The organism is Streptomyces sp. NPDC046870 (genome assembly GCF_040704595.1).
Taxonomy (GTDB): Bacteria; Actinomycetota; Actinomycetes; order Streptomycetales; family Streptomycetaceae; genus Streptomyces; species Streptomyces argyrophylli.
Genome location: NZ_JBEYXM010000016.1, coordinates 114,231 through 162,654, shown reverse-complemented (window position 1 = coordinate 162,654; position 48,424 = coordinate 114,231). Strand labels below are relative to the sequence as shown.

Below are 48,424 nucleotides of genomic sequence, written 5' to 3'. Positions count from 1 at the left end.
CCGTCGGCGGTGCCGGCCCCGGCGACGTCGAGGCACTTGCCGGCCAGGCCGGTGATCGTGCCGGTGGCGGCCTGCGCGGGGGAGGCGGCCAGCAGCCCGGCGGAGACGGCGAACGCGGCGGCGAGCACGGTCCTGAACAGCGGGGCACGGTGGGGGGATGGCGCGGACAAGGGAAGAGATCACTGCCTTTCGCGTCGATGAGGGAAAGGGAGGGCCTCGCCGGCTCGAACGCTGCGCGCGAAGGCCCGCCCGGCACCGGGAAGGTAAGAGGTCTGAACCAATCACGTCAAGATGTGAAAAGGCTTGTGCGTGACGGGAGTTGTCTCTTCCGGACTCTTGACGGCCACCTGGTCCGTACCTATGGTCTCGTCAACTCGACGTTCAGTCAGCCGCACTTCGTTCACATACGAGGACGGGATCAGATGCAGGACACACCCGCTCGGCGCCGCCGCACCTCCCCGCGTTCCGCTCTCGCCCTCACGGCGGCCGCCACCCTGCTCACCACCGGGCTGCTCTCCTGGCCGGGGAGCCAGCGGGCGGAGGCCGCACCCGCCACCTTCGCCCACCCCGGCGTCACCGTCTCCCGCGCCCAACTCGACTTCGCCCGGGGCAAGGTGCTCGCCGGCGTACAGCCCTGGAAGAGCGCGTACGACCAGATGATGGCCAGCAAGTACGCGAGCCTCAGCCGCACCCCCCAGCCGCGCGCCGTCGTCGAGTGCGGCTCGTACTCCAACCCCAACTACGGCTGTACGGACGAACGCGAGGACGCGATCGCGGCGTACACCGACGCGCTCGCCTGGTACATCACCCGGGACGAGCGCTACGCCAAGAAGGCGATCGAGCTGATGGACGCCTGGTCCGCCGTGCTGCAGGACCACACCAACAGCAACGCCCCGCTGCAGACGGGCTGGGCGGGATCCTCCTGGCCGAAGGCCGCCGAGATCATCAAGTACACGTACACCGGCACATGGGCCAACTCCGGCCGGTTCGCGACGATGCTCCGCAACGTCTATCTGCCCGAGGTCATCAACGGCTCGAACTCCAACGGCAACTGGGAGCTGTCGATGATGGAGGCGGCCGTCGGCATCTCCGTCTTCCTGGAGGACAAGGCGTCGTACGACACCGCCATGGCCAAGTTCCGCACCCGCACCGCCGCGTACGTGTACCTCGCCTCCGACGGCGACCTGCCCAAGACCGTGCCGAGCCAGAACCTGAACACGCGCGACAAGATCGTGTCGTACTGGCAGGGGCAGTCCACCTTCGTCACCGGACTCACCCAGGAGACCTGCCGCGACTTCACCCACACCGGATACGGCATCTCGGCCATCTCACACGTCGCCGAGACCAGCCGTATCCAGGGGCAGGACCTGTACGGCACCGACGTGGGTGAGCGCCTGCGGCAGGCACTCGGCTTCCAGTCCAAGTACGAACTCGGTGCCGCCGTCCCGAGCTGGCTGTGCGGCGGGTCGGTCAACCGGGGGCTGGGCCCGGTCACCGAGGTCGGCTACAACGCCCTGCACAACCGACTGGGCATCGCCATGACCAACACCCAGGCCCTGACCGAGCAGAACCGCCCGGCCGGCAGCAACAACCTCTTCGTCGCCTGGGAGACCCTCACCCACGGGGACAACCCGAACTGAGCCCACTGCGGTGTCGTCCCGCTCAACGGGCCCGCGCGCCCCGCCCGTTCGGGTGCGCGTGGGCCCGGCGGGCCGTCAGCGGGCCGGACGCGGTGCGCTGTCCCGGCTCGATCTGGCCGGCGAACGCCTGGAGCGCGGCGGAGCTGTTCGGCGGCAGGACCGCCATCAGCCCGCGGTCCTGCGCCTCGGCCAGCGCGTCCGCCGCCTGGCTGCCCTCGGAGGCGAGCACGAGACGCACGTGCCCGTCCCCGGAACCCCGCCGGTCCACCGGTGTCACGGCGCCGTGCGTGCCGTCGGGCAGGGTCACCCACAGCTGGAAGTCCTCGTACCGGAAGAAGTCCGCACCCTTGACGGGCCACGGGTAGTGGTGCTCACCGGGCACCTTGGGGAGGATGCCCTGGTGATCCGAACGGCTCATCGGCACGCAGGAGTTGAAGAGCGAGTCGGTCCACGCCTCGACACCGTCGGCGTCCGTGACGGGCGTGCGCAGCAACTCCTCGGCCTCCTCGTAACCCAGTTCCGCCAGGGCGGGCAGCGTCTCGGGGAACCCGGCCACGAGGACGGCCGCGTCCTGGCGCAGCCGGTCGATCCTGGACGGATCGGCGCAGAACTGCATGCTCCACTCGATGCCCGCGCGGGCCCGGTACATCCGCCAGCCGCTCGTCGTCCTCACCCACAGGCTGCCCCCGTGGTGCATCTCCCAGTGCGCGGGTGCGACGGGCCGGGGCCCGTAGGGCAGGTCGGCGTCGTCGATCTCGTCCAGGATCTTGTGTGCCGTGCGTTTCGCGGCCCTGAAGTACGACGACTCGAAGCGCTCCGGGTGCTTGACCAGCCGGATCCTCCAGGGGTGGTTCTCCGATTCCTCGCCGCCCGGCTGGATCGTGTCGGGTGTCCGGGCTGCGGCGACGGTGCCGGCGCGGGTCATGACGACCTCCTCCTGCCGCCCACGGCCCGGAGCACGGACCGTGGTCCGAGTGCCCCCTGTGACCATCGTGCGCTGTGGGACGGCGGTGTGCGAGCCGGAGCGAACGCCGCGGCGGACGGCCACCGGGCCCGCGTGCGCGGCGTGGCAGCAAACGGCCGCCGAGCGGTGCGCTCGGCGGCGTATGCGTCACGGCCGCGTCCGGATCAGAGGGACGAACCGCTGTCCCCGGGCCGGATCCGGCCGCGCCAGGAACCGGACTCCCCGCCCTGTTCCTCGATGAACTGCTTGAACCGCTTCATGTCTCCCTTGACGCGCCGGTCGATCGTGCCGATCAGATCCGCCGCCTTCTCCACGGCTCCACTGGGCTCGACGTCCATCACCAGCTCGACCTTGGTGTGCATGTCGTCCAGGCGCTCGAAGCGGACGGTGCCCTTCTGGCTCGTGTCGCCGCTGGTGGTGCGCCAGGTGATGCGCTCGTCGGGCAGCTGGTCGACGATCTCGGTGTCGAACTCGCGCCGCACTCCGCCGATCTTCATGGTCCAGTGATTGTGCCGGTCGTCCAGCTGCCTGACCTCCTCGACGCCTTCCATGAAGTTCGGGAAGTCCTCGAACTGCGTCCACTGGTTGTAGGCGGTGTGCAGCGGAACGTCGACCTCCACCGCTTCCTTGACCGTGCTCATCTCCGTACCTCCGTTGTCCTCGCTCGACTGGCGGCGGCCCCGGACCGTTGCCGGGCCTGGGCCGGGCGAGTACCCGGCGAGCCGCCGGTTATGGGCCCCGGCTCCCGGCAACGGCACGGGCGCGGCGGCGCCGTTCCGCAGCGTGAGAGAGTGACCACGCGGTGCGCAGGCGGACCGCGTCCGTGCGCAGGCGGACGGCATACGGTAGGGATCCAGCCACCAGCCGCTCTTCCGGCCACGGCCCGCTCTTCCGGCCACCGCGCTGACGTGGTGTTTTACAGTAGCTCCACCAGTTCCGGCGACAGGACCTGTGAGGTATTCGCGAACATGCCGACCGAGACCTTCGAGTTCCAGGTGGAGGCCCGTCAGCTGCTGCAGCTGATGATCCACTCGGTCTACTCGAACAAGGACGTCTTCCTGCGGGAGCTCGTCTCCAACGCCTCGGACGCGTTGGACAAGTTGCGCCTGGAGAAGCTCTGGGACGACTCGCTCGACGCCGACGTGTCCGACCCGCACATCGAGATCGACGTCGACAAGGACGCCCGTACGCTCACCGTGCGGGACAACGGCATCGGGATGTCGTACGACGAGGTCGGGCAGCTCATCGGCACGATCGCCAACTCGGGCACCGCGGAGTTCCTGCGGGAGCTGCGCGAGGCCAAGGACGCGGCCGGGGAGGAAGGGCTCATCGGCCAGTTCGGCGTGGGGTTCTACTCCGGCTTCATGGTGGCCGACGAGGTGACCCTGCTGACCCGGCGCGCCGGCGAGAGCCAGGGCACCCGCTGGACGTCGCGCGGCGAGGGCACGTACACGCTGGAGCGGGTGGACGACGCGCCGCAGGGCACTTCGGTCACGCTCCACCTCAAGCCGGCCGACCCGGAGAACCAGCTCCACGACTACACCTCGCCCTGGAAGATCAGGGAGATCATCAAGCGGTACTCGGACTTCATCACCTGGCCCATCCGGATGGTGCCCGAGCGCTCCGCCACGGCCGGCGAGGACGACGGGGCACCCGAGCCGGAGACGCTCAACTCGATGAAGGCGCTGTGGGCGCGGCCCCGCGACGAGGTGTCCGACGACGAGTACCACGAGCTGTACAAGCACATCGCCCACGACTGGCGTGACCCGCTGGAGACGATCCGGCTCCAGGCGGAGGGCACCTTCGAGTACCAGGCCCTGCTGTTCCTCCCCGAACACGCCCCGCACGACCTGTTCACGCGGGACTTCAAGCGCGGCGTGCAGCTCTACGTCAAGCGCGTGTTCATCATGGACGACTGCGAGGCGCTGCTGCCGCCGTACCTCCGCTTCGTCAAGGGCGTGGTCGACGCGGCCGACCTCTCGCTGAACGTCTCCCGCGAGATCCTCCAGCAGGACCGCCACATCGAGATGATGCGGCGCCGGCTGACGAAGAAGGTCCTGTCCACGGTCAAGGAGATGATGACCAAGGACCAGGAGCGGTACGCCACCTTCTGGCGGGAGTTCGGCACGGTCCTGAAGGAAGGACTGGTCACCGACTCGGAGAACCGCGACGCCCTCCTCGCCGTCGCGTCGTTCGCGAGCACCCACCACGACACCGAGCCGACCACGCTCAAGGGGTACGTGGAGCGGATGAAGGACGGCCAGGAGGACATCTACTACCTGACCGGTGAGTCGCGGCAGAGCATCGAGAACTCCCCGCACATGGAGGCGTTCCGGGAACGGGGCATCGAGGTGCTGCTGCTCACCGACCCCGTGGACGAGGTGTGGGCCGACGCCGTCGGCGAGTACGAGGGCAAGAAGCTGCGGTCCGTCGCCAAGGGGCAGATCGATCTCGACGCCGAGGACGAGGACACCGCCGACGAGGAGCGCGAGAAGCAGACCGAGGAGTACGCCGGGCTGCTCGGCTGGATGAAGGAGCAGCTGGACGAGGACATCAAGGAGGTGCGCCTGTCCTCCCGGCTCACCGTCTCCCCGGCCTGTGTCGTCTCCGACGCGCACGACCTGACGCCGGCCCTGGAGAACATGTACCGCGCCATGGGCCAGGAGGTGCCCCGCGCCAAGCGGATCCTGGAGCTCAACCCCGGCCACCAGCTGGTGAAGGGCCTCAACCAGGCGTACCAGGAGCGCGAGGACCGCACGGAGCTGGCCGAGACCGCCGAGCTGCTGCACGGTCTGGCGGTACTCGCCGAGGGCGGCCAGCCGAAGGAGCCGGCCCGGTTCGTGAAGCTGATGGCGGACCGTCTGGAACGCGCGCTGTAACGGTGCCCTCCGGGGCGGGCGGTGTACTCCGCGCCGAGTACACCGCCCCGTCCCCAGGCACCGCCGCCGACGGCCCGGGCACCGGTGCCGGGGCAACGGCACGGTGCCGGCCCCGGTGCCGTCAGACGGCGCCCAGGTCGGCGGAGATCCAGTGCTCGGGCCGCATGTAGACGAGGAAGTGCTCGCCGAGCCGGGTCCGGTCGTACTCGACGAACGCGGCGACCTTCTCCTGCGGCAGGTAGCGCGCCGCCATCTCCCAGGAGTGCTCGTGGCTGTCCGGCGCCGTCCTGGTGACCGGTCCCTCGACCGACACGTAGCGCACGGTGGGCTCCGTGCGCTGCACCATCAGGCTGAAGCGCCCCGCGGCACGGATCGCCCGCGTCTTTCGGGAATCGGGTCCGGTGCGCACCCACAGCTCGCCACCCGGCGTGTACTGGTACCAGATGGGAACCGTCAGCGGGGCGCGGTCCGGCCGTTCGACGACCGACAGCGCGCCGATGTGGGGCTCCGCCAGAAACCGCTCTCGTTCTTCGATGGAGAGTGTCACGTGGCCGACCCTAACGCCGGGCCGCGCGGCCGGCCGTAGCGGATTCCGCCGAGTTCCGCGGGCCGACCGGCTCCGCCATGGCGCACTCCGCCGTGCGACGCACGGCACCGGACCCCGCTCCCTGATCCGGCCTGATCCGAACGAAAGGCCCTAGCCGGCGTCGCGGTCCAGGACGCGGCGGGCCGCCTCCGCCTCCGCCGCCGGCGGGGACAGCTCGTCGAGCGTGTCCAACTCGTCGTCCGCTTCGAGTTCCCGTTCCCAGGCCGCCGCCAGGGCTTCCTGCTCCTCGCGCGGCCGCGCGCCGACGGCCTCGCGGTGGTGGGGGTCCAGCGCAGCCAGGAATCGTTCGACCGGGTCCGTCGCCATGCGGTGCTCCTTGTCGCCACTGGGTGCCGCTCCGGCCCAGCATGGCCAACCCGGGGCGCGTCGGCAGCCCGACACGGCCCGGCGCCACCCTGATGGCCCTGCCGCGTGCCGTGGCCGTGCCGCAGAGCCTCGGCCGGCGGCCGGCCGTGCGCGGACGCGGGCCGGTCAGGTGTGCCGGGCGTGCACCGGGTCGTGGGCGACCTCGTCCGGGCACTCCCCGCGCGGATGGCTCGGCCGCCGGTCCCGCCGCCAGTCGAAGGTCGCGAGCGCCAGGGAGGCCGCCATCCCGGCGAGGGCGGCGCACAGCGCGGTCACGAGCGCGCCCCGGTAGTCGTGGCCGCGGCCGAGCACCAGGTAGAAGAGGCCGGGCAGGGCGGCGGTGCCCAGCGTGGCGCCCAGCCGCTGCCCGGTCTGCAGGGCGCCGCCCGCCGCGCCCGCCATCCGCACCGGTACGTCCCGCAAGGTCATCGTGATGTTGGGGGAGACCACGAAGCCACCGCCGACGCCGCCGAGGAACAGCACCGGGGCGGCGACCCAGGGAGCGACGTCCAGGGGCACGAAGCGGAGCAGCAGCGCGGTCCCGCCCAGACCGACGAGCACGCCCGTCAGGCCGCACACGGTGAGCAGGCGGCCGAACCTGTCCACCAGCCGCCCGGACACCACGGCCGCGCTCGCCGAGCCGAGGGCGAACGGCGTCACGGCGAGACCGGAGCGGAGCGGGGAGAAGCCGAGGCCGTGCTGGTAGAAGAGGGCGAACACCAGCCAGACCCCGCTGAAGCCGATGAAGTACAGCGTGCCGATGCCGGCGCCGACCGCGTAGCCCCGCACGCTGCTGAACAGCCGCGGGTCGAGCAGCGGCTGGGCGTGCCGGGCGACCAGGCGGCGCTGCCACTGGACGAAGACGACCAGCACCGCCGCGCCCGCCGGGAACAGCCACCACAGGCGGCCGAGACCACCGGAGTCCGCCTGGACCAGCGGAAACATGAGCGCGAGGACGCCCAGGCCGAGGAGCAGGACGCCGGGCACGTCCACCCGGCCCCGCCCGGAGCGCCGCGTGCGGGGCAGCAGGCGGCGGCCGAGGAGGACGGCGAGGATGCCGATGGGGACGTTGACGTAGAAGATCCACCGCCAGCCCTGGGCGCCCGAGGCGAGGGCGAGGATGACACCGCCGGTGAGGGGGCCCGCGGCGGAGGAGATGCCGACGGTGGCACCGAAGAAGCCGAAGGCCCGGCCGCGTTCGGCGCCGCGGAACAGCTGCTGGATGAGCGCGGAGTTCTGCGGGGCCATGAAGCCGGCCGCCAGACCCTGGGCGAGACGGGCCACCACCAGCAGCATGATGCCGGGTGCCGCACCGCACGCCGCGCTGAAGACGACGAAACAGGCGAGGGCCAGCAGGAAGATACGGCGCCGGTCCAGCGCGTCGCCGAGACGGCCGGCGGTGACGAGGGCGAGGGCGAACGTCAGAGCGTATCCGGAGACCACCCACTGCACCTGTGCCGGGGAGGCGCCCAGGTCCCGTTGGATGGTGGGCAGGGCGACCGCCACGATCGTCACGTCGAGCAGGCTCATGAAGCCCGCCACCAAGGTGACCCACAGGGCGCGCCACCGGCGCGGATCAGGCTCGTACCCGGCCTCCTGGGCACCCGCGTCCCGCCTGCCCGCCGATGTCGACGCTGTCACCTGGGACTCCTTCCACCAGGGCCGCACTCGGTCGGACCAAGTTCCCGCGCCGGGCGGAGGCACACCTGCCCCGCTCGCTCACCCGGTCCCGGCCCCGCCCAGGACCAGCTCGCGGAACGACGGCACGACCGGGCGGAGATCCGTCCGGTGCCAGGCAGCCCAGAGCCGTACGGACGCCTCGTGCCAGGGCAGTTCCCGTACCGTGATGCTCTCGCCGGCGCCTCGGAGCATGCTCTTCTGGATCAGCGCGAGGCCCAGTCCGGAGGCGACGAGCCCGAGGGCCGTCTGCGGCTCGGCGGCGTCCAGCCGCACGTCCGGCGTGAACCCGGACGCCGCGCAGGCGGCGATGAAGGCGTCGCGCCAGGCCGGGTGCTGGGAGTCCGCCACGGCGATCCAGGGCTGCCCGTCGAGATCGGCGGCGGTGATGACCTCCTGCGCGGCGAGCGGATGCCCGTGGGGGAGGGCGAGCATCAGCGGGTCCTCCAGCAGCAGCGCCGAGCACAGGTCTGAGTCGTCGTCGGCGGGCGGCTCGTGGACGAGCGCGATGTCCAGGCTGCGCTGCCGCAGACCCTCGAACTGCTCGGCGGGGCTCAGGGGGTACAGGGCGACGTGGATGTCGGGGCTGCGCTGCTGGAGGGCGCGCAGCGCGCCGGGCAGGATGCCGGTGTGCAGGGCGTGCGGGACGTACCCGATGCACAGTCCCCCCTCCTCGCCCCGGCCCAGCCGCCGGCCGAGGTTCTCCAGCCGGTCGGCGTGCCGCAGCAGCGCGCGGGCCTCGCTGAGGAAGACCCGGCCGTCCGCGGTGAGGCGGATCCGCTGCTGACTGCGCTCGAAGAGCGTCAGACCGAGCTTCTGCTCCAGCTGGGCTATCTGCCGGCTGAGCGGCGACTGGGAGATGTGCAGGGCCTCCGCGGCCCGGCCGACGTGTTCGGCCTCGGCCACGGCGACGAAATAGGTGAGCTGGCGCAGATCGAGCATGTAAGACCTCTGGGGACTGAACTCTGTCCAACTATGTCTTGGACAGTCTCAACTCCTCGATCCTAACCTCGGTGGCACAAGGACGACGGCCCGCCGGACACCCCGCGCGGCACCCGTCACCACCTCTCACCGAAAGACCCCCCATGAGCATCAAGGACCTGCTTCCCGGACGTCTCGGCTTCGGCACGGCCCCGCTGGGCAACATGTTCCGCGCCATCCCGGACGAGGAGGCGGCGGCCACCGTCCAGGCGGCCTGGGACCACGGCATCCGCTACTTCGACACCGCCCCGTTCTACGGCGCGGGGCTCAGCGAGATCCGCCTGGGCGAGGTGCTGTCCGGCAAGCCCCGCGACGCCTACGTCCTGAGCACCAAGGTCGGCCGCGTCGTCCTCGACGAGGCCGAGGACCCGGCCGCCCGCGACCTGGGCGAGAAGGGCGGACTGTTCGAGCACGGGCGCCCCAACAAGATGGTCAACGACTACTCGGCCGACGCCACCCTGCGCTCCGTCGAGGACAGCCTCGTGCGCCTGCGGACGGACCGGCTCGACATCGTCTGGGTGCACGACGTCGCCCAGGACTTCTACGGCGACGAGTGGCTGGCCCGGTACGAGAGCGCCCGCACCGGAGCGTTCCGGGTCCTGGACCGGCTGCGCGACGAAGGCGTCATCAAGGGCTGGGGCCTCGGCGTCAACCGGGTCGAACCCCTGGAGCTGACCCTCGACCTCGACGAGCCCCGGCCGGACGCGTTCCTCCTGGCCGGGCGCTACACCCTCCTCGACCACGAACGCGCCCTCCAGCGGCTGCTGCCCGCCGCGGCCGCGCAGAACGTCGACATCGTCGTCGGCGGTCCCTACAGCTCGGGCATCCTCGCGGGCGGCACGCACTTCGAGTACCAGCAGGCCCCCGCCGAGATCGTTGCCAAGGTCGAGCGGATCAAGGCACTCGCCGCCCGGCACGGCGTCGGCATCAAGGCCGCCGCGCTGCAGTTCTCCCTCGCCCACCCGGCGACCGCCGCGGCCATCCCCGGCGCCACCCGCCCCAGCCGCGTCGCCGAGGACGTCGCCGCGCTCACCGAGACGGTCCCGGCCGCCTTCTGGGCCGCGCTCCGCGAGGAGGGCCTGATCGCCGGGAACGCCCCGCTGCCCGCCTGACCATCCCCCGAACCAGACCTGATCCACCCAGGAGAAACCCATGGCCACCACTACCGCGTCCCTCGACGTCCCCGTGCCCGCCGACCGTGTGTGGCAGCTGATCGGCGGCTTCGGCTCGCTGCCCGACTGGCTGCCCTACATCCCCGGCAGCGAACTCGGCGAGGGCGGCCGGGTGCGCACCCTGACGAACGAGGAGGGCGGTGTCATCGTCGAACGGCTGGAGGCGTTCGACGACACGGCGCGCACCTACACCTACTCCATCGTCCAGGCCCCGTTCCCCGTCACCGGCTACCGGTCCACGCTCACCGTGCGCGAGGCGCCCGACGGCCACGGCGCCCGCGTCGAGTGGTCCGGCACCTTCACCCCCGCCGGTGTGCCGGACCAGGAGGCCGTCGACCTCTTCCACGGCATCTACACCGACGGGCTGGCCGCCCTCCGCCGGACCCTCACCGGCTGACGCGCGGGCGCGGGGCGCGGCGCCCGGTCAGCCGGCCGCCGCCGACGCCGCGCCGAGCCCGGTGAGGTAGGCGGTGAGGACGCGGGTCAGGCGGGGTTCCACCTCGACGACGGCATGGCTCAGCCGGGGATCGCTCGCGTACAGCTCGCGCAGGCGCGGCCCCGGACTGGCCATCTGCCACAGCGCTCCGGCCATGCCGGTCGCAGTGGCCACCGTGTCCACGGCCTGCGGTTCGGTCAGCCCCAGCAGCCGGTGCAGCTCGCCGCCGATCCGTTCGACCTCCCCGAGCGTCATCAGCTTGAAGGACCGCACCGACTCGATCGACACGTTCCGTTCCAGGTTCAGGGGCGCCTGGGCGAGCAGGTCGCAGAACAGGGGGCGCGCCGCGAGCGTGCCGGCGACGACCCCGGCGACCTCGGCGGGGGTGGCGTGCGGCCGGCCGGCGAGGTCGCCGCACAGGTCGGCGGACCACTGCCGCCACCCTTCCGCGGTCAGTTCGAGGAAGATCTGCTCCCTCGTCTCGAAGTAGCGGAGCAACGCCGATTTGTGCATGCCCACGGCCGTCGCGATGTCGGTGAGAGTGACGTCCCTCACGCCGTGCCGGCCGGCGAGCGTGCGGGCCGCGGCCAGGATCGCCTGTTCCCGGACCTGTTTGGCCTCGGGACTGCGCGCACGCTGAAAGGCAAGCTCACTCACGGGGGACATCATAGGAGCCGGTAGCGCAATGGCGTTGCGTAGCCATGCGTGACCAAGGGAACCCCGCTGTGGAGAACCCCGCGAGTCGTCGTCGGTCCTGCGCGGCCTGTCGTCCGTTTCCCCGGCCGGCCCACGGGAACCCGCCGTGCCGACCAACGGATCGGAGGACGGCCATGACGGGACACAGCGACGAGCCCGCCGACCGGTTCGCCCGGGCCCGCGACCAGGAGGAGCCCGGAGCGCACTCGGGCAGCGAGAGCCAGGCCCGCGACCGGACGATTCCGGGCACGGCCGGCGCCAAGGAGGCCTACCAGCCCGACGAGGGCACAGCGGCCGGTGAGCCGCTGCGAGGCGTGCGTGCCGAGGAGCGGGCGGGGGAGCGCCGGCAGGAGGACGAGGAGTCCGGTTCCGACCGGTAGGGGTGGTGTCAGCCGGCGGGGCCGCCCACGGTGGCGGTCTCGCCGTGCTCCCCGCCGCCCTTCGCGCCGCCCGGGCCAGGACGGCGTACGACGAGGCTGCTGACCTCGAAGCTCATCTCGGCCGTGCCGGCCTCGGGCGGCGGGTGGTAGCGCCCGGCGCTCACCGAGAGGTTGACGATCAGGTAGGCGTACCAGGCGCGGCCCACGCCCCGCCCGTCCGAGAAGACCCGCGTGCCGTTCAGCCACCAGACCACCGAACGGCGCCCGAAGTCGGTGCGCAGGTCGACCCAGGCGCCGGGACCGACGGCGTCGTCGCGCACATAGCGCTCGGCACCGCGCACATGGTTGGTCAGCTCCAGCAGGTCCGGGTGGTCCGGGTGGTACTCGAAGACGTCGATCTCCTGGTCGCCGTCCCGCCAGGTCCAGATGGCCGGCCAGGCGCCGATCTCCCTCGGCAGCCGGACACGGGCCTCCAGCACGTCCCCGGTCCGGACCGTGAACCCCTCCTCGCTCCCCTCGGTGGTCAGCAGCCCCGTGTCCCATCTGCCGTCCGGCCGGCGCGTGGCCCGGAAGACCCCGGAGCGGCTGTGACCGGCGTCGGCGACCAGGTAGTCCAGCTTGTCGTCGTCCGGGTTGACCGGGCCGCCGTCCGGATAGGCCCACGACCGGCCCGCGACCCACTGCGTCTGCGAGGCGAAGTCCGCCGTGAACACGACGTCGGATCCGGCGGGTCGACGCGGAGCGGGCAGGCGGCCGTCCGGTGCATGTTCCTCCATGCCCGATGTCTGACCGGCGGTCGCCGGGTCATGCGCCCGGCCGCCGATCCGGTGCCGAGATTGCCCCGTCCGGGTGAACGGCGGGCGGCCCGGCGCGGCCTCGGTGCGTCGCCGGGGTCCCGTCGGCCCGCCGTGCCGGCACCTGCGCCGCGTGCGGGTGAGCGGTCAGCGGGCGAGCCGGTGCTTCCTGCCTCCCCGGCGCAGGCGCACCGCGGCGAGGACGAGGTCGGCGGCGAGCACGACGGCGCCGATGACGAAGAGGTAGAACAGGCCGTGGGTGACGAAGCCGATGATGCCCAGCACGACGGCCACGAGGACAAGGAACAGGAACAGACTCATCGGAATCTCCCGGCGCGTTCTCCGCGCGTCAACGGCGGGCCAGGCGTCGCTCGCCGCCGGCGCCCGGTGTGTAGGTCAGCTCGTAGTGGGAGAAGACACCCGGCTCCTCGGCGGCGGGCAGCTCGCCGTCGGTGTCGATCGCCGGGGCCTTCTTGACCTGGTCCTTGCTGTGGGCGACCTTCAGGTAACCGGGACCGACCGTCGCACCGGGAAGCGGTACGAACACCAGACGGCGACGGGTGGGCATGCCCACGGTCACCGTGGCGAAGAAGGGCTGGTCGGTGGTCGTGTCCACGTAGATCGACTCCATGACGCCGATCTTGTGCCCCTTGGGGTCGACGACGTCGTGTCCTCGCCACTCACGGATATCGGATGCCTCGAACATCAGAACCTCCTCTGCGGGGGTACCCGCGATCGGGCCGGTGATGTGGCCGTGCCACCCGAATCCTCAGAAGGCGTACCGGATGCGCAGCCAGGGGGCGTGGGACGCGACGAGGTCCTTCAGGGTCCGCACGGCCTCCGCTTTGACGCGCGTGGCGTAGCGGACGTTCAGCGCGCCGTTCTCCGAGCGTTTGCCCTGTTGCAGAGCGGGCTGCCACAGCACGTCCTCGGCGCGGGGGTGCCACCCCAGGTTGACCTCGTGCAGCTCCCGGTTGTGCGTGAGCATGATCACTTCGGCGGCGGCCTGGCGTTTGACTCTGTCGGGCAGGGTGTCGTCGAGATGCCGCAGCAGTTCGGCCCAGGCTTCCTGCCAGCCGGGGCGCACCACCACGGGGGAGAGGTTGAAGTGGACCTCGTACCCCGCGTCCAGGAAGTCCGCCGCGGCGGCGATCCGGTCGCCGACGGGTGACGTCCGCAGGTCCAGCAGCCTGGAGTCCGCCGGGGGCATCAGCGAGAAACGGATGCGCGTGCGGCCCTGCGGGTCCAGGGCCAGCAGGTCGGGGTTGACGAACTTGGTGGCGAACGACGCCTTGGCCGTCGGCCACCGGCGGAAGGCCCGGACGAGATCCGCGGTGTTGTCGCTGATGAGCGCGTCCACCGAACAGTCGCCGTTCTCCCCGATGTCGTACACCCAGGCCGACGCGTCGCACTGGTTCGGCTCCCGTTTCCGGCCCTGCCGTGCGATGTGCCGCGCCAGGTGGGCGATGATGCCGTCGATGTTGGTGAAGACGGTGATGGGGTTGGCGTACCCCTTGCGCCGCGGCACGTAGCAGTAGGCGCAGGCCATCGCGCACCCGTTGGAGGCGCCGGGGGCGATCCGGTCGGCGGACCGGCCGTTGGGCCGCGTCGCCGTCGTCTTCTTCTCGCCCAGGACCAGCGTCTCCCCCTTCACCCGCACCCAGCGTTCGACGTTCCCCTCGTTGCCGTGCAGCCCCGGGATGCGCCAGTGGGAGTCCACCTCGATCACCTCGGCCTCGGGGAAGCGGGCCAGGATCTGACGGCCGCGGTCGGAGGCGGCGGCGGCCGGCTCGGCGTAGACGGTCCGCACCGGCAGCAGGCGGCGGGCCGCGGGGGAGTCACGGAAGGAGGAGCGGTGCTCCGGCCCGCGCCCGGGAACCGTGCCGTCCCCGCCGGTCCCGCGGGTGCCGGGCGCGGCGGTGTCCAGCGCGTCGAGGCCGAACAGGGTGTCGGAGCCGTCGTCCGGTCCGGCGGAGGGGTGCCACATCTCTGCTCCGCTCGGGAAGGTGCCGTGGTGGGTTCTCCACTCCACTGTAGGCATGTGCCGCGGCGGTGATTCCGCGCGCCCGGCCGGCAGTGCGCAGGCCGGTGCCGGGGGGACCGGGACTCAGCGGTCGTCCAGGGGGTCGTGGCCCCAGTTCATCAGCGAGTGGCGCCATCGTGTGTCGCGTACGTCTCCGGACGGGCGCTGGGCGAGGTGGCGGCGGATGTAGCCGGTCACCTTGCGCATGTGCGCGTAGTCCGCGTCCGAGAGGTCGCCCTTGTTCTTGCGGAGGATGTCCACGATGGCGCGGCCGGAGGCGTGACCGGTGGACTCGCCCCCGTCCTTGTGCTGTCCGGCGGCCCGGGATTCGTCGGTGGCCAGCCACTTCTCCAGCGCGGAGGGTGTCATGTTCACCAGTTCGCGGAAGTCGTCCCGGATCTCCCGGTGCTGCTCCTCGCCCGTCACCGGGCCTACTTCTTCCGCTTGAGCGCGGACGGCTTGTGCACGGCCGTCCGGCCGGACTTGTCGCTGCGCACCTCGTACTGCGGGTCGTCGGGCGAGGCGTCCACGGTGCGTCCCGACGCCTCGGTGCGCTCGGTGATCTTCTTCTCCACGGTGCCCTCGGTCTCGCTTCCGTGACTGCTCCAGGCCACCTTGTCGCCCTTGGACGGTTCCTTCTCGCCTGATGTGCGCTTCGCCTTGGCCATGGTCGTACTCCCTGGAGACGGAGGTTCCGGCGTGCGGGTGGATCGCGATGCGTCCTCCCACCACCTTGCCGCCGGAGGGCGCGGTCCGCACCCGTGGGCCCGGCCGGCCCTCTCCGCGGGCCGGGGAGGTCAGGAGAGCTTGTCGACCGCCGTCCGGGTGGTGGCCTTGAACGCCTTGACCGGGGCGTCGCGGAACGAGCCCATCTGGGACCACTTCACGACCGTCACCGTCCTGCCCTCGCGGCCGACCGAGAACAGGGCGATGCCGGAGGCGCCCCACGTCGCGGTGGTGTGGATGCCGTAGACGTGGGCGCCCGCCGCCACCTTGACCTTGCCGTAGTACCTCTTCGCCGCCGTGATGTCCGGGGACTGCGCCTGGAGCTTCTTCGCGCAGCCCGCGAGGTCCGCGCGCAGCAGGGCCGCGAAGCCGGCGGCGCGCTGTGCGTCGCGCTCCACCACGGTGATCTGCACGGCGTTGGTGTCGAGGTCCGTCCAGTAGGCGCGGTGCACGGAGACCGAGGGCAGGGCGTCGCCGACGCAGATCGGCAACGGGTCCGGCCGGCCCGCGGTGACCGGGCCGGCGTACCAGGGGGACGACGGATGCGGCGGCAGGTCCGCCGGGTCGAGGAAGGCGGGTGCCTCGGCGGTGCGGGCGGCAGCCGTCGCCGGGACCGCCGCCAAGGCGAGGGCGGTGCCGGTGGCCAAGGCCGTCAGAGCGTTGCGGATGCCTCGCGTCCGGATCGTCATGGTGTCCCCCTGTGCGGTGTGAGGCGCCGGTGAGGGCGGATCCCTCCCGGCCGTCATGTGGAGTACGACCCGTCCCGGGCGCGGTTCGTTGTGCCCCGAATGGCACGGAACGGTCACAGACGGCCGCCGGCCGAGCCGGAGCCGGTGCGGATCGGGGAAGTCGACCGCGGTCGGCCGCACCGAACGGCACGAGGACGACGGTGCCGGGCGGCACGGGCGCGCCCGCGACGCCGGCGTCCACCAGGGCGGTGCGGCACCCCGGTCGGACGGGCGGGTCGAAGCGGAGCAGTTCCTCCACGGCCGCCGGCACCCGTTCCGCCAGGCGCCTGTGAGCGGTTTGTTAGGCTCGCCCTGCCTCCCGTGGGGGAAGTCCGGTGAGAGTCCGGCGCTGACCCGCAACGGTGTGCGCGGGGACCCTGTGGTCCTCGCGCGAGCCCGATCGCCCGCGGAGGGGTCAGCGACCCGTTTGACTGCTCGCCGCGGACTGCGAGAGGGGGGCCGCGCGGCCGGCACGGCCGTACGGGCTGTCCCTGTGCGACGTCCCGCGGCGGCCCGTGCGAAGGACGGCCCCACCGTGCGTCGAAGAACGGCACCCTGCCGGATACCCGCGCTGCCGCTCGGCCTGGGGCTGGCGGCGCTGCTGGTGCTCTCGCTCCTGTGCGGTGTCGCGCTCGGCGCCGCCGGAATCGGCCGGGCCGACGCGCTCCGCTTCCTGTGGGCCGGGCTCACCGGCGGCACCGTGCACGCGCACGACGCGGCCCCCTACACCATCGTCTGGGAGATCCGGCTGCCCCGGGTGCTGCTCGCCGCCGTCGTCGGGGCGGGGCTCGCGGCCGTCGGCGTGGCCGTGCAGGCCATGGTCCGCAACGCGCTGGCCGACCCGTTCGTCCTCGGCATCTCCTCCGGCGCGGCGGTGGGCGCCAACGCGGTCATCCTGCTCGGCGCGCTGGCGGGACTCGGGGTGTGGGCGCTGTCGGTGTCGGCGTTCGCCTCCGCGCTCGCGGCCATGGCCCTGGTCTACGCCGTCTCCCGTTCGCCGCACGGACTGACCCCGCTGCGGCTGATCCTGACGGGCACCGCGCTGGCGTACGGCTTCGAGGCCGTCACCACGGTCATGGTGTTCGGCGCGGCCCGGGGCGAGGCGGCCCGGTCGGCGATGATGTGGCTGCTGGGCAGCCTCGGCGGCGCCACCTGGGCGCAGGTGCCGCTCGCCGCGGTGACCGTGGCCGCCGGATGGGCGTGGCTGCGCCGGCGGGCCGAGGCGCTGAACGCGCTCGCCATGGGGGACGAGACCGCGGCCGCCCTCGGTGTCCCACCACCCCGTCTGCGGCGGGAGCTGTTCCTGGTGACCGCGGCCGTGACGGGAACCGTCGTCGCGGTCAGCGGGGCCATCGGGTTCGTCGGGCTGATGGTGCCGCACGTCGTGCGCATGCTGGTCGGTGCCGACCACCGCCGGGTGCTGGCGGTGGCCCCGCTCGCGGGAGCGGTGCTGCTGGTGTGGGCGGACGTGCTGTCCCGGCTGCTGCTGGCCCCGGCCGAACTGCCGGTCGGTGTCATCACCGCGGTGGTCGGAGTCCCCGCGTTCCTGCTGCTGATGCGGCGGGGCGGCTACGCGTTCGGGGGGCGCTGAGCGTGCGGCTCGACATCGAGGACGTCACGATCGAGGCGGCCGGAACCCGTCTGGTCGAGCACATCGACCTCACCGTGGGCAGCGGGACGTTCGCCGGACTCGTCGGCCCCAACGGCAGCGGCAAGTCGACCCTGTTGCGCAGCGTGTACCGGGCGCTGCGGCCGGCCGCCGGGGCGGTGCGGCTGGACGGTGACGACCTGCACGCCATGGACCCGCGGTCCGCCGCCCGGTCGCTCGCGGCACTGCCGCAGGAGTCGTCGGCCGAGTTCGACTTCACCGTGGCGGAGGTGGTCGCCATGGGCCGGCTGCCGCACCGCGCCCGTACGGCCGCCGCGGACCGCGAGGTCTGCGCGCGGGCGATGGACCGCACGGGCGTCACCCACCTCGCCGGCCGGGGGTTCCCCGGCCTGTCCGGGGGCGAGAAGCAGCGGGTCCTCATCGCCCGCGCGCTGGCGCAGCAGCCACGGGTGCTGGTCCTCGACGAACCCACCAACCACCTCGACATCGCCCACCAGTTGGACGTGCTGGCCCTGGTCCGGGGCAGCGGCCTGACCGTGCTGGCCGCGCTGCACGACCTGAACCTCGCCGCCGCGCACTGCGACGTGCTGTACGTCATCGACAAGGGCCGGATCGTCGCCGCCGGCCCACCGCTCGACGTCCTGCGACCCGCCCTGCTCGCCGAGGTGTTCGGCATCCGGGCGCACCCGGTGCGGCATCCCGTGACCGGCGCCGTCCAGCTCCTGTTCGACCGGCTTCCGCCCACCACCTGAGGACCATCATGCGCACGCTGCTCGCCGCCGCCCTCTGTCTCGCCGTGACCGCCACCGGCTGCGGCGCCACCGTCGAGTCCGCCCGGGACGCGCGATCCCCCGCCGTCACGCTCACCAACTGCGGCCGTGAGGTGACCTACGACAAGGTCCCCGAGCGCGTCGTCACCAACGACGTCGGCATCACCGAGCTGATGTTCGCGCTGGGCCTCGAGGACCGCATGGCCGGCTTCGCCATGCCCGACGACAGGGGCGACCTGAGCCGCGTGCCGTGGAAGGACGGTTACGACAAGGTGCCCTGGCTGTCCAGGGACCAGCTCACCAAGGAGAACGTCCTGGACGCCCGCGCCGATCTCGTCGTCGCCGGCTGGAACTACGGCTTCCGCGAGGACGGCGGCTTCACCCCCGACGCCCTGGACCGGCTCGGCATCCCCTCGTACGTGCTCACCGAGTCCTGCCGCAACGGCCGTACGAAGAGCTCGCGGGGGATCATGCCGCCCCTGGACGCCCTGTACACCGACCTCACCAACCTCGGCAGACTGTTCGGCGTCGAGAAACGCGCCGCGGCGCTGGTCGACGGCTTCAGGGAACGGATCGCCGGCGTACGCGCGAAGGCCCCCGAGGGCACCGGCCGCCCCTCGGTCTTCCTCTACGACAGCGGCCGGGACACCCCCTTCACCTCCGGCCGCTACGCCGCCCCGGAACAGATCATCACCGAGGCCGGCGGCGTCAACGTGATGCACGACGTGGCGGACTCCTGGACCACGGCCGGCTGGGAGACCGTCGTCGAGCGCGACCCGGACGTCATCGTGATCTGCGACTACGGCGACGTGAGCGCCGAGCGGAAGAAGCAGTTCCTGCTCTCCTACGCCCCGCTGCGCGACGTCTCCGCCATCAGGCACCGGCGGATCGTCGCCCTGGACTACGCCGACCTGGTGGAGAGTCCCCGCAACCCGTCGGCCATCGCCCGGCTGGGCGCCTACCTGCGGACGGTGGCGGGACAGGGGTGACCGTCACGGTCCTGTGCGACGACCCATGAGACGGCGGTACGGACCGCGGCATCACCGAGCCGCGGTCCGTACCGGGGTGAACCGGCAGGGCTGTGTGGGGTTCAGCCGCCCTGGTTCACCTTCGCCAGGGCCTTGGCCAGGCCGTTGGCCCACAGCTGGTTGACCCGGGAGCGCTCGGTGGCGTTCGGGTACCGGTTGGTGCAGGACGGGCCGGGGCCGCCGCCCGACATCAGTTCGCTGCACGGTCCGCTGTAGTGGTCGGGCAGGCCCAGCACGTGGCCGGTCTCGTGGGCGGTGACGCGGATGGAGTCGTACTGCTGGTTCTGCGCGTAGTCCAGGAAGATGTAGCCGCGGCCGTGGCCGTTGGTGGAGGCGTAGGACCCGCGCGAGTCGTTGCCCTCGTAGTAGGTGAAGTCACCGGTGCCCGAGGTCGCCTGGAGCTTGACGTTCGACACGGAGCTGTTCCAGATGGAGGCGGCGCTCGATATCTGGGAGCGGAAGCTCGGGGCCTGGGAGGCGTTGTAGTAGACGGTCACCACCTTCAGCGAGGGCTGGTCGGCCTGCCGCTCGGCGACCGACTTCAGCACCGCGTCGAAGAACGCCTTGCTGCCGGCGCCGTCGGCCGTGCCCACGTATCCGGCGGTGGCGGTGCGGGCCGGTGCCTGGGCGGTGCTCTGGACGCTCGCCGGGCCGGCGGTACCCAGCGCGGCGGAGGCCAGACCCAGACCGAGGGCCAGGGTCAGGAGTCTTCTGGTCTGCTGCGAGCCGGTGCTGCTGCGGAACGACGCCATGGGGGGCTCCTTCTCGTCCTGTGGGGTGGAACGATCGGTTGCCTGTGAGTCTCGGGCACACCAACGGGGCCCGGGATGATGGCAATCGGGGATAGCCCGGGGCTATCGCGGGCCGACTCGTCCCTGTTCGTTGGCACTTGAACATCTGGTGCGGTGCCGTGCGCCGCCTTACGCTCCCCCCATGGAGCTGGAGGTGAGGCACCTGCGCGTCCTGTGCGCCATCGCCGACACCGGCAGTCTGCACAAAGCCGCACGTCAACTGGGCCTGGCGCAGCCCTCGTTGAGCACACAGCTGCGGCGCATCGAGCGCGCCCTCGGTGCTCAGCTCTTCGTACGCACCCGGACCGGCTGCCGTCCCACCCCGCTCGGGCTCGCCGTGCTGAGCCGGGCCAGGCCCCTGGTCGCGGAGTTCGCGGCGATCGTCACCGAGACCAGGGCGGCGGCGGCCCGCGCCGCCGGCGGGTTCCGGCTGCGCATCGGCGCCACCGCGAGCCGGGCCATCCCGGTCTGGTTACGTCTGCTCAGGGCACGCGGACCCGGCTCCCGCCCGACGCTCCAGATGAACGTGTCCGCCAACGCCCTGCTGGGCATGGTCGCCGCCGGCCGGCTCGACATGGCGTTCGTGCACGAGGTCGAGGGCAGCCCGCTGCGCATTCCGCCCGGCCTGAGCCTGCGGGTGCTCGTCGAGCGCGAACCGCAGTTCGTCACGCTCGCCGCGGACCACCCGGCGGCGTCGCAGCCGGAGGTGAGCCTCGCCGATCTCGCCGGCGACCGCTGGATGGCCGACTCCACGGTCGACGGCGAGTGGGACGCCCTGAGCCGGGTCCTGCGCGCCGCGGGCCTGAACCCCGAGATGCTGCACGGCGACTACCTCACCGCCTACTCACTGGCCGCCACCGGCGAGGTCGTCACGATCAGCCAGCCGACCGCCCATCCCCGCCCCGACCTCGCGATCCGCCCGCTGAAGGGCGACCCGATAGGGGTACGGCTGCTGCTGGCGGCCCGCACCGAGGAAGAACTGGACGAGGCCTACCCGGAGTTGGAGGAGGCGTACTGGACCGTGGCCCGGGAGGCGCCGGCCTACCGGGAGTGGCTCAAGCACGCGGACCCGCGCGGCGCGCGTGCGGGTCGTGCCTCGCGCGCCCGGTGGGCCACCGCCGCGGGAACCGCCGACGCACTGACGTGAATCGTCCCCGGCCGGTGCCCGGCACCCGGTCGGTGGGTGCGGCGCCGCGCGGAACCGTCAGTCACACATCCGGCAGCACCAGCCGGGCCTCGCAGAAGGCCGGGCCGTGGGCACGGGCCACGGTCCCGCACGGGCAGCCCGGCGTGATCAGGGACCAGTCGCGGGTTCCCGTCCATGGCCCGTCGTACCCCCGCGGCCCGGGCGGTGCACCGTCCGGGCCGTCCACACGCCGGGCGCGGGGCGGCCGTGCCGCCGGACCCGGCCCTCGTACCGGACCTGCCGGGGTTCGGCCGGCGGCGTGAGCGGGGGGGAGACCAGGAGGGCCCGGCGCGGCCAGGGCGCCGAACACCGCCGTCAGACCGGGGTGGAGGGCCTCACCCGCCTCGGTCGGTGAGCTCGCCACTCCGGCCCGTACCTCGGGGCTGCCGCGACCGGCGGGTTCGGGACGCCGTGCCAGGGCGGCGGAGCCCGCGCGACGGCCGCCGGGAGAGCGGCGGCCGACGGGCTGACGGCGTCCGCGTCGAGGTGGTGCAGGACGGTGCGCAGGACGCGCCGGAGCCGCCGCTCGCGGTCCATGGCCCGCGCCGCCGCGGCCCGCCGGACCGGCGGCGGAGCGGTGAGCCGGTCCAGCACGGCCGCCGCCTCGGTGTCCGCGGGGGCGGGACGCCACTGTCCGGCCACCACGAGCCGCCGCAGCGCTCGCGCGGGCTCCCGCGCCGGGCCACGCACCGGCGGCGACCCGCTGCCGCAGCCGCGGGAAGACTTCTAAGGTGATCAAATGACAGCATTCAACATCCTTGATGACCGCAGCGCCTGGCAGAAGGACTTCGAGCAGCGGCTCCACGCTCCGTACACGGCCGCCGGGTTCAGCCTGCCCGCGGCCGAGCGTCTGGTGGAGTACATCCGCGCCCGCATCGGCGACTGGACCGTCGCCGAGATCACGGACGCCGGGACCCGGGTGGGACACGTGGCCGTGGACGTGGCCGACGACCACGGTGTCCTCGTGGGCCAGATCCAGGACCTCCGTGTCGACGCCCCCCACACCGGCCGGGGGTACGAGGAGGCGGCCCGGGACTGGGCCGAGGCGTGGTGCGCGGAGCGTGGTGCGCGCCGGCTGGGCATACGGCTCACCGGGCCCGCCGGTGACCTGTTCGGGGGTTACGGCGTCCGGGGCCAGCTCAGAGCGCGGAGCATCAGCCCGGCGCCCGAGCCGGTGCACGGCGTCACCGCACGGCCGATGACCCCGGCCGAATACCCCGCCTGGCTCGCCTCCGAGACGGCCGCCTACGTCGCCGACATCGTCCGGTCGGGGGCCATGAGCCCTGAGGAGGCCGCGCGCAAGGCCGACCGGGACTTCGGGAACCTGCTGCCCCAGGGCCTGGACACACCCGACAACAGCGTCCTGGTGCTCGAAGCGTCCGGCGAGCCGATCGGCAGCGGCTGGCTGAAGCACGGACACCTGCCGGGAGTGACGTACGGCTACTCGCTGCACGTCGAGGAGCGGCACCGCGGCAAGGGGTACGGGCGGGGTGCGATGGCGGCCGGCGAACAGGTCGCGCTCGCGGCCGGTGACTCGATGCTGATGTTCACCGTGTGGGGCGGCAACGAGGTGGCCATGAACCTGTACACGAGCGCCGGATACCAGGTCGTGGAGGAATCGCGCACCCTCGACCTTCCCCAGGGCTCTGCCTGACCGATGCGGTGAGGTCCCGGCCCCCGGCCCGAGTCGTGGGCGAGGGGCGGGACCTGCATCCACCTCTGCTGCTACTAAATTAGTAATTAATATTGACAGGGTTTCGGCCACGCGCCACAGTCTTCGCCGTGACGCCGGCCTCCCGCAGGGACGCTTCCGGCTCGCACCTTCCCGCTTCCCAACCCCCGGGAGAGGCACGTGACTTCCCAGTCGCCCACGCACAGCCCCCCGCGCCACCGGTACACCAAGCCGGCCCTCGCCGCCGCGATCACGGTCGTCCTCGCTTCGGCGGCCGTCCCCCCGGCCGTCGCGGACCCGGCGGTGGACCAGGGGGCGCCCGACTCCTACGACAGCGGTCTCGCCCCGACGCCCTACATGGGCTGGAACACGTACTACGGACTCGGCGCCCCCACCGAGAAGGAGGTGCGCGCGGTCGCCGACAAGCTGGTCGGCAGCGGTCTGCGCGACAGCGGCTACGACATCGTCTGGCTCGACGGAGGCTGGCAGGCCGACAACCCCCGCGACGCGCAGGGCCGGCTGGTGGCGCACCCGGACCGCTTCCCGTCCGGCATCCCCGCCCTCGTCTCCTACCTTCACCGGCGTGGCCTGCGCGCGGGGATCTACACCGACGCCGGTACCTACGACGGCGGCAGGAGCTGCGGGCTCGGCAGCAGGGGCCACTACACCGAGGACGCACGGCAGTTCGCCGACTGGAAGATCGACGCGATCAAGGTCGACTTCCTGTGCGGCATCGGCGAGAAGCTCGATCCGGGGCCCGCGTTCAAGGAGTTCAGCGACGCCGTCGCCAAGTCGGGCCGGAAGATGCTGCTGAACCTGTGCAACCCGCTCACCGACGACTGGGGCCTGCCGCACACGCCCGAGCAGGACGCGCACAACACCTACGCCTACGCCCCGGCGATCGCGGACTCCTGGCGCACCGGCACCGACATCGCCTGGGGCACGCCGAGTCCGGGGCAGTGGCCCAACGTCCTGCGCAACATGGACGCCAACGCCTGGCACCCGGAGGCCCAGGGCCCCGGCCACTACAACGACCCGGACTACCTGATCCCCATGCGCCGCATGGCCGACGGCACCCTGGAGCTGACACAGGAGGAGTCCACCACCCAGTTCGTGATGTGGGCCGAGATGGCCTCCCCGCTCGTCCTCGGTTCCGATCCGCGCACCCTGACGCCGTCGATGATCGCCACGCTCCGCAACCCGGAGATCGTCGCCGTCGACCAGGACCCGCTCGGCATCCAGGGGGTCCGGGTCGCCACGGACTCCGCCGGCGACGTCTACAGCAAGGTCCTGTCCGGACGCGGCGAGCGCGCGGTCGTCCTCCTCAACCGCTCCGACCAGCCGGCCGAGCGCACCGTGCGCTTCACCGACGTCGCCCTCGGCGGGGCCGTCACGGTGCGCGACCTGCGCGCACGCGCCGACCGCGGCACGCACACGGGGTCGTACACCGTGGAGGTCCCCGCCCACGGCACCGCCTTCCTCAGGCTCACCGGGCAGGACGCGCTGCCCGGCACGAGCCTCGGACGGAAGACCTCGGCCAGCCCGGCCGTGGTGCGCGACGGCGACACGCTGACCACCTTCTTCCGCGGACCGGGCGGCACTCTCGTCCAGCACACGGCGGACGGCGCGCGTCCGGCGCGGACCAGGGACCTCGCGGGCCCGGCCGGCGGACGGATCCTCGGCCAGCCGGCCGCCTACGCCTCCGCCGGCGGCCGTATCGACGTCTTCGTCCGCGGTACCGACGACCACGCCTACCGCAGGATCTTCTCCGGCGGGCGCTGGGGCGACTGGCAGGACCTGGGCGGGAGCCTGACCGACGCGCCGACCGTGGCCTTCACCGATCCCGCGCACTGGACCCTCGTCGCGCGCGGTGCCGACGGCGGCGTCGTGCGGCGCGACCCCTCGTCCGGCTGGTCGTCGCTCGGCACGCCCGGCGGCCGGCCGGTGTACGGCAGGCCGTCCGCGGTCGTCGGCGCCGACGGGCGCGTCCACGTCGCCGTACGCACCGCCGCGGACGACGTGTGGACCACCTCGCGGGACCAGTCGGGCCAGTGGTCCGGATGGAGTTCGCTCGGTGGCACGGTGAGCGGCAGTCCGACGCTCGTCGCCGTGGGGGACGCCGTGGTGCTGTACGCGCGGGCGGCCGACTACACCCTCTGGCAGCAGCGGTACGACGATGGCGCCTGGCGGGGCTGGACCAAACGGCAGGAGTTCCCCAGCGCGGCCTTCGACGGCTCGCTCGGGGCCGTCGAAGGCCCGGACGGCTCGGTCGACGCGGTGTACCGCGGCGTCGACGGCTCCGTCCACAGAACCCAGTTCAAATAAATTAGTAATTATTATTGACGTGGCGGGACCGCCACGCGACTCTGGATCCGCCGCGAACGGGGCCCGGCCGTCCACAGGGGCCGGCCCCGCCGCGCGGATCCACAGGGAGCCTGAATGACGAACCACCTGCCCGGCCGCCGGCACTTCCTCGCCGGACTCGGAGCCGCCGGAGCGACCGCCCTGCTCAGCGGCTGCGTCACCTCCGCCTCCACCGCGAAGTCCTCCTCCAAGGGCCCGGTGACCCTCCAGTCCAACCTGTCCGCACCGCAGGCCAAGGCCGCGATGGAGGACCTCGTCGCCGCCTACGCCAAGAAGGGCGAGGGCCGCGCCAGCCTGAACACCGTGGCCGCCGAGACCTTCCGCACCCAGCTGCCGACCTACCTGACCTCGGCCAACCCGCCGGACGTGTACACCTGGTACCCCGGCTCCGTGGCGGACGCCTACGCCAGGAAGAACCTGCTCCTCGACCTCGACGACGTCTGGAACGCCTCGCCCGACCTCAAGCGGTACTCCAAGGCGCTGAACAGCCTGTGCACCGCGAGCTCCGGGAAGAAGGTCTTCGTGCCCACCACCTACTACTGGTGGGGCATGTTCTACCGGAAGTCGAACTTCGCCAAGTGGGGCGTCAGCGCACCCTCCTCCTGGGACGAGTTCCTCGACCTGTGCGACAAGCTCAAGTCCAAGGGCGTGGCGCCGATCGGACTCGGCGCCGGCGGCAACACCCCATGGGTCGCCTCGGCGTGGTTCGACTACCTCGACATCCGCGTCAACGGCGCCGCCTACCACCGCGAACTCCTCGCGGGCAGGCACCGCTTCGACGACCCCGAGGTGCGCAAGGTCTTCGACCGCTGGCAGGAGGTGCTGCCGTACTTCGACCCCGACGGCACCGCCCTGGCCTTCCAGGACGCCGGCACCGCCCTGCTCAACGGCCGCACCGGCATGATGCTCATCGGCACCTTCTTCGCCGACGCCGCCCCCAGGAACGCCCTCGACGACATCGACTTCTTCCGCTTCCCCGTCATCGACCCCAAGATCCCCCTCGCCGAAGAGGCCCCGACCGACGGCTACTTCGCCAGCGCCCGCACCGGACGCCGCGACCAGGTCGCCGACCTGATGAAGTACCTCGCCACCGCCGAGGCGCAGGAGATCTACATCAAGGGCTCGTCCGGGACCGTGCTGCCCTGCAACCCCGACGCCAAGGACGCGGGCACGGCGCTGGTGAAGAAGGGCCGCGAGCACATCGAGCGGGCGGCCGAGCTGACCCAGTTCTTCAACCGCGACTCCAGCGACGCCCTCCAGCCCACCGCCGACACCGCGCTCACGAAGTTCATCGCCCGGCCGAAGGACATCGGCGGCATCCTCCGGGACTGGCAGCGCGACGCCGAGAAGATCTGGAACGCCTGACATGGCCGTCCTGACCGCACCGCACCGCGAGTCCCCGGCCCCGACGCCGCCCCGGGGCCACCGGGCCCGGGGCCCGCGCCGCACACCCCCGCTGGTCCTCGCCTTCGTCCTCGTCCCCCTGCTCGCCGAGGCCGTCTGGGTCTTCTGGCCCGCGCTCCAGGGTTTCTACCTCGCCCTGACCAGCTGGGACGGCGTCTCCGCGCCGAAGTTCGTCGGCCTGGGCAACTTCCGCGAGATGGCGGGCGACGACGTCTTCCGCAGCGCCACCGGCCACACCGTCCTGTGGCTGCTCCTCTTCGGCGGCCTGTCCGCCGTACTCGGCCTGGCCGCCGCCCTGCTGCTCCAGCAGGAACGCCGGGGCGTCGGCTTCTACCGCGCGGCCCTCTTCCTGCCCGTCGTGTTCTCCCTGGTGGCCACCGCCCTGGTCTGGCAGGCCGTCTACCAGCCCGACGGCGTGCTCAACCGCCTCCTGGAGTCCGTCGGCCTCGACAGCCTGCGCCACGCCTGGCTCGCCGACCAGGACACCGCCCTGTACGCGGTGATCGTGCCCGCCCTGTGGCGGCAGATCGGCTACGTGATGGTCCTCTACCTCGCCGGCCTGAAGGGCATCGACCCGGCCCTGTACGAGGCGGCCAAGGTCGACGGCGCCGGCCGCCGGCAGCGCTTCCGCCATGTGACGCTCCCTCAGCTGCGCGGTGTCAACGCCGTCGTGGTGTCCGTCATCATCATCGACTCGCTGCGCTCCTTCGACGTGGTCTGGTCGCTGACCCGCGGCGGCCCCTACCACTCCTCCGAACTGCTGAGCACCTACATGTACTCCACCGCCTTCCAGTCCCTGCGCCTCGGGTACGGCTCCGCCCTGGCCGTCGTCATCTTCCTGCTGGCCTTCGGGGTCATCGCCTCCTACCTGGTCCGGGCCTTCAGGGAGGCCGACTGATGTCCGCCGCGCAGACGCACACGTCCGCCCGCGCGCTGCGCCGCCGGCGGGCCGCCACCGCCGGCTTCCACCTCGGCGCCGGGGCCCTGGCCGTCCTGTGGCTGCTGCCCGTCCTCCTGGTCGTGGTCACCAGCCTGCGGTCCTTCGACGACATCGCCGCGCACGGCCTGGGCAGTTGGCCCCGCTCCTTCACACTGGACAACTTCCGGCAGGCCTGGGTCGACGGCGGCCAGCAACGCGCCCTGATCAACAGCCTGGTCGTCACCGTCCCCTGCGTCCTGGTGACCCTCGCCCTGGCCGCCATGGCGGCGTTCGGCCTGAGCCGCTACGAGATGCCCTTCCGCCGCTGCCTGCTGCTGCTCATGCTCGGCGGCAACCTGCTGCCCCCGCAGATCCTGCTCGTCCCGGTCGCCAAGCTCAGCGAGATGATGGGCGTGTACGACACCCTGCCCGCCCTGATCGGCGTACAGATCGGCTTCGGGGTCGGCTTCTACGTGTTCGTCCTGCACGGCTTCATGCGCGCGATCCCCGTCGAGATCCAGCAGGCCGCCGTCGTCGACGGCGCCGGCCCCTGGCAGATCTTCTGGCGCGTCATCCTCCCGCTCACCCGGCCCGCGCTCGCCGCGCTCAGCGCCCTGTCCTTCACCTGGATCTTCAACGACCTGCTGTGGGCGATCACCGTCCTGCGCAGCGACAGCAGGATGCCGATCACCGCCGCGCTCATCGGCCTCCAGGGCCAGTACGTGTCCATGTGGAACGTGATCGCCGCCGGGTCCGTCATCGCCGCCGCACCCACCGTGGCCGTCTTCCTCCGCTTCCAGCGCCACTTCGTGGCCGGCCTCAACCTCGGAGCGGTGAAGTGACCCCGCACCAGCGCTGGACGCTGCGCACCGAGCACACCAGCTACACCGTCCGGCTCTCCCCGGACGGCCCCTGGGCGGAACTCCACGCGTGGGGACCGCACGGCGTGGAGGACGGGCCGCCGGTGCTGGACCGGTCCCACCGCACCCACTTCATCACCCCGGCGGACGCCGCCCCCGCGGAATACGTGCCGCACGGACTGCGCCCGTTCACCGGAGCCGATCTCGTCGCCGCCCGGCCCGGCTCCGAGCGCGGCGTGTGGTGGAGCTTCGAGGGCGCCGACGAGGAGCCCGGCACCCTCCGGCTCACCTTCACCGACGCCGTCCTCGGCCTGCGCACCACCCAGTGCTACGCCACCGTGCCCGGCACCGACGTCCTGCACCGCTGGACCGAACTGACCTGCACGGGCGAGGCGGAACTGCGGCTGGAGCGGCTGGACTCCGCCGCCGTGGACATCCCGGTCACCACCGCCGCCCGGCTGACGTACCTGGCCGGCCAGTGGTCGCAGGAGTTCCAGCACACGCGACTCGACCTGGCCCGGGGCACCTTCACCATCGGCAGCACCCAGGGCGTGCCCGGTCACGCGTACGCGCCCTGGCTCGCCGTCCAGGACGCGACGGCCCCGCACGACGCTCCCGCCCCCGCCTACGGCATCGCCCTGGAATGGCCCGGCAACTGGCACATCACCGCACAGGCCGAGCCCGGCGGCGCCGTACGCGTCCGCGCCGGACGCGTACCGCACGAGGGCGCGGTACACCTGGCTCCCGGCGACACGCTGACCACCCCCCGCCTCGCCTGCGCCTTCAGCCCGGACGGACTCGACGGGCTCTCCCGCGTCTGGCACCGCTACGAGCGCCGCCTCGCCGGCGAACGCCTGCACCGCCCCCGCAAGGTCCTGTACAACTCCTGGGAGGCCACCGGCTTCGACGTCGACGCCGAGAGCCAGCTGGAACTGGCCAAGGCGGCGGCGGACCTCGGCGCCGAGCTGTTCGTTGTGGACGACGGCTGGTTCACCGGCCGCACCGACGACACCGGCGGGCTGGGCGACTGGTACCCCGACCCGGCGGCCTTCCCGCACGGCTTCGACCGGTTCGTCGACGACGTCCGCGCCCTCGGGCTGGACTTCGGCCTGTGGATCGAACCCGAGGCCGTCAGCCCCGGCAGCCGCCTGCACGCCGAACACCCCGAGTGGGTCTACCGGATCGAGGGCCGCCCGGCCCGCCGCGTGCGCAACCAGCTCCTGCTCGACCTCGGCCGCGCCGACGTGCAGGACTTCGTCCTCGCCACCCTCGACCGGCTGCTCACCGGCCACGCCATCGACTACCTGAAGTGGGACATGAACCGCCCGCCGACCGAGCGCGGCCGTCCGGGCGCCGGCCCCGCGGACCGGCTGGACCTCGACGCCGAGCACGTCCACGGCTACCTCCGCGTCCTGGACCACCTGCGCACCGCGCACCCCCACGTCACCGTCGAGGGCTGCGCGGGCGGCGGCGGCCGGATCGAGCACGCCACCCTCGCGCGCACCGACGTCGTCTGGCCCAGCGACAACACCGCGCCCCTGGACCGGCTCCGCGTCCAGCACGGCTTCCTGCACGCCCACGCCCCGCACGTGATGAGCTCCTGGGTCACCGACGCCCCCGGCGTCTTCGACCCCCGCCCGCGCAGCCTCGCCTTCCGGTTCGTCACCGCCATGTGCGGCGTCCTCGGCATCGGCGCCGACCTGCGGACCTGGACGCCGGAGCAGCGCGCCGAGGCAGCCGGCTGGATCGCCCGGTACAAGGAGGTGCGGGACGTCGTCCACCACGGCGACGCCCGTCTGCTCGGCTCGCCCGAGGACGCCACCTGCGGAGTGCAGTACGACGCGCCCGACGGACGCCGTACCGTCGTCGCCGCCTTCAGCACCGGCCGGCTCGACGGCGCCCCGCTCGTGCCGGGCCGCCCCGCCCGGCTGCGGCTGCGCGGCCTGGACCCCACGGCGGCCTACCGGGACGCCGCCACCGCGACCACGTACAGCGGCGCCCATCTGCTCCACTACGGGCTGCCCTGCGCGTGGACCGCCGGCCACGACGCCGACCTGGTGGTACTGACACGGCAGTAGCCGCACCCGCACGCCGCAAGCCACCCAGACGAGAAGGAGCCCCGCCTCATGGATCCCGCACGACGGCACGGCGCCCGCTTCACCGGCCGCACGGCCGTGATCACCGGAGCCGCCTCCGGCATCGGGGCCGCCACCGCCGAACGCCTCGCCCGGGAGGGCGCCACCGTGGTCCTCGCCGACATCGCCGAGGAACCCGGCGAGGCCGTGGCCGCGCGCATCACCGAGGACGGCGGCCGGGCCCGCTTCGTACGGGCCGACGTCTCGGCCGAACGGGACTGGCAGCGGATCGTCTCCGCCGCCCACGCCCACGGGCCCGTCGACCTGCTGGTCAGCAACGCCTACACCGTCGACGTCACCCCGGCCCACGAGATGACCCTCGCCTCCTGGCAGCGGCAGCTGTCCGTCAACCTCACCGCCGCCTTCCTCGGCTTCCGGGCCGTCCTGCCCGACCTGCGCTCGCGCCGGGGAGCGGTCGTGCTCACCTCCTCCGTCCACGCCCACGCCGGCATCCCCGGCCACCCCGCCTACGCGGCCTCCAAGGGCGCGCTGCTCTCCCTGTGCGGCCAGCTCGCCGTCGAGTACGGCCCCGAGGTGCGCGTCAACGCCGTCCTGCCGGGACCGGTGCTGACGGCGGCCTGGGACCGGGTGCCGCCCGAGGAACGCGAGCTGAGCGTCGCCGCGACCGCCGCCCGCCGCTTCGGCACCCCCGAGGAGGTCGCCGCGGCCATCGCCTTCCTCGGCGCCGACGAGGCCTCCTTCGTCACCGGCGCGCACCTCGTCGTCGACGGGGGCTGGAGCGTCACCAAGGCGTCCGCATGACCACCGCCGTCCGCTCACGCGACCCGTGCGCACCCGGCCATACTCGTCCGACACGTGCGCATCCGGATCCGTCCGACCCGTGCGCATCCCGAGAGAAAGGCTGTACGACATGACGCCCTACGCCCGCCGCGGCGTGCACGGCCAGACGGTGGAGGCGCTGGCCCGCCGCATCCTGGGCGGCGAGATCCCCGAGGGGGCCACGCTCGACCTGGTGGCGCTGCAGAGCGAACTGGACGTCAGCCTCACCGCCCTGCGCGAGTCCCTGAAGGTACTGGCCGCCAAGGGCATGGTCGACGCCCGGCAGAAGCGCGGCACCTTCGTCCGGGCCCGCGCGGACTGGAACCTCCTCGACGCCGACGTCCTGCGCTGGCGGTTCGAGGGCGCCGGCGCCGGCGAGACCGACCGGGCGCTGCTGCGCAACCTGGCCGAGGTGCGCTCCATCATCGAGCCGGCCGCCGTCCGCCTCGCCGCCCAGCGCCGCACCGACGACGACCTCGCGGCCCTCGACGCCGCCCTCGCGGCGATGGGGGAGCACGACACCGACCCCGGCCACGCCGTCGACGCCGACCTCGCCTTCCACCGCGCCCTGCTCGCCGCCACCCACAACGAACTGCTGGAACGCATGGAGATGGTGATCGAGTCCGGCCTCGCCCACCGCGACCGCCTGGTCCACAGCTCCCCGCACAGCGAGGACCCGGTCCCCGCCCACCGCGCCGTCCTGGACGCCGTACGCGACCAGGACCCGCGGGCCGCCGAGGCCGCCATGCACGCCCTGCTCGAACAGGCCGGGCGCGACCTGGACCGGATCGACGGCCCCGACGACACGAAAGGCACCGGCGGCAAGTGAAGATCGCCCGCATTGAGACGTTCCTGGTACCGCCGCGCTGGCTGTTCTGCCGGATCGAGACCGACGACGGCGTGGTCGGCTGGGGCGAACCCGTCGTGGAAGGACGCGCCGAAGTGGTCCGCGCCGCCGTCGACGTCCTCGCCGAACAGCTCCTCGGGAAGGACCCGCTGCGCATCGAGGACCACTGGCAGGTGCTCACCAAGGGCAGCTTCTACCGCGGCGGCCCCGTGCTCTCCAGCGCGGTCGCCGGTCTCGACCAGGCCCTGTGGGACATCGCGGGCAAGACCTACGGCGCACCGGTGCACGCCCTCCTCGGCGGCCCCGTGCGCGAACGCGTCCGGGTCTACGCCTGGGTCGGCGGCGACGAGCCCGCCGAGCTGACCGACCAGATAGCGGCCCAGGTGGAGGCCGGCTTCACGGCGGTGAAGATGAACGCCGCCGGGGCCACCTCGCCGATCACCACCCCGGCCGAGACGGCAGCCGTCGTGGCCCGGGTGGCGGCGGCCCGCGAGGTGCTCGGCCCCGACCGGGACGTCGCCGTCGACTTCCACGGCCGCTTCACCGCCGCCGGCGCCCGCCGCGCCCTGGCCGAACTGGCCCCCCTGCACCCGCTGTTCGTGGAGGAGCCGGTCCTCCCCGAGCACAACCACCTGCTGCCCGGCCTGGTCACCGCCAGTCCGGTACCGCTGGCCACCGGCGAACGCCTCTACTCCCGCGGCGACTTCCTGCCCGTCCTCACCGCGGGGATCGCCGTCGCCCAGCCCGACCTGTCCCACGCGGGCGGCATCTCCGAGGTGCACAGGATCGCCGCCCTCGCCGACACCTTCGGCGCCCAGCTCGCCCCGCACTGCCCCCTCGGTCCCATCGCCCTCGCCGCCAGCCTCCAGATCGCCTTCGCCACCCCGAACTTCCTGATCCAGGAGCAGAGTCGCGGCATCCACTACAACAAGGACGCCGACCTCCTCTCCTACCTCGCCGACCCCGAACCGTTCCGGTTCGTCGCCGGTCACGCCCCCCGCAACGACGCCCCGGGCCTGGGCATCACCCTGGACGAAGCGGCCGTACGCGCCGCGGACCGCGGCGGGCACGCCTGGCGCAACCCCGTGTGGCGGCACCCCGACGGCTCGTTCGCGGAATGGTGAACCGCGTGCTCGACGTCGTCACCGACCCCGCCCACGGCGGCCGGTGGACCTCACTGCGCGCGGACGGCCGCGAATGGCTCTGGCACCGCCCCGCACCGGAACGGGACACGGTCGTCCCCGGTGACGCGTTCGTCGACGCCGGGGGGCTGGAGGAGTGCGTGCCCACCGTCCGTGGCCGCCCCGACCACGGCGACGCCTGGTCCCGCCCGTGGACCCGGGACGGCGACACCGAGCGGGTGCACTGCGACGCCTTCACCCTGACCCGCACCGTACGCGCCACACCCGACGGCGTGGTGGCCGACTACACGCTGGCCGCCGAACCGGGCTTCCGCTTCCTCTGGGCGGCCCACGCCCTGCTCGACCTCTCCGAGCACGCCACCCTCCACATGACCGCCGGCGCGACCACCCGCCTGTTCCCCGAGGCCGCCCCGCTGCTGACCGAGCCGTGGCCCGAAGGCGCGCCCTGGCTCGCGGGTGCCTGGCCCGCCCCGCGCGGACTGGCCCTCGAACGGCTCGGCCCCGACGACGGCACAGCGGTGGGAGCCGTCGTGGACACCCACCTGTGCTGTGTGCACGACGGCCGCGACCGGCTGTCCCTGAGCGTGCGGGTGGCCGGGGACACCGCGGCCGCCCGGCCGGGGGGCGGGCAGCGCGGGACCGGGCAGCCCGTGTCGATCGCGCTGTGGCGCAACCTCGGCGGCTTCCCCGAGGCGAACCCCTACCGCAGCACGGGCGTCGAGCCGATGCTCGGCCGTGTCTTCGACCTCGCCGACGCCGGCCCCGGCGACGCCGCCGAGGTGCCCGCCACCGGAGAGGCGCACTGGCGGCTGACGCTCACCACCGCCTGCCGCTGCCCCTGAACCCCCAGCAAGGAGACCGGTTCGTGGATCTGCCCGCCGCCCTCTCGGCGCACCGGCTGCTGGCCATCGTCCGTGGACGTGACGCCGACGCCGCGCTGCGCACCGTACTGACCCTGGCCGAGGAGGACATCGACCTCATCGAGGTGTCGCTCAGCGGCACGGACGCCCTCGCCGTCATCGCGCGGGCCCGGGAACTCCTCGGCCCGGACCGCCCGTTGGGCGCCGGCACGGTCCTGACCGCCGGCGACGCGCGTGCCGCCCACCGGGCGGGGGCGACGTTCGTGGTCACACCCGGACTGGGTGAAGCCGTGCCCGCGGCACACGACCTGGGCCTGCCGGTGCTCGCCGGTGTGTTCACCCCGACCGACGTCATCGCCGCCCGGAGCATGGGCGCGGCGGCACTGAAGATCTTCCCGGTCGCCCAGGCCGGGGGAGCGGCGTACCTGGAGGCCCTGCGCGGACCGTTCCCCGACGCCGCGTTCGTCCCCGTGGGCGGAGTCGACGAGGCCGTCGCCCGCGCCTGCCTCGCCGCGGGTGCGGCGGCGGTCGGCGTCGGTTCCCCGCTCGTCGGCGACGCCGCCGACGGCGGCAGCCTCGAAGCGCTCAGGAGCCGCGCCCGCGCCTTCCGCACCGCCGTACGGGAGGTGGCGCCGTGACCGCGGAGCCCCGCCCCACCCGCCCCGACCGCCTCGAACTCGGTGAGGGCATCCGCTGGACCGGCACCGGGGTCGTCCTCGTGGACCTCCTCGCCGGCCGCCTCCTTTCGGCCCCGGACGATCCCACGGCCCCGCTGCGGACCGTCGCGCACCTCCCGGTCCCGCTGGGGGCGGTCGCCCCGGTGGCCGGTCTCCCGGGCACCTGGATCGCGGCCGCGGGAACCGGCTTCTGCCTGCTGCACCCCGACGGCGCCACCCGCTGGCTGGCCCGCCCGGAGGACGGCTCCGTACCGCGCAGGCGCATGAACGACGCCGTGGCCGACCCCTCGGGCCGGTTCTGGGCGGGCAGCATGGGCTACGACGCCGACGAGGACGCCGGTGCCCTCTACCGCGTCGACCACGACGGCACGGTCGAACGCGTCCTGGACGGCGTCACCGTGCCCAACGGCCCGGTGTTCACCCCGGACGGGCGCTGGATGTACCTGGCCGACAGCGCCCGGGGTGTCGTCCGCCGCTATCCGGTCGACCCGCGGACCGCCCGGCTCGGCACGCCCGAGGTCTTCGTCACCGTGGACGACGGCAGTCCCGACGGGATGGCGATCGACGCGGAAGGCGCCGTGTGGATCGCCGTCTGGGGCACCGGGACGGTACGCCGTCACCTTCCCGACGGCACGCCGGACCGCACCCTGCGGCTGCCCGCGAGCCGGCCGGCCGGCGTGTGCCTGGAGGGAGACCTCCTGCACATCACCACCGCTCGGCTGGGCCTCGACGCGCCCGGGCCGTACGACGGCGCCGTCTTCAGCGTCCGGGTCGAGGTGCCGGGCAGCCCGGCCGCGTCCTACCGGCCGACTGCCTCCCTCCTGCGAGCGGGCCAGGCATCCGGAAGGGAACCCTCATGACCGGAGCCGCCACGGGAACCACGACGGAAACCGCGGCGGGACGGCCGTGGCGCCCCGCCGGGCACGTGGTGTGCGTCGGCGAGACGATGGCGGCCCTGGTGCCCGATCCGCCGGAACCACTGGAGCGGGCCGCGCGGCTGGGCCTGTCGGTGGCGGGCGCGGAGTCGAACGTGGCCATGTACCTGGCCGACCACGGCGTCCCGGTCTCCTGGGTCTCGGCGCTGGGCGACGACCCGCTGGGAAGACGAGTCCGCGCCACGGTGGCCGCCGCGGGCGTCGACGTCTCGCACGTCCGCACCGACCCCCACCACCCCACGGGTCTGCTGGTGAAGAGCCCGGCCTCCACCGCCGGCACGCGCGTGCACTACTACAGGTCCGGTTCGGCCGCTTCCGCGCTCGGCCCGGACCTGCTGGACGAGGAACCCGTGCGCTCGGCGGCCCTGCTGCACCTCACCGGCATCACCCCGGCGCTGTCGCCCTCCTGCCGGGAACTGGTCACCAAGGCCCTGACCACTGCGGTGGACGCGCGTTCCCACGCGGTCAGCTTCGACGTCAACCACCGCCCCGCCCTGTGGCCCGACGGCACCGCGGCCACCGTGCTGCGCCGGCTGGCCGACCGGGCCGACATCGTCTTCGTCGGCCTCGACGAGGCCCAGGGCCTGTGGGGCGAGGACCTGACGGTCACCGACGTACGGCACCTGCTGCCGCATCCCCGTGTCCTCGTCGTCAAGGACGGCGCCCGCGCCGCCACCGCCGTCACCGACCACGGCGTGTACACCGTGCCGGCGCTGCGGACGGCGGTGGTCGAACCGGTGGGCGCCGGGGACGCCTTCGCCGCGGGCTTCCTCGCGGGCCTGCTGAGGAGCCGCACGACGGCGCAGGCGCTCCGGCTGGGACACATCACGGCGGTGTCGGCGCTGCGGGTGACAGGAGACCACGGCCCCCTGCCCGCGCCGGCCCGGATCGAACGGCTCCTCACCCTGCCGGACCCGGAGTGGGAGGCACTCGCCCAGACGCAGGGGGGAACGCCCCCGTGCCCGGGGTACGCACCGGACGGCACCGTCCACTGACCGGCGCGTCACCGCTGCCGGCCGCGGGAGCAGGCCATCAGCCCGCCGGATAATCCGGATGTACGTGAAATCGGGTATACACCTATGGACACTGACAAACACCCGCATACGGTCGCTGCCCGTTCCGGGAGGCACGATGAGCCAGCAGCCAGTCCTTCTCCCCTACGCCGATCCGGCCTTCGTGGCGGACCCCTTCCCCCTCTACCGCCGCCTCCGCGAGGAGGGCCCCGTCCGCCGCGCGATCATCGCCGGCGGCCTGGACGCCTGGCTGGTCACCCGCTACGAGGACGGACTCGCCGCCCTGTCCGACCCCCGGCTGAGCAGCGATGTCCGTGACGCCTCGGACCCCCGCCTCATCGCCCAGCTGCCTCAGTTCGAGCGGGAGTCGATGACGAGCACCATGCTGCGCTCCGACCCGCCCGACCACACCCGGCTGCGCCGTCTGGTGTCGAAGGCGTTCACGGCACGCCGGGTCGCCGAGCTGCGGCCCCGGGTCCAGGAGATCACCGACCGGCTCCTCGACGCGGTGGTCCCGGCCGGCCGGGCCGAACTCGTGGCCGACTTCGCGCTGCCCCTGCCGGTCACCGTCATCGGCGAACTGCTGGGCGTGCCGGTGGACGAGCGGTACGACTTCCAGCGGTGGACCGACGCCATGCTCGTCCGCGGGGAGGAGATGCCCGACCCGCTCGTGGTCGACGAGGCGTGGCACCGGATGCGCGCCTACGTGACGCGGCACCTCGCGGCCAAGCGTGCCCGGCCGGGGGACGACCTCCTCAGCGCGCTGATCGACGCCCACGACCAGGAGCAGCGGCTGAGCCACGACGAACTGATCGCCATGACGTTCCTGCTGCTGGTGGCGGGCTACGTCACGACGGTCAACCTGATCGCCGGCGGCATCGCCGCGCTGCTCACCCACCCCGGCCAGCTCATCCTGCTGCGGAACCGTCCGGAGCTGCTGCCGGACGCGATCGAGGAGTTCCTGCGCCACGACGGCCCGGTCAGTCCGGGCATCGCCCGTTTCGCACGCGAGGACGTCGAGATCGCCGGCGTGACCGTCCCGCGCGGCGCGACCGTGCTCGTCGCGTCCGCCATCGCCGACCGCGACCCGGCCCGGTTCCCGGACCCCGACCGGCTGGACATCACCCGCAGGGACAACGGCCACCTGGCCTTCGGGCACGGCATCCACTACTGCCTGGGCGCGCCGCTGGCCCGGCTGGAGGGCCAGGTCGCCATCGGGACGGTCCTGCGCCGCCTGCCGGACCTGGCCCTGGCCGTGCCGCCGGCGGAGCTCGCCTGGCGCCCCGGCGGCCTGCGTGGCCCGGCGCGGCTGCCCGTCACGTTCACCCCCGGCGGCCCGGCCTGAACACCGTCCGGTACCCCTCGGCCCCGTGCCCCGGCGCCGTCACGGCCCACGGTGGACGCGAGACGACGGGAGACGACCCGACGAGGAGCCCCTGGAGACGTTCGACTCTTCCTGGACCGGGACACCGTGCCCACCGCGCTCGGCCACGAGGTGGTGATCAGCGGCGTCAACGACACCCTGGACGCCGGGGTGCTGCGTGCCCTCGCCGCAGGCGGCACCTCGGTGGCCGAGTTCGCCTGGGCCCTCGCGCTCGGAGGGGCGTCGGGCTCGACGTGTACGAGGAGGAGGCCGGCGTGTTCTTCCGGGACAGTCGCTGGAGGTGATGACCGACGAGTGCCTTGCGAGGCTGATGACCTTCGCCAACGTGCTGGGGACTACTTCGCGGGCCGTGGCAGCGACAACACGCTGGTGCGGCCCGTGACGGCATGACACACGGTCTGGGCCGTGCGCGGATTTGGCCCCCGCTGGTCCGCCGCCCCGGGAGTGGCGGACCAGCGCCTGCGAAGACGCCGTCGCGGGGTGAAACGGAACCTACGCTTCCAGCGGTTCGCGACGGAAGACCTGCGGATGTGGTCCGCCTCACAGTGCCCCAACGGATCTCCCGGCTCCGGGCTGACCTGCGGAAACGTAAGTGATCACCGCGGAATCGCGCGAGTGGGCACGCCCTCGTCCCACTATCTGGAGTGGTGTTCACCGGAGTTCGGCTGAACGAGGATGGACACCGGTGGACACGAGGCGCCCGGGACGTCGTGCCGGTGCCCGAGGGCTGGACGAGGGGAGCGTTTCCGCAGTGACGCAGGCTCACGAGGACGAAGTGCTGGCACGGATCGCGAAGGGGCTGGTCTACACCGAGTCGGAAGCGGCCTTCCAGGCCCCTCGGCGCCGCACCGAGGAGATCTTCGAGTACAACCACACACCTCCGGGCCGAACGGACAGGCGCCGTGCGCTGCTCGTCGCGATCTTCGGCTCGGTCGGTGAACGCACGGCGCTGCTCCCGCCGTTCCACGCGGCTTTCGGCAGCAACGTCCACATAGGCGACGACTTCTTCGGCAACGTGAACCTGACGTTCGTCGACGACGTCGAGATCCGCATCGGCGACGGTGTCATGATCGCCCCCAGCGTCACCCTGACCACGACGGGACACCCGGTGCACCCAGCGCGACGTGCCGACTTCGGCCGGTTCTCGGAACCGATCGTGATCGAGGACAAGGTCTGGATCGGCAGCAACGTGGTGGTCCTGCCGGGCGTCCGCATCGGATACGGCTCGGTCATCGGCGCCGGCAGCGTCGTCAGCCGCGACATCCCCCCGATGACTGTCGCGGTCGGGACCCCGTGCCGGGTGGTCCGCCCGATCACGGAGGCGGACCTCGCCACACGCACGACAGGCACGACCGGCCCTTAGGGCCTCTCGTTCGGATCATGCCGGGCTCGCGGGGTCCGGCCGGATCCCAACGAAAGACCCTAGCCCTGCGGCGGCCGTCGGCCGGCGGGCCGGGCGGCGCTTCGTTCCCGTCAGCGCCGCTGCGCCAAGGCGCGCAACGCCGCCTTGTCCGGCTTGCCGCTCGGGGCCACGGGGACCTCGGTGATGCCGACGACGCCGGCCGGGACGGACGCCTCGCCGAGTTCCCGGGCCACCAGCTCGCGCAGCGCGTCCGGGTCCGGCACGTTCCCGGGCTGCGGGACGACGAAGGCGTGGATCGCCTCGCCGGTCCGGTCGTCCGGGACCCCGACGACGTACGCCTGGTCGACGTCGGGATGGGAGGCCAGCACCCGCTCGATGGGGCCCGCGTAGTGGATGACGGCGTTGACGATGACGATGTCGCGCGTGCGGCCGGACAGCCGCAGATACCCCCGCGCGTCGAGCCTGCCGAGGTCCCGGGTACGGACCCAGCCGTCCCGCAGGACCTCCGCGGTCTCCCGGGGGTCCTCCCAGTAGCCGCTGAACGCGTCCGCCAGCCGGACCCACACCTCGCCCGTCCGGCCCGTGGGGAGGTCCCGCCCGTCGGCGTCCCGCACGGTCATCTCGACCGTGTCGAGCGGGCGTCCGACGCTGTCGGCGAGCCCGGGATCGGCCGCCAGCTCCTCCGGTTCCAGGACGGTCAGCATGCCCGTCTCCGTCTGGCCGTAGGCATGGTGGACCACCGGCCCCAGCAGCTCTGCCGCCTCGGTCAGCCGGTGCGGGGCGAGCGGGGAGCCGGCCACGACGAGGGCGCGCAGGCTGCTCGTGTCCACGGCCCGCTCGCGCACGGCGTCGAGGATGCCGTACAGGCGTGGCACCGTCGTCATGCAGGCGGTGACCCGGTGGTCGGCGAAGACCTCCGGGAACCGCAGGGGCTGGTCCGGGATGACCGCGGTGCCTCCGCCGAGCAGTGACAGACAGAGGTGTTCGAACATGACGGCGCTGCTGAGCGTGCCGAAGAGCAGGAAGCGCGCGTACCGCGCGGCGAGGCGCCGGGTGCGGTCGGTCCAGCGGGCGGGTTGCAGGGCCCAGTCCTCCGACAGGGCGCCGTAGGTCACCATCGTGCCCTTGGGCCGGCCGGTGCTGCCGCTGGTCAGGTGGATGACGCCGACGCCGTCGCGGTCGCCCCGGGCGGTGAGGTCGCCGGGGCCGGGCGTGGCGGGTGCCGGGGGCCATGACGCGCCGCCGGTGTCCAGCAGCGGGACGTCGCCCGCCTGGGCGGCCAATTCCGGCCGGCCGGCGGCGTCGTCCGTGACGACGGCGTCGACGTCGCGGGCGAGGATGTCGCGCAGGTGCTCGCGGGTCAGCCCGGGACGCAGCGCCACCACCTGGCAGCCGACGACATGGGCCGCCACGCGCACGGCGAACGCCTCCGGCGTGACACCGGTGTCCAGGGCCACGTGGGACCCGGCGGTCAGGCCCGCACCGCGCAGACCTCGCACGGACCCGGCGATCAGCGCGAGCACCTGCCCCCGGGTGACCACGCGTCCCCCGTACTCGAAAGCGGGCTGCTCCGGAGCGTCGCGGAAGGCGTCGACGAGCGCTTGTGGAAAGACTTCCCCGGGCTTTTCGTCCACTTCGTCTCCACTCTGGGCCGGAAATCGACGTAAAGGCAGTGTGAATGACTGGAAAACGACCATGCGGGGTGTGTCGGCGCACCGGGTACGCCAATCACGCCCTCACGTTAACCGACGGGAGAAATCCGCCACCCCGAGAGGTGTGTGACCTACATCACGCCGGGCTGGGGTGGCTCCGTGCTTTAACCGTCAAGTACCGTCTTTCCCGCCCCCACGGAAGGCAGGAGAAGGCCATGTCTGATTTAGGACAGGTTGACTATCTCGTCATCGGCGGCGGCCCCGCGGGCCTCCAGGCCGGTTACTTCCTCCAGAAGGCCGGCAGAGATTACCTCATCGTGGAAGAAGGAGACGCTCCAGGCGCTTTCTTCACCCGCTTCCCCAGGCATCGGACCCTGATTTCCTCCAACAAGGTGCACACCGGTTGGAGCGATCCCGAGATGCGGCTGCGCGTCGACTGGAACTCCTTGCTCTCGGACGAGGGCCCGCTGTTCACCGCGTACTCGCCCCGGTACTTCCCGCCGGCCGACGACATGGTCCGCTACCTGGCGGACTTCGCGCGGACACACGAGTTGCGCATCCGCTTCAACACCCGTGTCACCCGGATCTCCCGGCCCGACGGCGACCTCTTCACCGCGACCGACCGCAGTGGCAACGTTGTCCGGGCCCGGCGCGTCATCGTCGCCACCGGCGTCTCGCGGCCGTACGTGCCGCCCATCGAGGGCGCCGAGGAGGCCGAGCACTACGACCAGGTGTCCGTGGACCCGGCCGAATTCACCGACAAGCGGGTGCTGATCATCGGGCGGGGCAATTCCGCCTTCGAGACCGCCGACAATCTCATCGAGACCGCCGCCGTCATCCACGTCGCCGGACCCGGCTCGCTCAAACTCGCCTGGCGCACCCATTTCGTCGGTCATCTCCGGGCCGTCAACAACAACTTTCTGGACACCTACCAGCTCAAGTCCCAGAACGCCGTACTCGACGGTGACATCCTGCGCATAGCGCGGAAGTCCGACGGCACCTATGTCGTGAGTGTGAAATTCTCGCGTGTCGCGGAAGTGGTCAAGGACATCCAGTACGACCGGGTCGTTCTGGCCACCGGATTCCGGTTCGACGCCTCGATCTTCGACGACGACTGCCGTCCCGACCTCGTCATCAAGGACCGCTTCCCGCAGCTCACCGATGCCTGGGAATCGGTGAACGTGCCCGGTCTGTATTTCGCCGGCACCATCACCCAGTCCCTGGACTTCAAGAAGTCCACCAGCGGCTTCATCCACGGGTTCCGGTACGGGGTGAAGGCGCTGCACCGCATCCTGGAGCGCCGCTACCACGACCGGCAATGGCCGCACACCACCCTGCCCGCAGCCGCCGGCCCCGTGACCGACGCCGTCATCGAGCGGGTCAACCGCACCTCGGCCCTGTGGCAGCTGTTCGGATTCCTCGGCGACGCGGTGCTGGTCGGCGCCGACGGCGAGGTCCGCTACTGCGAGGAGATCCCGGTGGCGCACCTGCACGAGGCCGCCGCCCGGGGCGAGTTCGGGAACCCGGTCTCCTACTTCACCGTCACGCTGGAGTACGGCGCCGACCACGACCGCGTCGACCCCTTCGACCTTACCGTCAGCAGGACGCCCCAGCAGGACACCAGCGGTCTCGACGCGCGCTATCTGCACCCGGTGGTACGGCAGTTCCTGCCCGACGGCAGCGGCAAGCCGGTCGCCGAGCACCACATCACGGAGAACCTGGAGAACGAGTGGGACAACCCCGACGTCCACGTCGGCCCGCTGCGTTCCTTCCTCGCGTCCCGGCTGGCCGCCGGGGACGACCTCCCGGCAGGCGAGGAACTCGCCGCGCCCCGGGCATGACCGGCCCGCACGCCGACCCGCCGCACGGTCCAGCCGAGTCGGCACGCGAAAGACTCGGTCCCGCGCACTACGACTACTTCGCCGGCGGCGCGGGCGAGGAGACGGCGCTCAGGGACAACGAGGACGCCTTCGGCCGGCTGGCCCTGCTTCCCCGGGTGCTGCGTGGCGGCGCCGTGCGCGACACCCGGGTGAGCGTGCTGGGCCGGGAATGGCCGGCACCGCTCTTCGTCTCGCCCACCGCCTTCCACCGTCTCGCCCACCCCGACGGCGAGGCGGCCACCGCCCGCGCCGCCGCCGCGACCGGCACCCCGCTGGTCACCGGCATGGCCGCCACCACCGCCGTCGCGGATGTCGTCACCGCGGCCCGCGAGGCGGACCCGGACGCGGTGGTCTGGTTCCAGCTGTACCTGCAACCGGAGCACGAGGTCACCGCCGAGCTGGTGCGCCGGGCCGAACGGGCGGGGTGCTCCGCCCTCGTCGTGACCGTCGACTCACCCGTCTTCGGCAGGCGCACCCGGGACCTGCGCAACGGCTTCCACGACCTGCCGCCCGGTCTCGCGGCCGAGAACATGCGGGACCTGCCCGGCGCGGCACCCGGCGCCACCCGCGACATCGCCATGTGGCCGGCCGGCTGGGACGACCTCGGGCGGCTGCGCGAGCTGACCGGCCTGCCCCTCGTCCTGAAGGGTGTCCTGCACCCCGAGGACGCGCGTGCCGCCGTCGAGCACGGCGTCGACGCGCTGATCGTGTCCAACCACGGGGGACGGCAACTCGACGCCGCTCCCGCGTCGGTCGAGGCACTCCCGGCCGTGGCCGAGGCCGTCGCCGGACGGGTGCCGGTCCTGATGGACGGGGGAGTGCGCCGGGGCGGCGACATCGCCCTGGCCCTCGCCCTCGGAGCCCGGGCCGTCGGTGTGGGCCGCCCCGTGCTGTGGGCCCTGGCCACGGGCGGCGAGGCCGGGGTCCGGGAGGCGCTGACGGCCCTGCGCGAGGACTTCGACCAGGTGCTCGCCCTGTGCGGCGGGCACCGGCCGCGGGACCTCACGGCCGACCAGGTGGTCCCGCGCGGGCTCCCGTACCGCCCCCGCAGAGGAGAACCCGCATGATGAGCAGGAGAACGGCGGCGGCCCTGGCCGCGGGCGGTGCGCTGCTGCTGACCTCCCCGGCCTGGCTGCCCGGCAAGGTCGTCGCACTCCGCACGAAGGTCTTCGCCCGCGTCAACGGCGACGAGGGCATGCTCCTCCCCGACGCCACCTTCGGCCCCGACCGCTTCCAGGAGATCTACGGCCACCCGGCCGCCGGAGGCCGCAGCAAGGGCGCGGCACTGTCCGACCTGTTCTGGTACTGGCTCGCGCCCGGCGCCGACATCCACCAGGAGCACCTGGAGGCCGGACCCCGCTACGACGAGGTCGCCCGCCGGACGCTCGCCATCCTCTCCGGCCCGTCGGCGGAGCTGTACGAAGCCGCCGCACGGCACACCCGGCAGGCCCTGGACGCCGCGGCGAGCGGCCGCGTCCGGGCGGTACGACTGCGCGACCTGATGATGCCGGTGTGGGCCGCGTTCTTCTACGGCCTCGTCTTCGGGGAACCCTGTCCGGCCGAGGCCCGGCGGCTGATCGTCGCCCACGCCGAGGACGTCGTCAACGCCCTCAAGTGCACCCGTCCGCGCCGCATGCGCCGCAGGAACCGGCTCACCCGCTACCTGCTGCGCCGCCTGGCGGCCGGTGACGTACCGCACGCGCTCCCTGCCGGCCTGACCCGCCGCCAGCAGGCGTACTACCTCCAGGGCACCTTCTTCAACACCGCCGTCGTCCAGATGTCCGAGGCGATGGCCCACCTCCTGCTGGTCCTGGCCCAGCACCCGGAGGTGCAGGACCGGGTGGCGGCCACACCCGACGACGACCGCTACCTGAGCCATGTCATGAACGAGACGTTCCGCCTCTACCCGCTGTTCGGGGTGGCCCACCGGATCACCACCGCGGACATCGCCCTCGACGGTCTGCCCACGATCCCGGCGGGCACCGTCCTGACCTTCAGCTACCCCGACTACCACGCCACCGGGTACCCCGACCCCGAGCGCTTCGACCCCGGACGCTGGGCGACGCTCTCCGCGAAGAACGCCCACCACATCCCCTTCGGAGTCGCCACCAACCGGCCCTGCCCCGCCTGGCGCCTCGCACCCGTCGTCATGCGCGCCGCCACCCGCGAGGTGCTCGCCCGCTACGTGCTCGACTCGCCGGTCAGCCATACCCGCTCCATCCCGCACCGCGCTCCCTGCCTGCTCCTGCCCCGGGACCGGCCGGTCCCGGACCACCGGCGACGCGTCCTGCGCACGGCGCTGACCGTCCGCGACCGCGCCGAGGACGTCGGACGGAGCCTGCTGCAACTCCTCTTCGGCACCTGGATGGTGCTCGACGCCCGACGCACCAGCCCCGCCGCGACGTACTTCGCCCGGCACGACACCGAGGGCCGCCCGCTGGACGGCGGCCACGGCTCGCCCGGCACCGCGGCGGGACCCGCACAGGCCGCGGCCACCTGCCCCTACACCGGCCGGAGCGCCTGACAGCGACAACCCCCCCATACGTCTCCTCACCAAGGAGTCACCGTTGTCGACCACCGAGATGGGCCCGGCGTTCTTCCTCGCCGCGGCCGTCATCCTCATCGCGTGCCGCCTCGTCAGCCGGCTGCTTCGCCCGCTGGGCCAGCCACCGGTCGTCGGCGAGATGGTCGCCGGCGTGGCCCTCGGCCCCTCCGTCCTCGGCCTCCTCTCGCCCGGCCTGGAGAAGGCCGTCTTCCCGGACGAGATCCGCCCCGTGCTGTACGTGGCGGGACAGGTCGGCCTCGTCGTGTTCATGTTCCTGTCCGGATACGAGTTCCGGACCGACCGGCTGCGGTCGGTGGGCCGTACCGCGGTGCCCGTCTCGGCGGCCGGCATCGCCGTGCCCCTCGTGCTGGGCGCCGGACTGGCCTGGGCGGCACACGACACGGTGGACCTCTACCCGGACGGGATCTCGCCCACGGTGGGCGCGCTGTTCGTCGGCGTCACCGTGGCGATCACCGCCTTCCCGATGATGGCCCGGATCATCACCGAACGCGGGCTGACGAACACCCGCTTCGGATCGGTCTCCCTGGCCGCGGGCGCGCTCGACGACGCCGTGGCGTGGGTCCTGCTGGCCGGGGTGCTCAGCATGGCGGGCACTGGTGCGGACACCTTCCTGCGCGCCGTGATCGGCACGGCCGGGCTCGCCCTCTTCCTCGGCATCTTCCTCCGTCTCCGGCCCCAGGCCCTCGGACGGGCCCGGCGGCTGACCGAGGACCACATGCTGCTGGTCACCGTCCTGCTGCTGTTCCTGGCCGCGTGGTACACCGACCGCATCGGCCTGTACGCCGTGTTCGGAGCCTTCAGCCTCGGTGTCGCCTTCCCCCGCGACCCGGTGGTGACGCGCGCGGTGGAGGCCGTCGCACCGGTCGGCCGGATCGTGTTCCTGCCCCTGTTCTTCGCCTACTCCGGCCTCAACACGGACTTCACGCTGCTGTCCGACGGCAGGCTGCTGCTGTTCACCGTGGCCTGTGTGGCGGTGGCGATCATCAGCAAGTTCGGTGCGTGCTGGGCCGCGGCGCGGCTGCTGGGCGAGCCGCAGGCCGTCGCCGTCCGCGTCGGCACGCTGATGAACGCGCGCGGCCTGATGCAGCTCATCGCCATCAACGTGGGCCTGTCCGCGGGCATCGCCTCCCCCGCCCTCTTCGGCGTCCTCGTGATCGTCGCCCTGGTGACCACGGTGATGACGGCCCCGCTGCTGGCCCTGCTGGACCACCGGGACCGGAGCCGACGGCCGCGCGAAGCCTCCCTGGCGGGAATGACACCGACGGCGAGGGAACCCTGACGTCGTCCGGGGGCCACCCCGGCACCGCACGCGCCGTGGTGAGTGTGAGCCGCGGCATTGCCATCCCGCGCGACGGACCACCACGATGACGTGCGACGGACGTCAAGGAGGGCGGTGCCTCATGGGTGATCATGTGCATGTGCGACTCAGCCAGGGGCTGAGCGTGTCGGAACAGGGCCAGCTGATCGAGCACTCCCGCTGCCGGTGCGGGGCCACCTGGACGAAGGTGTTCGACGCCGACGGCGAGGATCCGGACCGCCCGGGCCCTTCCTGACCTCGCGCCTCCCCTCCCCGCGAGCCAGTCCGCGCACCCCTGCGAGCGGCTGGTCGGAGCACCGGCGGCAGCCGGTCCAGGCCGGGGCCGCCCTGGATCTGCGGCGTTCCCCTGCCTCCGCCCCATCGGGCACCTGCCCGTGCCGTGCCGTCTCGAAGAAGGGCGCCGCGCCGTCCCGCCCCGCTGCCGCCGCATCGGCGTACGACGGGGCGCAGAACCCGCCGATCCGGACCGGCGGCTCCAGGCCCCTCGCCCAGGCGCACGGCGAGGAGACGGGGGCCGGCGATGTCACCGAAGTCCGGGATGGTGACGGAGAAGCGCATCCCGGCCAGGACGCGCGGCCGGCCGTGACGGCGTCATCGGGTGCGGCTGACGTGACCGCGGCGGCACTCCGGGGCCCGAAGGCGCCGGCGGACTGATGCCGTCCGCCTCAGGGGCACGATCCTCGTCAGCCAACCGGACGGTGGCCTCGTCAGGGGGCGGGCTGCGGCGTGCCGTGACCGCCCGCATGGGCTTCGTCCGGCGTTCCGGGCGTGGGAAGGTGCTGTTCCGCCCACACGGTCTTGCCGTGGGCGTGGTGGCGGGTGCCCCAGCTCCGGGTGAGCTGGGCGACGATGAGGAGTCCGCGTCCGCTCTCGTCGAAGGTGCGGGCCCACCTCAGATGCGGGGAGGTGCTGCTGTTGTCGGAGACTTCGCAGATCAGGCCCGTGCCCTGGCGGATCAGGCGCAACCGCACCGGAGGCCCGGCATGGCGGACGGCGTTGGTGACGAGTTCGCTGACGATGAGTTCCGTGGTGGCGACGGCGTCCTGAAGGCCCCACGCGGTCAGCTTCTCCGCGACGCGGTGACGGGCCTCGGAGGCGGAGGCGAGGCCGGCCGTGAGCTCCCAGGTGGCGACGTTGCCGCTGCCGAGCCTGCGGGTGCGGGCGGCGAGCACGCCGGCGTGGGCGTGACGCCCACCGGACAGCAGCGTGTCGAGCGCGGCC

The 48,424-nt window shown here is 72.8% G+C and carries 47 protein-coding genes, 1 pseudogene and 1 riboswitch (1 of these 49 running past the window's edge); of the genes and pseudogenes, 30 read left to right on the top strand and 18 right to left on the bottom strand.

The genetic code is table 11. From position 1 onward, the window contains the following. The first annotated feature begins 422 nt into the window (after positions 1-422). Positions 423-1,640, top strand: coding sequence for an alginate lyase family protein (locus AB0946_RS28920; protein WP_366763595.1), 1,218 nt, complete (start codon positions 423-425; stop codon positions 1,638-1,640). A gap of 22 nt (positions 1,641-1,662) precedes the next feature. On the opposite strand, the gene AB0946_RS28915 is transcribed toward AB0946_RS28920, so the two are convergent. Continuing rightward, positions 1,663-2,565, bottom strand: a complete 903-nt coding sequence (locus AB0946_RS28915; protein WP_366763594.1) for a DUF6424 family protein — start codon at positions 2,563-2,565, stop codon at positions 1,663-1,665. Between the two features lie 203 nt (positions 2,566-2,768). Continuing rightward, on the bottom strand, positions 2,769-3,245 hold the full coding sequence (locus AB0946_RS28910) for an SRPBCC family protein (protein WP_366763593.1): 477 nt from the start codon (positions 3,243-3,245) through the stop codon (positions 2,769-2,771). A gap of 327 nt (positions 3,246-3,572) precedes the next feature. Here AB0946_RS28910 and htpG point away from each other — a divergent pair, with 327 nt between their 5' ends. Further along, on the top strand, positions 3,573-5,483 hold the full coding sequence (gene htpG / locus AB0946_RS28905; protein WP_366763592.1) for a molecular chaperone HtpG: 1,911 nt from the start codon (positions 3,573-3,575) through the stop codon (positions 5,481-5,483). A 121-nt stretch (positions 5,484-5,604) separates the two neighbouring features. Here the strand turns inward: htpG and AB0946_RS28900 are convergent, their stop codons facing one another. The 4 genes from AB0946_RS28900 to AB0946_RS28885 all read right to left on the bottom strand — a co-directional run bounded on the left by AB0946_RS28900 (position 5,605) and on the right by AB0946_RS28885 (position 9,054). Next, positions 5,605-6,030: a pyridoxamine 5'-phosphate oxidase family protein gene (locus tag AB0946_RS28900; RefSeq protein ID WP_366763591.1), complete on the bottom strand. Its 426-nt coding sequence runs from the start codon at positions 6,028-6,030 to the stop codon at positions 5,605-5,607. Between the two features lie 150 nt (positions 6,031-6,180). After that, positions 6,181-6,396 carry a hypothetical protein gene (locus AB0946_RS28895; RefSeq protein ID WP_366763590.1) on the bottom strand — a complete coding sequence of 72 codons (216 nt, stop codon included), beginning with the start codon at positions 6,394-6,396 and terminating at the stop codon, positions 6,181-6,183. A 165-nt stretch (positions 6,397-6,561) separates the two neighbouring features. Then, positions 6,562-8,076 carry an MFS transporter gene (locus tag AB0946_RS28890; protein ID WP_366763589.1) on the bottom strand — a complete coding sequence of 505 codons (1,515 nt, stop codon included), beginning with the start codon at positions 8,074-8,076 and terminating at the stop codon, positions 6,562-6,564. Between the two features lie 78 nt (positions 8,077-8,154). Continuing rightward, positions 8,155-9,054: a LysR substrate-binding domain-containing protein gene (locus tag AB0946_RS28885; RefSeq protein ID WP_366763588.1), complete on the bottom strand. Its 900-nt coding sequence runs from the start codon at positions 9,052-9,054 to the stop codon at positions 8,155-8,157. Between the two features lie 143 nt (positions 9,055-9,197). Between AB0946_RS28885 and AB0946_RS28880 the strand changes: the two genes are divergently transcribed. Continuing rightward, on the top strand, positions 9,198-10,205 hold the full coding sequence (locus tag AB0946_RS28880; RefSeq protein WP_366763587.1) for an aldo/keto reductase: 1,008 nt from the start codon (positions 9,198-9,200) through the stop codon (positions 10,203-10,205). Positions 10,206-10,245: 40 nt separating this feature from the next. Continuing rightward, positions 10,246-10,662: an SRPBCC family protein gene (locus tag AB0946_RS28875; RefSeq protein ID WP_366763586.1), complete on the top strand. Its 417-nt coding sequence runs from the start codon at positions 10,246-10,248 to the stop codon at positions 10,660-10,662. A gap of 27 nt (positions 10,663-10,689) precedes the next feature. Here AB0946_RS28875 and AB0946_RS28870 read toward each other — a convergent pair whose 3' ends face one another. Continuing rightward, entirely contained in the window at positions 10,690-11,367 is a 678-nt protein-coding gene (locus tag AB0946_RS28870; protein ID WP_366763605.1) for a TetR family transcriptional regulator, read from the bottom strand. Positions 11,368-11,531: 164 nt separating this feature from the next. On the opposite strand from AB0946_RS28870, the gene AB0946_RS28865 reads away from it, so the two are divergent. Further along, positions 11,532-11,777: a hypothetical protein gene (locus AB0946_RS28865; RefSeq protein ID WP_366763585.1), complete on the top strand. Its 246-nt coding sequence runs from the start codon at positions 11,532-11,534 to the stop codon at positions 11,775-11,777. An 8-nt stretch (positions 11,778-11,785) separates the two neighbouring features. On the opposite strand, the gene AB0946_RS28860 is transcribed toward AB0946_RS28865, so the two are convergent. The 7 genes from AB0946_RS28860 to AB0946_RS28830 all read right to left on the bottom strand — a co-directional run bounded on the left by AB0946_RS28860 (position 11,786) and on the right by AB0946_RS28830 (position 16,009). After that, positions 11,786-12,553 (bottom strand): beta-glucanase, encoded by a 768-nt coding sequence (locus tag AB0946_RS28860; protein WP_366763584.1) that lies wholly within the window; start codon positions 12,551-12,553, stop codon positions 11,786-11,788. Between the two features lie 165 nt (positions 12,554-12,718). Next, the gene (locus AB0946_RS28855; protein ID WP_366763583.1) at positions 12,719-12,892 is read right to left on the bottom strand and encodes a hypothetical protein; all 174 of its coding nucleotides are present in this window, start codon (positions 12,890-12,892) and stop codon (positions 12,719-12,721) included. A gap of 28 nt (positions 12,893-12,920) precedes the next feature. Continuing rightward, complete coding sequence (locus tag AB0946_RS28850) at positions 12,921-13,277, bottom strand: PRC-barrel domain-containing protein (protein WP_366763582.1); 357 nt, start codon at positions 13,275-13,277, stop codon at positions 12,921-12,923. A 63-nt stretch (positions 13,278-13,340) separates the two neighbouring features. Continuing rightward, positions 13,341-14,558, bottom strand: a complete 1,218-nt coding sequence (locus AB0946_RS28845; protein WP_366763581.1) for a spore photoproduct lyase family protein — start codon at positions 14,556-14,558, stop codon at positions 13,341-13,343. A gap of 120 nt (positions 14,559-14,678) precedes the next feature. Then, on the bottom strand, positions 14,679-15,020 hold the full coding sequence (locus AB0946_RS28840) for a DUF3140 domain-containing protein (protein WP_366763580.1): 342 nt from the start codon (positions 15,018-15,020) through the stop codon (positions 14,679-14,681). A 5-nt stretch (positions 15,021-15,025) separates the two neighbouring features. After that, a complete protein-coding gene (locus AB0946_RS28835) occupies positions 15,026-15,262 on the bottom strand; it encodes a DUF2945 domain-containing protein (protein WP_366763578.1) in 237 nt (78 codons plus the stop codon). A gap of 129 nt (positions 15,263-15,391) precedes the next feature. Then, positions 15,392-16,009, bottom strand: a complete 618-nt coding sequence (locus AB0946_RS28830; RefSeq protein ID WP_366763577.1) for a hypothetical protein — start codon at positions 16,007-16,009, stop codon at positions 15,392-15,394. 363 nt (positions 16,010-16,372) lie between these two features. Further along, a riboswitch (cobalamin riboswitch) is annotated at positions 16,373-16,454 on the top strand. Positions 16,455-16,583: 129 nt separating this feature from the next. Here AB0946_RS28830 and AB0946_RS28825 point away from each other — a divergent pair. Genes AB0946_RS28825 through AB0946_RS28815 form a run of 3 tightly spaced genes read left to right on the top strand, consistent with a single transcriptional unit; the run spans position 16,584 to position 19,416 of the window. After that, complete coding sequence (locus AB0946_RS28825; protein WP_366763576.1) at positions 16,584-17,639, top strand: iron ABC transporter permease; 1,056 nt, start codon at positions 16,584-16,586, stop codon at positions 17,637-17,639. Between the two features lie 2 nt (positions 17,640-17,641). Continuing rightward, positions 17,642-18,409: an ABC transporter ATP-binding protein gene (locus AB0946_RS28820; protein ID WP_366763575.1), complete on the top strand. Its 768-nt coding sequence runs from the start codon at positions 17,642-17,644 to the stop codon at positions 18,407-18,409. Positions 18,410-18,417: 8 nt separating this feature from the next. After that, entirely contained in the window at positions 18,418-19,416 is a 999-nt protein-coding gene (locus AB0946_RS28815) for an ABC transporter substrate-binding protein (protein WP_366763574.1), read from the top strand. Positions 19,417-19,517: 101 nt separating this feature from the next. Here AB0946_RS28815 and snpA read toward each other — a convergent pair whose 3' ends face one another. Continuing rightward, on the bottom strand, positions 19,518-20,207 hold the full coding sequence (gene snpA, locus AB0946_RS28810) for a snapalysin (protein WP_366763573.1): 690 nt from the start codon (positions 20,205-20,207) through the stop codon (positions 19,518-19,520). Between the two features lie 181 nt (positions 20,208-20,388). On the opposite strand from snpA, the gene AB0946_RS28805 reads away from it, so the two are divergent. Continuing rightward, on the top strand, positions 20,389-21,393 hold the full coding sequence (locus AB0946_RS28805) for a LysR family transcriptional regulator (RefSeq protein ID WP_366763572.1): 1,005 nt from the start codon (positions 20,389-20,391) through the stop codon (positions 21,391-21,393). Positions 21,394-21,747: 354 nt separating this feature from the next. Here the strand turns inward: AB0946_RS28805 and AB0946_RS28800 are convergent, their stop codons facing one another. Continuing rightward, complete coding sequence (locus AB0946_RS28800) at positions 21,748-22,122, bottom strand: hypothetical protein (RefSeq protein ID WP_366763570.1); 375 nt, start codon at positions 22,120-22,122, stop codon at positions 21,748-21,750. Between the two features lie 49 nt (positions 22,123-22,171). On the opposite strand from AB0946_RS28800, the gene AB0946_RS28795 reads away from it, so the two are divergent. The 16 genes and pseudogenes from AB0946_RS28795 to AB0946_RS28720 all read left to right on the top strand — a co-directional run bounded on the left by AB0946_RS28795 (position 22,172) and on the right by AB0946_RS28720 (position 39,787). After that, the gene (locus AB0946_RS28795; protein WP_366763569.1) at positions 22,172-23,086 is read left to right on the top strand and encodes a GNAT family N-acetyltransferase; all 915 of its coding nucleotides are present in this window, start codon (positions 22,172-22,174) and stop codon (positions 23,084-23,086) included. 198 nt (positions 23,087-23,284) lie between these two features. Beyond that, positions 23,285-25,429: a glycoside hydrolase family 27 protein gene (locus AB0946_RS28790; protein WP_366763568.1), complete on the top strand. Its 2,145-nt coding sequence runs from the start codon at positions 23,285-23,287 to the stop codon at positions 25,427-25,429. A 114-nt stretch (positions 25,430-25,543) separates the two neighbouring features. Next, on the top strand, positions 25,544-26,833 hold the full coding sequence (locus AB0946_RS28785; RefSeq protein WP_366763567.1) for an extracellular solute-binding protein: 1,290 nt from the start codon (positions 25,544-25,546) through the stop codon (positions 26,831-26,833). A 1-nt stretch (position 26,834) separates the two neighbouring features. Beyond that, positions 26,835-27,770 (top strand): sugar ABC transporter permease, encoded by a 936-nt coding sequence (locus tag AB0946_RS28780; RefSeq protein ID WP_366763566.1) that lies wholly within the window; start codon positions 26,835-26,837, stop codon positions 27,768-27,770. After that, positions 27,770-28,633, top strand: a complete 864-nt coding sequence (locus AB0946_RS28775; RefSeq protein WP_366763565.1) for a carbohydrate ABC transporter permease — start codon at positions 27,770-27,772, stop codon at positions 28,631-28,633. The genes AB0946_RS28780 and AB0946_RS28775 overlap by 1 nt, the downstream gene beginning before the upstream one ends. Then, positions 28,630-30,729: an alpha-galactosidase gene (locus AB0946_RS28770; protein WP_366763564.1), complete on the top strand. Its 2,100-nt coding sequence runs from the start codon at positions 28,630-28,632 to the stop codon at positions 30,727-30,729. The genes AB0946_RS28775 and AB0946_RS28770 overlap by 4 nt, the downstream gene beginning before the upstream one ends. Positions 30,730-30,777: 48 nt before the next feature. Beyond that, entirely contained in the window at positions 30,778-31,548 is a 771-nt protein-coding gene (locus AB0946_RS28765; RefSeq protein WP_366763563.1) for a glucose 1-dehydrogenase, read from the top strand. A gap of 109 nt (positions 31,549-31,657) precedes the next feature. Continuing rightward, positions 31,658-32,395: a FadR/GntR family transcriptional regulator gene (locus AB0946_RS28760; RefSeq protein WP_366763561.1), complete on the top strand. Its 738-nt coding sequence runs from the start codon at positions 31,658-31,660 to the stop codon at positions 32,393-32,395. Beyond that, positions 32,392-33,537 carry a galactonate dehydratase gene (gene dgoD, locus AB0946_RS28755; RefSeq protein ID WP_366763560.1) on the top strand — a complete coding sequence of 382 codons (1,146 nt, stop codon included), beginning with the start codon at positions 32,392-32,394 and terminating at the stop codon, positions 33,535-33,537. Before AB0946_RS28760 ends, dgoD begins: the two co-directional genes overlap by 4 nt. Before the next feature lie 5 nt (positions 33,538-33,542). Then, positions 33,543-34,397 (top strand): hypothetical protein, encoded by an 855-nt coding sequence (locus AB0946_RS28750; RefSeq protein WP_366763558.1) that lies wholly within the window; start codon positions 33,543-33,545, stop codon positions 34,395-34,397. A gap of 23 nt (positions 34,398-34,420) precedes the next feature. Then, positions 34,421-35,053 carry a bifunctional 4-hydroxy-2-oxoglutarate aldolase/2-dehydro-3-deoxy-phosphogluconate aldolase gene (locus AB0946_RS28745; protein WP_366763557.1) on the top strand — a complete coding sequence of 211 codons (633 nt, stop codon included), beginning with the start codon at positions 34,421-34,423 and terminating at the stop codon, positions 35,051-35,053. Next, positions 35,050-35,952, top strand: a complete 903-nt coding sequence (locus AB0946_RS28740; RefSeq protein ID WP_366763556.1) for an SMP-30/gluconolactonase/LRE family protein — start codon at positions 35,050-35,052, stop codon at positions 35,950-35,952. Before AB0946_RS28745 ends, AB0946_RS28740 begins: the two co-directional genes overlap by 4 nt. Then, a complete protein-coding gene (locus tag AB0946_RS28735) occupies positions 35,949-37,022 on the top strand; it encodes a sugar kinase (RefSeq protein ID WP_366763555.1) in 1,074 nt (357 codons plus the stop codon). The genes AB0946_RS28740 and AB0946_RS28735 overlap by 4 nt, the downstream gene beginning before the upstream one ends. A 136-nt stretch (positions 37,023-37,158) precedes the next feature. Beyond that, entirely contained in the window at positions 37,159-38,385 is a 1,227-nt protein-coding gene (locus AB0946_RS28730) for a cytochrome P450 (protein ID WP_366763554.1), read from the top strand. A gap of 99 nt (positions 38,386-38,484) precedes the next feature. Continuing rightward, a pseudogene (locus AB0946_RS28725) lies at positions 38,485-38,604 on the top strand (2-hydroxyacid dehydrogenase); the annotation flags it as partial. Between the two features lie 571 nt (positions 38,605-39,175). Continuing rightward, entirely contained in the window at positions 39,176-39,787 is a 612-nt protein-coding gene (locus AB0946_RS28720; protein WP_366763553.1) for a sugar O-acetyltransferase, read from the top strand. Positions 39,788-39,897: 110 nt separating this feature from the next. Here AB0946_RS28720 and AB0946_RS28715 read toward each other — a convergent pair whose 3' ends face one another. Then, entirely contained in the window at positions 39,898-41,421 is a 1,524-nt protein-coding gene (locus tag AB0946_RS28715) for a fatty acid--CoA ligase family protein (RefSeq protein ID WP_366763551.1), read from the bottom strand. Positions 41,422-41,654: 233 nt separating this feature from the next. Between AB0946_RS28715 and AB0946_RS28710 the strand changes: the two genes are divergently transcribed. The 5 genes from AB0946_RS28710 (at position 41,655) to AB0946_RS28690 (ending at position 47,438) form a co-directional block, all read left to right on the top strand. Continuing rightward, positions 41,655-43,280 carry an NAD(P)-binding domain-containing protein gene (locus AB0946_RS28710; RefSeq protein ID WP_366763550.1) on the top strand — a complete coding sequence of 542 codons (1,626 nt, stop codon included), beginning with the start codon at positions 41,655-41,657 and terminating at the stop codon, positions 43,278-43,280. Then, the gene (locus AB0946_RS28705) at positions 43,277-44,386 is read left to right on the top strand and encodes an alpha-hydroxy acid oxidase (RefSeq protein WP_366763549.1); all 1,110 of its coding nucleotides are present in this window, start codon (positions 43,277-43,279) and stop codon (positions 44,384-44,386) included. The genes AB0946_RS28710 and AB0946_RS28705 overlap by 4 nt, the downstream gene beginning before the upstream one ends. After that, positions 44,383-45,843 carry a cytochrome P450 gene (locus tag AB0946_RS28700; RefSeq protein WP_366763548.1) on the top strand — a complete coding sequence of 487 codons (1,461 nt, stop codon included), beginning with the start codon at positions 44,383-44,385 and terminating at the stop codon, positions 45,841-45,843. Before AB0946_RS28705 ends, AB0946_RS28700 begins: the two co-directional genes overlap by 4 nt. A gap of 43 nt (positions 45,844-45,886) precedes the next feature. Then, complete coding sequence (locus AB0946_RS28695) at positions 45,887-47,164, top strand: cation:proton antiporter (protein ID WP_366763547.1); 1,278 nt, start codon at positions 45,887-45,889, stop codon at positions 47,162-47,164. Positions 47,165-47,285: 121 nt separating this feature from the next. Next, positions 47,286-47,438 carry a hypothetical protein gene (locus AB0946_RS28690; RefSeq protein WP_366763546.1) on the top strand — a complete coding sequence of 51 codons (153 nt, stop codon included), beginning with the start codon at positions 47,286-47,288 and terminating at the stop codon, positions 47,436-47,438. Between the two features lie 472 nt (positions 47,439-47,910). Here AB0946_RS28690 and AB0946_RS28685 read toward each other — a convergent pair whose 3' ends face one another. Next, positions 47,911-48,424, bottom strand: the 3' portion of a protein-coding gene (locus AB0946_RS28685) for an ATP-binding SpoIIE family protein phosphatase (protein WP_366763545.1). Its footprint extends 1,121 nt past the window's final position; 514 of the gene's 1,635 nt are visible here — the last part of the coding sequence; the start codon falls outside the window, past its right edge — the gene reads right to left on this strand; the stop codon is at positions 47,911-47,913.

Bases quoted from the DNA above. Each gene is read 5' to 3' on its own strand.
- AB0946_RS28920 (WP_366763595.1), top strand. From the start codon at position 423: ATGCAGGACACACCCGCTCGGCGCCGCCGCACCTCCCCGCGTTCCGCT.
- AB0946_RS28915 (WP_366763594.1), bottom strand. From the start codon at position 2,565: ATGACCCGCGCCGGCACCGTCGCCGCAGCCCGGACACCCGACACGATC.
- AB0946_RS28910 (WP_366763593.1), bottom strand. From the start codon at position 3,245: ATGAGCACGGTCAAGGAAGCGGTGGAGGTCGACGTTCCGCTGCACACC.
- htpG (WP_366763592.1), top strand. From the start codon at position 3,573: ATGCCGACCGAGACCTTCGAGTTCCAGGTGGAGGCCCGTCAGCTGCTG.
- AB0946_RS28895 (WP_366763590.1), bottom strand. From the start codon at position 6,396: ATGGCGACGGACCCGGTCGAACGATTCCTGGCTGCGCTGGACCCCCAC.
- AB0946_RS28885 (WP_366763588.1), bottom strand. From the start codon at position 9,054: ATGCTCGATCTGCGCCAGCTCACCTATTTCGTCGCCGTGGCCGAGGCC.
- AB0946_RS28880 (WP_366763587.1), top strand. From the start codon at position 9,198: ATGAGCATCAAGGACCTGCTTCCCGGACGTCTCGGCTTCGGCACGGCC.
- AB0946_RS28875 (WP_366763586.1), top strand. From the start codon at position 10,246: ATGGCCACCACTACCGCGTCCCTCGACGTCCCCGTGCCCGCCGACCGT.
- AB0946_RS28870 (WP_366763605.1), bottom strand. From the start codon at position 11,367: ATGTCCCCCGTGAGTGAGCTTGCCTTTCAGCGTGCGCGCAGTCCCGAG.
- AB0946_RS28865 (WP_366763585.1), top strand. From the start codon at position 11,532: ATGACGGGACACAGCGACGAGCCCGCCGACCGGTTCGCCCGGGCCCGC.
- AB0946_RS28860 (WP_366763584.1), bottom strand. From the start codon at position 12,553: ATGGAGGAACATGCACCGGACGGCCGCCTGCCCGCTCCGCGTCGACCC.
- AB0946_RS28855 (WP_366763583.1), bottom strand. From the start codon at position 12,892: ATGAGTCTGTTCCTGTTCCTTGTCCTCGTGGCCGTCGTGCTGGGCATC.
- AB0946_RS28850 (WP_366763582.1), bottom strand. From the start codon at position 13,277: ATGTTCGAGGCATCCGATATCCGTGAGTGGCGAGGACACGACGTCGTC.
- AB0946_RS28845 (WP_366763581.1), bottom strand. From the start codon at position 14,558: ATGTGGCACCCCTCCGCCGGACCGGACGACGGCTCCGACACCCTGTTC.
- AB0946_RS28835 (WP_366763578.1), bottom strand. From the start codon at position 15,262: ATGGCCAAGGCGAAGCGCACATCAGGCGAGAAGGAACCGTCCAAGGGC.
- AB0946_RS28830 (WP_366763577.1), bottom strand. From the start codon at position 16,009: ATGACGATCCGGACGCGAGGCATCCGCAACGCTCTGACGGCCTTGGCC.
- AB0946_RS28815 (WP_366763574.1), top strand. From the start codon at position 18,418: ATGCGCACGCTGCTCGCCGCCGCCCTCTGTCTCGCCGTGACCGCCACC.
- snpA (WP_366763573.1), bottom strand. From the start codon at position 20,207: ATGGCGTCGTTCCGCAGCAGCACCGGCTCGCAGCAGACCAGAAGACTC.
- AB0946_RS28805 (WP_366763572.1), top strand. From the start codon at position 20,389: ATGGAGCTGGAGGTGAGGCACCTGCGCGTCCTGTGCGCCATCGCCGAC.
- AB0946_RS28795 (WP_366763569.1), top strand. From the start codon at position 22,172: ATGACAGCATTCAACATCCTTGATGACCGCAGCGCCTGGCAGAAGGAC.
- AB0946_RS28785 (WP_366763567.1), top strand. From the start codon at position 25,544: ATGACGAACCACCTGCCCGGCCGCCGGCACTTCCTCGCCGGACTCGGA.
- AB0946_RS28780 (WP_366763566.1), top strand. From the start codon at position 26,835: ATGGCCGTCCTGACCGCACCGCACCGCGAGTCCCCGGCCCCGACGCCG.
- AB0946_RS28775 (WP_366763565.1), top strand. From the start codon at position 27,770: ATGTCCGCCGCGCAGACGCACACGTCCGCCCGCGCGCTGCGCCGCCGG.
- AB0946_RS28765 (WP_366763563.1), top strand. From the start codon at position 30,778: ATGGATCCCGCACGACGGCACGGCGCCCGCTTCACCGGCCGCACGGCC.
- AB0946_RS28760 (WP_366763561.1), top strand. From the start codon at position 31,658: ATGACGCCCTACGCCCGCCGCGGCGTGCACGGCCAGACGGTGGAGGCG.
- AB0946_RS28735 (WP_366763555.1), top strand. From the start codon at position 35,949: ATGACCGGAGCCGCCACGGGAACCACGACGGAAACCGCGGCGGGACGG.
- AB0946_RS28730 (WP_366763554.1), top strand. From the start codon at position 37,159: ATGAGCCAGCAGCCAGTCCTTCTCCCCTACGCCGATCCGGCCTTCGTG.
- AB0946_RS28710 (WP_366763550.1), top strand. From the start codon at position 41,655: ATGTCTGATTTAGGACAGGTTGACTATCTCGTCATCGGCGGCGGCCCC.
- AB0946_RS28705 (WP_366763549.1), top strand. From the start codon at position 43,277: ATGACCGGCCCGCACGCCGACCCGCCGCACGGTCCAGCCGAGTCGGCA.
- AB0946_RS28700 (WP_366763548.1), top strand. From the start codon at position 44,383: ATGATGAGCAGGAGAACGGCGGCGGCCCTGGCCGCGGGCGGTGCGCTG.
- AB0946_RS28690 (WP_366763546.1), top strand. From the start codon at position 47,286: ATGGGTGATCATGTGCATGTGCGACTCAGCCAGGGGCTGAGCGTGTCG.